Origin of the sequence: Roseisalinus antarcticus (assembly GCF_900172355.1) — a bacterium.
GTDB classification, from domain to species: domain Bacteria; phylum Pseudomonadota; class Alphaproteobacteria; order Rhodobacterales; family Rhodobacteraceae; genus Oceanicola; species Oceanicola antarcticus_A.
The window spans coordinates 1-56,129 of the sequence record NZ_FWFZ01000023.1 but is presented as its reverse complement, the minus strand read 5'-3'; the positions used below and the strand labels follow the sequence as shown (position 1 = coordinate 56,129).

At 66.6% G+C, this 56,129-nt stretch carries 53 protein-coding genes, 1 tRNA gene, 3 pseudogenes and 1 other annotated feature (1 of these 58 running past the window's edge); of the genes and pseudogenes, 15 read left to right on the top strand and 42 right to left on the bottom strand.

The window, feature by feature from the left end:
• From ROA7023_RS17235 to ROA7023_RS17170, 14 genes are all read right to left on the bottom strand, one after another.
• Positions 1-11, bottom strand: partial view of a DMT family transporter gene (locus ROA7023_RS17235; RefSeq protein ID WP_085880276.1) — the beginning only. It extends 913 nt beyond the left edge of the window; only the first 11 of its 924 coding nucleotides appear in the window; the start codon lies at positions 9-11; its stop codon lies off the left edge, out of view.
• Positions 12-21: 10 nt separating this feature from the next.
• A complete protein-coding gene (locus ROA7023_RS17230; protein WP_085880275.1) occupies positions 22-1,053 on the bottom strand; it encodes an App1 family protein phosphatidate phosphatase in 1,032 nt (343 codons plus the stop codon).
• A gap of 13 nt (positions 1,054-1,066) precedes the next feature.
• A complete protein-coding gene (locus tag ROA7023_RS17225) occupies positions 1,067-2,266 on the bottom strand; it encodes a PQQ-dependent sugar dehydrogenase (protein WP_085880274.1) in 1,200 nt (399 codons plus the stop codon).
• A gap of 44 nt (positions 2,267-2,310) precedes the next feature.
• On the bottom strand, positions 2,311-3,360 hold the full coding sequence (gene queG, locus ROA7023_RS17220; RefSeq protein ID WP_085880286.1) for a tRNA epoxyqueuosine(34) reductase QueG: 1,050 nt from the start codon (positions 3,358-3,360) through the stop codon (positions 2,311-2,313).
• A 35-nt stretch (positions 3,361-3,395) separates the two neighbouring features.
• Positions 3,396-4,061, bottom strand: a complete 666-nt coding sequence (gene fzlA, locus ROA7023_RS17215; RefSeq protein WP_085880273.1) for an FtsZ-binding protein FzlA — start codon at positions 4,059-4,061, stop codon at positions 3,396-3,398.
• 79 nt (positions 4,062-4,140) lie between these two features.
• Positions 4,141-4,884: a monofunctional biosynthetic peptidoglycan transglycosylase gene (gene mtgA / locus ROA7023_RS17210; RefSeq protein ID WP_085880272.1), complete on the bottom strand. Its 744-nt coding sequence runs from the start codon at positions 4,882-4,884 to the stop codon at positions 4,141-4,143.
• A gap of 338 nt (positions 4,885-5,222) precedes the next feature.
• Positions 5,223-9,761 carry a glutamate synthase large subunit gene (gltB, locus tag ROA7023_RS17205; RefSeq protein WP_085880271.1) on the bottom strand — a complete coding sequence of 1,513 codons (4,539 nt, stop codon included), beginning with the start codon at positions 9,759-9,761 and terminating at the stop codon, positions 5,223-5,225.
• A gap of 2 nt (positions 9,762-9,763) precedes the next feature.
• A complete protein-coding gene (locus ROA7023_RS17200; protein ID WP_234992286.1) occupies positions 9,764-10,210 on the bottom strand; it encodes a GFA family protein in 447 nt (148 codons plus the stop codon).
• Positions 10,211-10,212: 2 nt separating this feature from the next.
• Positions 10,213-10,743: a hypothetical protein gene (locus ROA7023_RS17195; RefSeq protein WP_085880284.1), complete on the bottom strand. Its 531-nt coding sequence runs from the start codon at positions 10,741-10,743 to the stop codon at positions 10,213-10,215.
• Positions 10,743-11,435, bottom strand: coding sequence for a hypothetical protein (locus tag ROA7023_RS17190; protein WP_085880270.1), 693 nt, complete (start codon positions 11,433-11,435; stop codon positions 10,743-10,745). Before ROA7023_RS17190 ends, ROA7023_RS17195 begins: the two co-directional genes overlap by 1 nt.
• Entirely contained in the window at positions 11,432-12,127 is a 696-nt protein-coding gene (locus ROA7023_RS17185; protein WP_200812544.1) for a hypothetical protein, read from the bottom strand. The genes ROA7023_RS17190 and ROA7023_RS17185 overlap by 4 nt, the downstream gene beginning before the upstream one ends.
• Positions 12,127-12,798: a hypothetical protein gene (locus ROA7023_RS17180; protein WP_085880268.1), complete on the bottom strand. Its 672-nt coding sequence runs from the start codon at positions 12,796-12,798 to the stop codon at positions 12,127-12,129. The genes ROA7023_RS17185 and ROA7023_RS17180 overlap by 1 nt, the downstream gene beginning before the upstream one ends.
• Positions 12,795-13,505 (bottom strand): hypothetical protein, encoded by a 711-nt coding sequence (locus ROA7023_RS17175; RefSeq protein WP_085880267.1) that lies wholly within the window; start codon positions 13,503-13,505, stop codon positions 12,795-12,797. The genes ROA7023_RS17180 and ROA7023_RS17175 overlap by 4 nt, the downstream gene beginning before the upstream one ends.
• 66 nt (positions 13,506-13,571) lie before the next feature.
• On the bottom strand, positions 13,572-15,014 hold the full coding sequence (locus ROA7023_RS17170; RefSeq protein ID WP_085880266.1) for an NAD(P)-dependent oxidoreductase: 1,443 nt from the start codon (positions 15,012-15,014) through the stop codon (positions 13,572-13,574).
• Between the two features lie 223 nt (positions 15,015-15,237).
• Here ROA7023_RS17170 and ROA7023_RS17165 point away from each other — a divergent pair, with 223 nt between their 5' ends.
• Complete coding sequence (locus tag ROA7023_RS17165) at positions 15,238-16,041, top strand: undecaprenyl-diphosphate phosphatase (protein ID WP_085880265.1); 804 nt, start codon at positions 15,238-15,240, stop codon at positions 16,039-16,041.
• 22 nt (positions 16,042-16,063) lie between these two features.
• Here ROA7023_RS17165 and ROA7023_RS17160 read toward each other — a convergent pair whose 3' ends face one another.
• Complete coding sequence (locus ROA7023_RS17160) at positions 16,064-17,059, bottom strand: complex I NDUFA9 subunit family protein (RefSeq protein ID WP_085880264.1); 996 nt, start codon at positions 17,057-17,059, stop codon at positions 16,064-16,066.
• Between the two features lie 132 nt (positions 17,060-17,191).
• Here ROA7023_RS17160 and ROA7023_RS17155 point away from each other — a divergent pair.
• The 4 genes and pseudogenes from ROA7023_RS17155 to ROA7023_RS17145 all read left to right on the top strand — a co-directional run.
• Positions 17,192-17,278, top strand: a tRNA-Leu gene (locus tag ROA7023_RS17155).
• Positions 17,279-17,476: 198 nt separating this feature from the next.
• Positions 17,477-17,650: a hypothetical protein gene (locus ROA7023_RS24530; RefSeq protein WP_159458568.1), complete on the top strand. Its 174-nt coding sequence runs from the start codon at positions 17,477-17,479 to the stop codon at positions 17,648-17,650.
• 168 nt (positions 17,651-17,818) lie between these two features.
• The gene (locus ROA7023_RS17150; RefSeq protein ID WP_143535612.1) at positions 17,819-18,193 is read left to right on the top strand and encodes a hypothetical protein; all 375 of its coding nucleotides are present in this window, start codon (positions 17,819-17,821) and stop codon (positions 18,191-18,193) included.
• 43 nt (positions 18,194-18,236) lie between these two features.
• Positions 18,237-18,524 (top strand): annotated as a pseudogene (locus ROA7023_RS17145) (ATP-binding protein); the annotation flags it as partial.
• A 94-nt stretch (positions 18,525-18,618) separates the two neighbouring features.
• On the opposite strand, the gene ROA7023_RS24855 reads toward ROA7023_RS17145, so the two are convergent.
• Positions 18,619-18,768 carry a hypothetical protein gene (locus tag ROA7023_RS24855; RefSeq protein ID WP_200812545.1) on the bottom strand — a complete coding sequence of 50 codons (150 nt, stop codon included), beginning with the start codon at positions 18,766-18,768 and terminating at the stop codon, positions 18,619-18,621.
• Between the two features lie 72 nt (positions 18,769-18,840).
• A complete protein-coding gene (locus ROA7023_RS17140) occupies positions 18,841-19,068 on the bottom strand; it encodes a hypothetical protein (RefSeq protein ID WP_085880262.1) in 228 nt (75 codons plus the stop codon).
• A 214-nt stretch (positions 19,069-19,282) separates the two neighbouring features.
• On the opposite strand from ROA7023_RS17140, the gene ROA7023_RS17135 reads away from it, so the two are divergent.
• From ROA7023_RS17135 to ROA7023_RS17125, 3 genes are all read left to right on the top strand, one after another.
• Positions 19,283-21,454 carry a CHASE domain-containing protein gene (locus ROA7023_RS17135; protein WP_085880261.1) on the top strand — a complete coding sequence of 724 codons (2,172 nt, stop codon included), beginning with the start codon at positions 19,283-19,285 and terminating at the stop codon, positions 21,452-21,454.
• Between the two features lie 269 nt (positions 21,455-21,723).
• Positions 21,724-21,779, top strand: a sequence feature (sul1 is cis-regulatory element that is thought to sense ions involved in sulfur or methionine metabolism; They are found in Alphaproteobacteria).
• Positions 21,780-21,852: 73 nt separating this feature from the next.
• Complete coding sequence (locus ROA7023_RS17130; protein ID WP_085880260.1) at positions 21,853-23,349, top strand: SulP family inorganic anion transporter; 1,497 nt, start codon at positions 21,853-21,855, stop codon at positions 23,347-23,349.
• Positions 23,350-23,360: 11 nt separating this feature from the next.
• Positions 23,361-24,212 (top strand): universal stress protein, encoded by an 852-nt coding sequence (locus ROA7023_RS17125; protein ID WP_085880259.1) that lies wholly within the window; start codon positions 23,361-23,363, stop codon positions 24,210-24,212.
• Between the two features lie 35 nt (positions 24,213-24,247).
• Here ROA7023_RS17125 and ROA7023_RS17120 read toward each other — a convergent pair whose 3' ends face one another.
• The 20 genes from ROA7023_RS17120 to ROA7023_RS17025 form a co-directional block, all read right to left on the bottom strand.
• On the bottom strand, positions 24,248-24,781 hold the full coding sequence (locus ROA7023_RS17120) for a carboxymuconolactone decarboxylase family protein (RefSeq protein ID WP_159458567.1): 534 nt from the start codon (positions 24,779-24,781) through the stop codon (positions 24,248-24,250).
• Between the two features lie 97 nt (positions 24,782-24,878).
• A complete protein-coding gene (locus ROA7023_RS17115; protein ID WP_085880257.1) occupies positions 24,879-25,727 on the bottom strand; it encodes a cyclase family protein in 849 nt (282 codons plus the stop codon).
• A gap of 93 nt (positions 25,728-25,820) precedes the next feature.
• Positions 25,821-26,774 (bottom strand): PDR/VanB family oxidoreductase, encoded by a 954-nt coding sequence (locus tag ROA7023_RS17110; protein WP_085880256.1) that lies wholly within the window; start codon positions 26,772-26,774, stop codon positions 25,821-25,823.
• Positions 26,771-27,763, bottom strand: a complete 993-nt coding sequence (locus ROA7023_RS17105) for a Rieske 2Fe-2S domain-containing protein (RefSeq protein WP_159458566.1) — start codon at positions 27,761-27,763, stop codon at positions 26,771-26,773. Before ROA7023_RS17105 ends, ROA7023_RS17110 begins: the two co-directional genes overlap by 4 nt.
• Before the next feature lie 173 nt (positions 27,764-27,936).
• On the bottom strand, positions 27,937-28,098 hold the full coding sequence (locus tag ROA7023_RS24525) for a hypothetical protein (RefSeq protein WP_159458565.1): 162 nt from the start codon (positions 28,096-28,098) through the stop codon (positions 27,937-27,939).
• A 147-nt stretch (positions 28,099-28,245) separates the two neighbouring features.
• A complete protein-coding gene (locus tag ROA7023_RS17095) occupies positions 28,246-28,959 on the bottom strand; it encodes an ABC transporter ATP-binding protein (RefSeq protein WP_085880253.1) in 714 nt (237 codons plus the stop codon).
• 83 nt (positions 28,960-29,042) lie between these two features.
• The gene (locus ROA7023_RS17090) at positions 29,043-30,284 is read right to left on the bottom strand and encodes an ABC transporter substrate-binding protein (RefSeq protein WP_085880252.1); all 1,242 of its coding nucleotides are present in this window, start codon (positions 30,282-30,284) and stop codon (positions 29,043-29,045) included.
• Between the two features lie 47 nt (positions 30,285-30,331).
• A complete protein-coding gene (locus tag ROA7023_RS17085; RefSeq protein WP_085880251.1) occupies positions 30,332-31,087 on the bottom strand; it encodes an ABC transporter ATP-binding protein in 756 nt (251 codons plus the stop codon).
• Positions 31,080-32,030: a branched-chain amino acid ABC transporter permease gene (locus ROA7023_RS17080; RefSeq protein ID WP_085880250.1), complete on the bottom strand. Its 951-nt coding sequence runs from the start codon at positions 32,028-32,030 to the stop codon at positions 31,080-31,082. The genes ROA7023_RS17085 and ROA7023_RS17080 overlap by 8 nt, the downstream gene beginning before the upstream one ends.
• A 13-nt stretch (positions 32,031-32,043) precedes the next feature.
• Positions 32,044-32,910, bottom strand: coding sequence for a branched-chain amino acid ABC transporter permease (locus tag ROA7023_RS17075; protein WP_085880249.1), 867 nt, complete (start codon positions 32,908-32,910; stop codon positions 32,044-32,046).
• Between the two features lie 177 nt (positions 32,911-33,087).
• Positions 33,088-33,702 carry an SRPBCC family protein gene (locus ROA7023_RS17070; protein WP_085880248.1) on the bottom strand — a complete coding sequence of 205 codons (615 nt, stop codon included), beginning with the start codon at positions 33,700-33,702 and terminating at the stop codon, positions 33,088-33,090.
• A gap of 21 nt (positions 33,703-33,723) precedes the next feature.
• Complete coding sequence (locus tag ROA7023_RS17065; RefSeq protein WP_085880247.1) at positions 33,724-34,566, bottom strand: carbon-nitrogen hydrolase family protein; 843 nt, start codon at positions 34,564-34,566, stop codon at positions 33,724-33,726.
• Positions 34,566-34,982, bottom strand: coding sequence for a cupin domain-containing protein (locus ROA7023_RS17060; protein ID WP_085880246.1), 417 nt, complete (start codon positions 34,980-34,982; stop codon positions 34,566-34,568). The genes ROA7023_RS17065 and ROA7023_RS17060 overlap by 1 nt, the downstream gene beginning before the upstream one ends.
• Entirely contained in the window at positions 34,979-35,383 is a 405-nt protein-coding gene (locus ROA7023_RS17055) for a cupin domain-containing protein (protein WP_085880245.1), read from the bottom strand. Before ROA7023_RS17055 ends, ROA7023_RS17060 begins: the two co-directional genes overlap by 4 nt.
• A 144-nt stretch (positions 35,384-35,527) precedes the next feature.
• Positions 35,528-37,810, bottom strand: a complete 2,283-nt coding sequence (locus tag ROA7023_RS17050; RefSeq protein ID WP_085880244.1) for a xanthine dehydrogenase family protein molybdopterin-binding subunit — start codon at positions 37,808-37,810, stop codon at positions 35,528-35,530.
• Positions 37,807-38,298 (bottom strand): (2Fe-2S)-binding protein, encoded by a 492-nt coding sequence (locus ROA7023_RS17045; protein WP_085880243.1) that lies wholly within the window; start codon positions 38,296-38,298, stop codon positions 37,807-37,809. Before ROA7023_RS17045 ends, ROA7023_RS17050 begins: the two co-directional genes overlap by 4 nt.
• Positions 38,299-38,309: 11 nt before the next feature.
• Positions 38,310-40,640, bottom strand: coding sequence for a xanthine dehydrogenase family protein molybdopterin-binding subunit (locus ROA7023_RS17040; protein WP_085880283.1), 2,331 nt, complete (start codon positions 40,638-40,640; stop codon positions 38,310-38,312).
• On the bottom strand, positions 40,637-41,509 hold the full coding sequence (locus ROA7023_RS17035) for an FAD binding domain-containing protein (RefSeq protein ID WP_085880242.1): 873 nt from the start codon (positions 41,507-41,509) through the stop codon (positions 40,637-40,639). Before ROA7023_RS17035 ends, ROA7023_RS17040 begins: the two co-directional genes overlap by 4 nt.
• Before the next feature lie 164 nt (positions 41,510-41,673).
• Positions 41,674-42,264 (bottom strand): cupin domain-containing protein, encoded by a 591-nt coding sequence (locus tag ROA7023_RS17030; protein ID WP_159458564.1) that lies wholly within the window; start codon positions 42,262-42,264, stop codon positions 41,674-41,676.
• A gap of 239 nt (positions 42,265-42,503) precedes the next feature.
• Positions 42,504-43,511 (bottom strand): TIGR03842 family LLM class F420-dependent oxidoreductase, encoded by a 1,008-nt coding sequence (locus tag ROA7023_RS17025; protein ID WP_085880240.1) that lies wholly within the window; start codon positions 43,509-43,511, stop codon positions 42,504-42,506.
• Positions 43,512-43,736: 225 nt separating this feature from the next.
• Here ROA7023_RS17025 and cofD point away from each other — a divergent pair, with 225 nt between their 5' ends.
• The 6 genes from cofD (at position 43,737) to ROA7023_RS16995 (ending at position 50,862) form a co-directional block, all read left to right on the top strand.
• Entirely contained in the window at positions 43,737-44,720 is a 984-nt protein-coding gene (cofD, locus tag ROA7023_RS17020) for a 2-phospho-L-lactate transferase (protein ID WP_085880239.1), read from the top strand.
• On the top strand, positions 44,717-45,355 hold the full coding sequence (gene cofC, locus ROA7023_RS17015) for a 2-phospho-L-lactate guanylyltransferase (RefSeq protein WP_085880238.1): 639 nt from the start codon (positions 44,717-44,719) through the stop codon (positions 45,353-45,355). Before cofD ends, cofC begins: the two co-directional genes overlap by 4 nt.
• Complete coding sequence (gene cofH / locus ROA7023_RS17010) at positions 45,355-47,679, top strand: 5-amino-6-(D-ribitylamino)uracil--L-tyrosine 4-hydroxyphenyl transferase CofH (RefSeq protein WP_085880237.1); 2,325 nt, start codon at positions 45,355-45,357, stop codon at positions 47,677-47,679. The genes cofC and cofH overlap by 1 nt, the downstream gene beginning before the upstream one ends.
• A gap of 11 nt (positions 47,680-47,690) precedes the next feature.
• Positions 47,691-48,695, top strand: coding sequence for a glucose-6-phosphate dehydrogenase (coenzyme-F420) (gene fgd, locus ROA7023_RS17005; protein WP_085880236.1), 1,005 nt, complete (start codon positions 47,691-47,693; stop codon positions 48,693-48,695).
• On the top strand, positions 48,692-49,444 hold the full coding sequence (cofE, locus tag ROA7023_RS17000) for a coenzyme F420-0:L-glutamate ligase (protein ID WP_085880235.1): 753 nt from the start codon (positions 48,692-48,694) through the stop codon (positions 49,442-49,444). Before fgd ends, cofE begins: the two co-directional genes overlap by 4 nt.
• A gap of 230 nt (positions 49,445-49,674) precedes the next feature.
• A complete protein-coding gene (locus ROA7023_RS16995; RefSeq protein ID WP_085880234.1) occupies positions 49,675-50,862 on the top strand; it encodes an oxidoreductase in 1,188 nt (395 codons plus the stop codon).
• A 15-nt stretch (positions 50,863-50,877) separates the two neighbouring features.
• Here ROA7023_RS16995 and ROA7023_RS16990 read toward each other — a convergent pair whose 3' ends face one another.
• The 5 genes and pseudogenes from ROA7023_RS16990 to ROA7023_RS25200 form a co-directional block, all read right to left on the bottom strand.
• Positions 50,878-52,044 (bottom strand): nucleotide sugar dehydrogenase, encoded by a 1,167-nt coding sequence (locus ROA7023_RS16990; protein ID WP_085880233.1) that lies wholly within the window; start codon positions 52,042-52,044, stop codon positions 50,878-50,880.
• A 186-nt stretch (positions 52,045-52,230) separates the two neighbouring features.
• Positions 52,231-52,968, bottom strand: a complete 738-nt coding sequence (locus ROA7023_RS16985; RefSeq protein ID WP_085880232.1) for an SDR family oxidoreductase — start codon at positions 52,966-52,968, stop codon at positions 52,231-52,233.
• Complete coding sequence (locus ROA7023_RS16980) at positions 52,965-54,287, bottom strand: FAD-binding oxidoreductase (protein WP_085880231.1); 1,323 nt, start codon at positions 54,285-54,287, stop codon at positions 52,965-52,967. Before ROA7023_RS16980 ends, ROA7023_RS16985 begins: the two co-directional genes overlap by 4 nt.
• Positions 54,284-54,706 (bottom strand): GtrA family protein, encoded by a 423-nt coding sequence (locus ROA7023_RS16975; RefSeq protein WP_085880230.1) that lies wholly within the window; start codon positions 54,704-54,706, stop codon positions 54,284-54,286. The genes ROA7023_RS16980 and ROA7023_RS16975 overlap by 4 nt, the downstream gene beginning before the upstream one ends.
• 577 nt (positions 54,707-55,283) lie before the next feature.
• Positions 55,284-55,459 (bottom strand): annotated as a pseudogene (locus ROA7023_RS25200) (IS5/IS1182 family transposase); the annotation flags it as partial.
• 52 nt (positions 55,460-55,511) lie between these two features.
• Between ROA7023_RS25200 and ROA7023_RS25820 the strand changes: the two are divergent.
• A pseudogene (locus ROA7023_RS25820) lies at positions 55,512-55,807 on the top strand (transposase); the annotation flags it as partial.
• Positions 55,808-56,129 lie beyond the last annotated feature (322 nt).

Here is a 56,129-nt window from a genome sequence, read left to right as displayed (position 1 = left end):
TGCGTCGTCATGGCCCCGGCTTTACGCCTGGCCGCCCGAAGGTTCCAGAGCCCCGAGCGCCTCGGAGAAATCCCGGCCAATGTTCACGGGGATGTCGTTGTCGCGGATCACGCGGACATGCACCTCGTCGGCGGCATCGGTGCCCTTGTCAGGGACCCGCAGCACCACCCGCGCGACCCGCCCCGGGTGACGCCGCACCACCGAGGCATAGATCGCGGCATCCTGCTGGCCGGTGTCGCCCACCAGAACGAACGGCAGGTCCGGGGTGGCGGACAGGATCTCGTCAATCGCCGAGGACTTGTGGGTGCCGTGGTCGTCGGCGATGAACCCGGTTTTCGAGATGCCGAAGTCCCGCAGGAACAGCGGCCCGTCGGCGAGGCCGTGGCGCAGGAAGACCCGGATCAGGAAGTCGTGAAGGTTCCAGGGGCTGGAGCTGACGTAGAACACCGGGTTCCGGCCCTCGTCCGACAGCACCGCCATCAGCCGCACCGCGTCGGGAAAGATCCGGCGGGTCAGGGTGTTGCCTGTCAGCGAGGTCCAGGCCATCCGGACGGGGCGCCATGCGCCGGTCTCCATTATCGTGTCGTCGATGTCCGAGATCACGCCGAACCGCGCCTCTGCCTCCGGCACGAAGGCGGTCAGCATCGTGGGCACGCCCTCGGGCGCCGCGTCGCCATGTGCCTCCGGCAAATGAGCCGGGACGCTTGCCCAGCCCGGCGGGTCGTCCTGCCGGGGCACGCGCAGGGTGAAATAGCCCTCGTCGTCGGATCTTGCCTGAACGCCCCGCGCCTCGATCAGCACGCCCGACACCTCGTCGGTGAGGAACAGGCGGATCATCTGGCGCAGGTTGGTCAGCCGCCCGTGCTCGGGTCTCGTCGCACTGCGTCGCAGCGCGGTCAGCACCCGCCCCCGCAACACCAGGTGTTCGGGTCCGGCAAAGCCGATATAGGGCTCTAGCACGGGCGGGCCGCCGGGGCTGGACCGGGTCAGCAGCCGCACGGCCATCCGCTCGGCCCAATGCGCTGCGCGGACGAGGGGTGCGGGCGCCCTCATGGCGCCGCAACCGTCATTGCGCCCGCTCGATCCTGTCGATACCGCCCTCCGGCGCGTCGATCAGCACCAGCAGGGCCCCGTCGGGCGCCTCTTCTACATCGCGCACCCGGCCAATACCCTGGGCGACACGCTCTTCGCCCGTCACGCGGCCGTCTTCGAGGTCGAGCCGCACGACCGAAGCCGCCACCAGCCCGCCGATCAGCAGGTCGCCCTGCCACTCGGGAAACATCTCTCCCTCGTACCAGATCATGCCGCCCGGCGCGATCACGGGGTCCCAGTAGTAAACCGGCTGTTCCATGCCCTCGCGGACCGCCTCGCCCGAGCCGACCGGAGAGCCGCTGTAGTTCACCCCGTAGGAGATCACGGGCCAACCGTAGTTGCGCCCCGGCACCGGCCGGTTCAGCTCGTCGCCGCCGGCGGGTCCATGCTCGATCGTCCAGAGCGCGTCGGTCTCGGGATGGATGGCCGCGCCCTGCAGGTTGCGGTGGCCGTAGGACCAGATCGTGTCGATGCCGTCCTCTCCGACATTGGGATTGTCTTCCGGGGCGCTGCCGTCCAGCGCGTTCACCCGGACAACCTTGCCGTAGGTCGTATCGAGATCCTGAGCCAGCTGGCGGTCGCGCTGCGAAAAGTGCTCTCCGGTGGTGATGAAGACATTGTCGGTGCCGGGCTCGAACACGATCCGGCTGCCGTAATGCGCCGGGTTGGAGGAGCCGGGCTGCTGCACGAAAATCTCCTGCACGTCCTCCAGCGTGGTGCCGTCCGCCGAGAGCACGGCCGTCGCCGCGGCCGTCACCGTGCCATCGTCGATCATCTTGGCATAGGTCAGCCAGACGCGCCGGGTGTCGGCGAAATCATCGCGCACCGCCACGTCCAGAAGCCCGCCTTGGCGCCGGGCGTCAACCTCTGGCACGCCCGAGATCGGCTCCATCACGGTCCCGTCCGCCGACACCTGGCGCAGCCGCCCGGGCCGCTCCGTCACCAGGTATCCGCCGCCAGGCAGGGCGGCGATGCCCCAGGGATGCACCAGACCTTCTGCGAAGGGCGCATGGGTCACCTCGGGGCCATCCATGGCGGGGGCGCGGGTCTGTTCGGCGAAGGCAGGCTCGAAATCGGCATTGGCCGCGCCCTGCTGGACGGGCGCTCCCTGAGCGGCCAGAACGGCGGGCGCACAGATCGCGGCGGCTAGGGTCAGGGGTCGGCTCAGGGTCATGTTGATCTCCGCACTCGGTGGGTTCGGCGACTCAACCCCGCGGGTCACATGTGGTTCCGCAATCGGGCCACCGCCCAGCGCGCCGCATCGGTCACGGTCGCGTCATCGCTTGCCAGATGGGCCCTGGCCGCGGGCAGCAATCCGGGGTCACCGGAATTGCCGATGGCATAGAGCACGTTGCGCAGGAACCGCGCGATCCCGATCCGCTTGATCGGCGAGCCGGAGAAACGGGCGCGGAATGCGGCATCATCCAGCGCGGCGAGCTCGGCCAGCGCGGGCGGGCCGTCCTGCCGCAGATAGCGCATCTCGCGGGCCTCGGTGGCGAACTTGTTCCAGGGGCAGACCGCCAGGCAATCGTCGCAGCCGTAGATCCGGTTGCCCATCTTCTCGCGCAGATCCTCTGCCACCGGCCCGCGATGCTCGATCGTCAGGTAAGAGATACAGCGCCGCGCATCGAGCTGGAACGGCGCGGGAAAAGCCTCCGTCGGGCAGATGTCGAGGCAGCGGGTGCAGGTGCCGCAATGCTCCGCCTCGGCCTCGTCCGGGGGCAGGTCGATGGTGGTGAAGATCGCGCCCAGAAAGACCCAGTTGCCAAGCTCGCGCCCCAGAACGTTGGTGTGCTTGCCCTGCCAGCCGAGGCCGGCGGCCTGGGCCAGCGGTTTTTCCATCACCGGGGCGGTGTCGACGAACACCTTGATCTGATGCGCAGACTCCGCGTCCTGGTCGGCCTGCTCCAGCAGCCAGCGGCCCACGCGCTTCAGCCGCTTCTTCACCAGGTCGTGGTAGTCGCGCCCCTGGGCGTAGACGCTGATCGCGCCCAGCTCCGGCCGGTCCAGCACCGCCAGCGGGTCGTGTTCGGGCGTATAGGCCTCGGCCAGCATCACCACCGACCGCGCCTCGGGCCAGAGCGCCGTCGGGTCGCCGCGCCAGCCCATCCGCTCAGCCATCCAGCCCATCTGCCCGTGTCGCCCGTCGGCGACGAAGGCCGCCAGCCGGCCGGCCGACTCGGGGATCGCGTCGGGCCGGCAAATTCCCATGGCGGAGAACCCGGCCTCGATGGCAAATTCCCGCAGCCGCTCCTTCAACGGGTCCATCATCGCTCCTCAGGCATGCGGGGCGCCGCCGGGCTTCAGAAATCAAGGTCCGCGTAATGGGACGGCGGCGGGAACCCCGGGATCTGGTCCGCGAGGATCGACCGGAACGCCGGGCGCGACTTGATCTTGGCGTACCAGTCCTTCACCACGCTCGATCGGTTCCAGTCCACGTCCGACACGTAATCGAGGCACGACAGCTGCGCGGCCGCGGCGAAATCGGCCAGGCTCATCTCGTTGCCCGCGAGCCAGCGGCGCTGGTCCAGCAGGGATTCCATGTAGTCGAGATGTTCCTTGATGGCGCGGGCCCCGGCCTTGACGTTCGCCGAATCCGGATAGCCCGTGCCCATGACCTTGCGGAACACCCGCTCGCCCATCAGCTTGGAGGTCACCTCGCCATGGAACTTGTCGTCGAACCAGGCCACCAGGCGGCGCACCTCGTAGCGATCCTCGGCGTGGCGCGGCAGCAGGGCCGGCGAGGGCTGCACCTCTTCGAGGAATTCGCAGATCGCGGTGCTGTCGGCCAGCAGCCGGTTGCCATATTTCAGCACGGGGACCTTGCCGGCAGGGTTCCGGCGCAGGAATTCCGGGTCCTGTTCCCAGTATCGTTCCTCCACCAGCTCGACCTCGAGCTTCTTCTCTCCCATCGAAAGGCGCACCTTTCGGGAGAACGGGGACAACGGATAGTGATACAGCCGGTTCATGGGCGAGGTCTTCCAGCGGGGCGCGAATACCCCCTCATGCCGCGATTTGACCCCGTATTCAACAGCGCGCGCCGGTCGCTCAGCCGGATGTCGCCTCGAAACAGGCCGCGCGGCCGTCGCGCTCGATTGTCGCGGCGCCATCGACGATCTGCTGTCCGCGCTCGCGCATGTAGCCGGACGGATTGGACGCCGACCGCGTCTTGGGCGACGGCAGCAGGGCGGCCAGAAGGCCCGCCTGCGTGGCCGACAGATCGAGCGCCGAGATGCCGTAGTAATGTTGCGCCGCGGCCTCGACGCCAAAGACGCCTTCGTCAAATTCGGCCACGTTGAGGTAGACCTCGAGGATCCGTCGCTTAGTCCAGATCGCCTCCATCACCGGGGTCAGCATCGCTTCGAGGGCCTTTCGGGTGTAGCTGCGTCCGTGCCAGAGGAACACGTTCTTGACGACCTGCTGCGAGATGGTGGAGCCGCCGCGTTGCCCGCCTTCGGACATGGCCGCACGGATCGCGGTCAGGTCGAGCCCCCAGTGACGACAGAAGTTCGCATCCTCGGCGGCGACCGCGGCCCGCGCCATGACCGGCGCGATCTCTTCCATCGAAACCCATTCCCGCGTCAGACCATCCAGCCGGCGGCCTTCGGAAAACATGTAGGGCGTCGTGGGCGGGTTCACCCACGAGAACATCGTCACAAAGAGTAGCGTCAGCACGGCAAATCCCCCGACAAGCCTGAAAGTCCAGCGCCGAATCCAAAGCAAGGGCCTGAATTGTCCTTCCTTGCCGTCAGGCGCCTTTGCTTTGCGAGTCCGATTTGCCTTCGCTGCCATTCTGCCTGTCTCGATTTTTGCGGACGTAGCGTGGCGGTCACGATTGTGCGCAGTCGCGGCCCGCCGGCCTCCACTCTCAGCTCTACCATGTCGCCTGCCCCAGCCCAATTGTGAACAGTCGAGAGGGTTACCGCCTAATTCGTCGCGAATAAGAAACAATTAAGGCCGAATCGCGCCGGCACCGATCTTTTGCCGGTCCGCGCGGCCGGGATCGGGGGCCGTCAGGCCCGCCAAAAGCAGATCGCTCGGGGTCAGTGCGTCAGATCTGCGAGGTTGCTCCGGCACGGCCCCGCCTGGGAACGGCCCCGCCCGCGAAAAGCGGGCGGAACCGCCGGATGTCATTCCGCCGGCATGCGGGAGTCTTCGATCCCCAGCGGATAGGACAGCTTGTCCAGCATCTCGATCGCGCAGACCTGCACGAAATTCGGCAGCTCCTCGGACCAGTGCTGGAGGATGTCCGCCGCCTTTCGACTGCCGGTTTCGGCAAGGTGCCGCTTGACCAGGCCGTGCAGCTGGTCATGCCAATGGTCGACGGTCACCGGGCAGGTCACCAGCGTTTCCATGTTCAGCAATTGCGCGGACACCCCCTCGGGATCGTAGAGATAGGCCATCCCCCCGGTCATCCCCGCGCCGAAGTTCGCGCCGACTGGGCCGAGAATGACCGCGACGCCGCCGGTCATGTATTCGCACCCGTTCGACCCGCAGCCCTCGATCACCACCTTCGCGCCCGAGTTCCGCACGGCGAACCGCTCGCCCGCGCGGCCCGCGGCGAAGAGGTAGCCGTCCGTCGCGCCATAAAGCACGGTGTTGCCGATGATCGTGTTCTCGGACGCAACCAGCGGCGAGGCCATGGGCGGCCGCACCACGATGGTGCCCCCCGACAGGCCCTTGCCGACGTAGTCGTTGGCATCGCCCGACACCTCCAGCTTGAGCCCGGGCGCCGCGAACGCCCCCAGGGACTGGCCGGCCGAGCCGTTCAGCTTCACCGTCAGGTGATCGGGCTGCAGGTCGTTGCGCATCCCGAACCGCTTCACGATATGGCTCGACGTGCGGGTGCCGATGGTGCGCAGGGTGTTCTGCACCGCGTATTGCAGCTGCATCTTCTCTCCGTCCTCGAGAAAGCGGGCGGCGTCCTTGACGATTTCGGAATCGAGCGTCTCGGCCACGGCGTTGCGCGGCTTGGTGCGGTCGTAAGTGATGTGCTCGGCCCCGTCGACGGTGATCAGAAGCGGGTTCAAGTCCAGGTCGTCCAGATGCGCGGACCCGCGCGAGACCTGCGTCAGCAGATCCGCCCGCCCGATCACGTCATCCAGGCTGCGCGCCCCGATAGAGGCCAGGATCTCGCGCACCTCGGTGGCGTAGAAGGTGATGAGGTTCACGACCTTCTCGGCGTTGCCGGTGAACTTGCCGCGCAGCGCCTCGTCCTGGGTGCAGACGCCCACGGGGCAGGTGTTGGACTGGCACTGGCGCACCATGATGCAGCCCATGGCGATGAGGGCTGCGGTGCCGATGCCGTATTCCTCGGCCCCCAGCATTGCCGCCATGACGATGTCGCGGCCGGTCCGAAGCCCGCCGTCGGTGCGCAGCGTCACCCGGTCGCGCAGGTTGTTCATCGCAAGCACCTGGTGCGCCTCGGTCAGGCCCATTTCCCACGGCAGGCCGGCATACTTGATGCTGGTCGCGGGGCTCGCCCCGGTGCCGCCGTTGTGACCCGAAATCAGGATCACATCGGCCTTGGCCTTGGCCACGCCGGCGGCAATGGTGCCGACGCCAGAAGACGCCACCAGCTTGACCGTCACCTTGGCGCGCGGGTTGATCTGCTTGAGGTCATAGATCAGCTGCGCCAGATCCTCGATCGAGTAGATGTCGTGGTGTGGCGGCGGGCTGATCAGCGTGACGCCCTTGGTCGAATGCCGCAGCCGGGCGATCAGGTCGGTGACCTTCATGCCGGGCAGCTGGCCGCCCTCGCCGGGCTTGGCGCCCTGGGCCACCTTGATCTCCAGCTCTTCGCACTGGTTGAGGTATTCTGCGGTCACGCCGAAGCGGCCCGAGGCGACCTGCTTGATCTTTGCCGACGGGTTGTCGCCGTTGGGCTCGGGCACGAAATGCGCCGGGTCCTCGCCGCCCTCGCCGCTGTCGGACTTGGCGCCGATCCGGTTCATCGCGACGTTCAGGGTCTTGTGCGCCTCGGGCGACAGCGCGCCCAGCGACATCCCCGGCGTGACAAAGCGCTTGCGGATCGAGGTGATGCTTTCCACCTCTTCGATCGGCACCGCATCCCCCATCGGCTTGATCGCCAGCAGGTCGCGCAGGTGGATCGGCGGGGCCGATTGCATCGCCTTGGAATACTGCTTCCAGATCTCGTAGGAGGCCCGGTCGCAGGCCGATTGCAGGATGTGCATCGAGGTGGCGCCCCATGCGTGGGTCTCGCCCGAGCGGCGCGACTTGTAGAAGCCGCCGATGGGCAGGATGTCGCGCCCTCCCTTGAAGCCCCGCGCGTGCACTTCTTCGGCCTTCTTCTGGATGCCCGAGACACCGATGCCCGAGATCCGGCTGTGCATGCCGGGGAAGAACTCGGCCACCATGGCGCGGCTCAGGCCGACGGCCTCGAAGTTCAGCCCGCCGCGATAGGACGACACGACGGAAATGCCCATCTTCGACATGATCTTGAGCAGGCCCGCGTCGATCGCCTTGCGATACCGCGCGACGGCCTCCGTGAGGGAGCAGTCGAGCAGCCCGCGCTCGATCCTGTCGGCCAGGCTGTCCTCGGCGAGATAGGCGTTCACCACCGTCGCGCCGCAGCCGATCAGCACCGCGAAGTAATGCGGGTCGATGCATTCCGCCGATCGCACGTTGATCGAGCAGAAGGTCCGCAGCCCCTTGCGCGTCAGCCAGGAATGCACCGCCGACGTGGCGAGGATCATCGGCATCGCGACCTTGTCCTCGCTCGCATGTTGGTCGGTCAGGATGATGTGGCCGCCGCCGGACCGCACGGCATCCTCGGCCTCGGCCCGGATTCGATCCAGCCCCTCGCGCAGCGTCTGGCGGTTGGCGTCGACCGGGAAGGTGCAGTCGATCTCGACGCAGGGCGCGTTGAACGCGGTCTTGAGCGCATCCCATTGCGCGTTGCCCACGAACGGGCTGTCCAGCACCAGGATCTCGGTCTGCGAGCTGTCCTCGTCCAGCACGTTCTTCAGGTTGCCGAACCGGGTCTTGAGCGACATGACGCGGAATTCGCGCAGGCTGTCGATCGGCGGGTTCGTAACCTGGCTGAAGTTCTGCCGGAAGTAGTGGCTGAGCGGGCGATACTTGTCCGACAGCACCGCGGGCGGCGTGTCGTCGCCCATGGAGGCGATGGCCTCCTTGCCGTCCTCGGCCATGGGCGCGAGGATCTGTTCCAGCTCTTCGACGGTGAAGCCCGCGGCGATCTGCCGGCGGCGCAGATCGGAACCGGTGTGGATCGGCGCTTCGGTGACGCCGGCCAGCAGGCTGTCGAGTTCGTTGATCTTGCCGACCCAGTCGGAGAACGGCTGCGCGGCCGCCAGCCGGTTCTTGAGCTCGACATCGTGATAGAGTGTGCCCTCCGCCATATCGACGGCGATCATCTGGCCGGGGCCCAGCGCCCCTTTCTCGCGGACGGAGCCTTCGTCCACGGGCACCATCCCCGCCTCGGACCCGGCGATCAGCAGGCCGTCGCCGGTGACGACATAGCGCATCGGGCGCAGGCCGTTCCGGTCAAGTCCGGCGCAGACCCAGCGGCCGTCGGTCATGGCCAGGGCTGCGGGGCCGTCCCAGGGCTCCATCACGGCGTTGCAATAGGCATACATGTCGCGCCAGGCCTCGGGCAGTTCTTCGGCCTGCTTCGACCAGCTTTCGGGCACCAGCATGGTCTTGGCCATGGGCGCGGTGCGGCCGGCGCGGACCAGCACCTCGAACACCGAATCGAGCGCGGCAGAATCCGACGATCCCTGCGGCACGATCGGCTTGATATCGCCCGCCATGTCGCCGAACGTGGCCGAGGCCATCCGGATCTCGTGGCTCTTCATCCAGTTGAGGTTGCCCTTGAGCGTGTTGATCTCGCCGTTGTGGGCCAGCATCCGGAACGGCTGCGCCAGCCACCACTGGGGGAAGGTGTTGGTCGAATACCGCTGGTGATAGATCGCGAAGGCCGAGGTGAACCGCTCGTCCAGCAGGTCGCGATAGAACTCGGCCACGTCCTGGGCCAGCATCATGCCCTTGTAGATGATCGACCGGCAGGACAGCGACGCAAGATACAGCTGCGGCACCTGGGCGGCGGCGGCGGCCTTCTCGATCCGGCGGCGGATGACGTAAAGCTCGCGCTCGAAGGTCTCTTCGTCCACCCCCTTGGAGTTGGAGATCAGGATCTGCTCGATCTCGGGGCGGGTCGCGTTGGCCTTTTCGCCCAGCACCGAGACATCGACCGGGACGTGCCGCCAGCCATAGATGTAGTAGCCCATCCGCAGGACTTCGGATTCCACGATCGTGCGGCAGGTCTCCTGCGCCCCGAAATCGGTGCGCGGCAGAAAGACCTGGCCCACAGCCATCAGCTGATCCATGCGCGGCTCGTGCCCGGTGCGGCGGATCTGGTCATAGAAGAAGTCGGCCGGGATCTGCACATGGATGCCGGCGCCGTCGCCGGTCCGGCCATCGGCATCGACCGCGCCCCGGTGCCAGATCGCCTTGAGCGCCTTGATCGCGTTCTCGACCACCTGGCGCGAGCGGGACCCGTCCAGAGACACCACGAGCCCCACGCCGCAGGAGGCATGTTCGTCCTCTTCGCGGAACATCGAGTTCTCGGCCATCCACTTGCGCTTGGTCTCTTCCTGCGCGGCCCAATCGGCATCATAGGTCGTCATGGTCAGGCTCCTTCCGTGCTCGGCCCGTAGAGGGCCAATGTTTCCGCTTCGGTCAGTCGGGGATGGTCGCCCACCAACGTCCAGCTGTCCGGTTTGCGATCAATGAAAATCTCTCGGTGCAGGTCCAGTCCGCCGGGGTCATCCAGCAGGCCGATGGGCACCTCGTAATCGCCGGCGCCGTCCACGCCCATGTCCGGCCGATACCAGAGCGCCGACCCGCAAGTCTTGCAAAAGCTGCGCGAGGCCCAGGCCGAGGACCGGTAGGTGCCGATGTTTTCGGCACCGGCGATCGACATCGCCGCCTCGGGCACCGTCACGCCAAACAGCGCCGAACCCGCCCAGCGCTGGCACTGGGTGCAGTGGCAGACGCCGAAACTGCCGGTCTCGGCCGCTTTGAAACGGACCGCGCCGCACAAACATCCGCCCGTACGCATGGTCCCCGTACCCATGGTCAATGGCCGCCCCCCTCGTGTCCGGCGTGGTCAGGCGCACCATAGCCGCGCAGCGACGCGTATTGCATGCGCTGGTGCGGGGTCAGAAGCGGCGCCGTCCGGATATGCGCCATCAGGTGTATCCCGCGCAATTGCGCCAGCATCTCGCCCGAGGACCGGAGCAGATACGTCAGCTCTTCGGGATCGGGCTGCTTGTCCCCGAACAGCTCGTCGATCCACGCCTCTGTCTCGACGTAGCGTGCGCCAAGGGCGGCGGCGTCGTTCTGCATCTCGTGAAAGATCTGTTCGATCTCGTGGCGCTGATCGTCGCTCAGCGCCAATTCGTCCGCCAGTTCAAGCACATGGGATGGGCCGGGAAAGCCGTTGAGCTCGGCAGGTCTGGCGAGGCCCCATCCCTCGCCGGCCAGCAAGGCGGCCACGTCCGCCTCGCCGAGTTGCGCGATGGCGCGACCGTCCTGGCCGGCATAGGGGGCGTCTTGCGCCACGGCACCCGTTGCCACCCCGGCCGCCAGGACAAGCGCACGGATCATCATTCGGCCGTCTCGAACGAGATGTCCTGCACCCCGCAATCGTAGATCGGCGAGGCCGCGAAGAACCCGGGCTCTCCGGGGCGGATGATATGCACCGGGGTGTTGTCCCGCTCGGGGCCGAGCGAGCCGTCCTCGTTGCGGGTGGCCGAGGTGCCGGGCAGGAACAAGCGGAATTCCCCGCTGACGTAGTTGATCCCCTCCTGCCGAGAGCGGCCGTCGGCATCGTCCACCTCGGTCGTATAGGTCATCACCAGAAGTTCGGTGTCGTCGATGGTGACACTGTCCCCGGTCAGAACGTCCGCGCCGCGATAGCGCGATTCCTCCTCGCCGTTGGTGATGGTCACGAAATCATAGGTGTCGATCCCGGTCTCCAGCAGCTCGGTCAACGAGGCGGGGTCGGCCGGGTCATCCTCCAGCAGGGTCTGGGTCCGGGTGATCAGGCCCAGGCTTTCGACCCATTCGGTCTCGTAGTTGATGCGGCTGGCAAAGATTGGGCCTTGCTCGATGAAATCGACGCGCCACTGGTCGCCTTCCGGGTCGTCCTCGCAGACGTAATGGTTCGACATCATGCAGCCGCGCTGCTGCACGGTCAGGATCGGTTCGCACCCCTCGGGCGCCTGCCAGGCCTGCTGGGCGGCCGCCGGTCCGGCGATGCAGAGCAGAGCAAGGGGAATGGCATGGCGGATCGTCATGGCTGCACCTCATATTTGGACATCATCGCCCCACAGTCGTATTTCGGATTGGCCGAAAGAAAACCCGGCTCGCCCGGATAAATGAATTCCACCGGGCTGTCGTCGGTCTCCCAGGCGTCGTCGGGCGTGGTGACGCTGCTGGTGCCCGACAGGAACATTCGCCAGTCGGACGACACGTATTCGTTGCCGGACGAGCGCCATTCCTCGGCCCCGTCGGGCCCGTAGGCGACGATGGCGAATTCGGTCTGTTGCAGCGTCACGCCGTCGATCGTCTCGATCATCCCGGTTAGCGCGTCGCGGCCGACATAGCGGGTCTGGCCGATCTCGTCGGACAGGGTGCGGAAGTCGTAGGTATCCTCGCCCTCCTCCATCAGCTCCGAGAACGAGGCCGGATCTTCGGGGTCGGCCTCCAGCACCTCGCTGTGCTGGCTGGAGACGTGGAAGCTCTCGATCCACTGGGTCTCGCGGTCGATCATGCCGACATACATAAGGCCGCGCTCGCCGAGGTCGACGCGGCGCTGATGGCCGAGCGGATCGCCCTCGCAGGTGAAATGGTGCGAGACGGTGCAGCCCCGCGACTGGATCGTGACGTAGGCGTCGCAGCCCGCGGGCAGCGTGAAGGTGTCCTGTGCCGCGGCGGGCGCGGCCACGGCTGCAAGGCCAAGGGCAATGGTCAGGGAACGCAGTGTCATCATCTGGAGGCAGCCTCTTCGCAACCGTAAAGCGGGACGGGCGACAGGAAACCGTCCTCTCCGGGCAGGATGAAATCGACGGGGGTGTAGTCGAGCTGTTCGACCGAGCCGTCGGGATAGGTCGTGCGCGACTTGCCCGTCAGGTGGATCCGCCAGCCGGTCGCCACGTATTCGTCGCCCTCGCTGCGAAAGATCTCCTGGCCCGCGGCGTCATAGGCGACATAGCCCCATTCGCCGTAGGGCATGATCACGCCGTCGATCACTGCCTGCCCGCCGGTCAGCCGGTCGCTGCCGATGTAGCGGGTGTCGCCGTATTCCTCGGACAGCATGACGAAATCGTATGGGTCCTCGCCGGTCGCCAGCATGTTGGACATGCTGATCCGGTCGGCGGGGCTGTCCTCCAGAACCTCCGACCCGCCCGAGGCCAGAAAGCTGCTGGTCAGCCACTGCCCCTCGGGGTCGGTCGTGCTCATAAAGGTCATGCCTTCCTGTTCGAACACGAGGTCGCGGCGCACGCCGGGCCCGTCGCTTTCGCACGTCATGACGACCCTTACGCTGCAGCCCCTCTCCTGGACCGTAAGGGTTGCCTCGCAACCGGGCGGCAATGTCAGGGCGGCATCGGCGAGGGCAGGCCCCGCGAGAACGGCAAGCGGCAGAACAAGACGCATCATTGGTGGAACTCCTTTGGCGTGTATGACGACATCATCATGTCACAGCCATAGAGCGGGTTGGGCGAGAAAAAGCCCGCCTCCCCCGGATAGATGAACTCCATCGGGGCGGAATCGGTCACATCTGCGGGAGCGGACGGGTCCCAGCTCTCGCCCAGGAAGAACAGCCGGTGCCGTTCCGACGCGTATTGGTTGCCGGAAAGGGAATAGATCGCGTTCCCCCCGGTGTCATAGACGGTCATGCCGAAGCTGGTGGTCTTCAGCGGTTCGCCGTCGATCACGGTGTCGCCGGTGATCTCGTCGAAGCCGACATAGCGCAGGGGTGCGCTCCCTTCAGGCACCACGGTGAAATCGTAGGTGTCATAGCCCGTCGCAAACAGCTCGGTCAGGCTTTCGGGGTCGGGCGCGGGGGTCTGCATCCTGCGGGTGCCGCTGGGGTTGAAGTAATAGGTCACCAGCCACTGGAATTCGGCATCGACCTGGCGCACCTGCGACGGGCCGTCCGGCCCGAACATGGCGACCCATTGCATCCCGTCGGGCTCGTCGTCGCAGGTCCAGACATTGGTGACCATGCAAGAGGTATACTGCACCGTCAACGTGCCGGTGCAGCCCTGCGGCGGGGTAAAGACCTGTTGCGCCACGGCAGGGCCCGCGCAGAGCAGCGACACTGCCAACGCCACGGCGCCCCTGTTCGAAGATGCTGTCTTCATCCTGTCATACACCCTGCCGGATCGGGGAGGGGACGCGCCACCCGGGCGCGTCCCGAAGGGGTCGCATCACTCGGCGGCGACGGTCGCGGCCTGGCTCAGCTGGGCCAGAATCGCGTCGGCGCTGTCGCGCCCGTCGCGGATCGCCCAGACCACGAGGCTGGCGCCACGGACGATGTCGCCCACGGCATAGACGCCGGGCAGGCTGGTCTGGCCGCTGCCGAACTCTGCCTTGATCGTGCCCCAGCGAGTCACCTCCAGCCCCTCGACACCCCAGAGCCTCGGCAGCTCCTCGGGCTCGAAGCCCAGCGCCTTGATGACCAGGTCGGCGTCCTCGATATAGTCGGACCCCTCGATCAGCTCGGGCATCTGGCGGCCGGTCGCGTCGGGGGCGCCCAGGCGCATCTTCTGCACCATGACCCCCGAGACCGCATCGCCTTCGGCGGCGGCAAAGCCCTTGGGCGCCGACAGCCAGACGAATTCGACGCCCTCTTCCTCGGCATTGGCCACCTCGCGCTGCGAGCCGGGCATGTTGGCCCGGTCGCGGCGGTAGAGGCATTTGACCGACGCGGCATCCTGGCGGATCGCGGTGCGGACACAATCCATCGCGGTGTCGCCGCCACCGATCACGACGACCTTCTTGCCGCTTGCGTTGAGCTCGCCGGACTCGTGTTCCGCCACGGTGTCGCCGAAGCCGACGCGGTTGGACGCGGTCAGATAGTCGATGGCGCGGATGATGCCGTCGGCGCCTGCGCCCGGCATCAGCAGGTCGCGCGACTTGTAGACGCCGGTGGCGATCATCACCGCGTCATGTGCCTCGCGGATCTCGGCGAAGGTGATGTCGGTGCCCACATTGCAGTTCAGCCGGAACGTCACACCGCCCGCCTCAAGCTGATCCATGCGCTTCATCACGATGTCTTTTTCCAGCTTGAAGCCGGGGATGCCGTAGGTCATCAGCCCGCCGCCGCGGTCATAACGGTCGTAGACGGTGACCTGCACGCCGGCGCGGCGCAGCCGGTCGGCCGCCGCAAGCCCGCCGGGCCCGGCGCCGATGATGCCGACGCTCTCGGCGCGCTCCTGCGCCGGCTGGATCGGCTTGACCCAGCCCTCGTCGAAGGCGGTGTCGGTGATGTATTTCTCGACGGCGCCGATGGTGACGGTGCCGTGGCCCGATTTCTCGATCACGCAATTGCCTTCGCACAGGCGATCCTGCGGGCAGATCCGGCCGCAGATCTCGGGGAAGGTATTGGTCTCCTGGCTGACCTCGTAGGCCTCCTGCAGGCGCCCCTCGGCAGTCAGGCGAAGCCAGTCGGGGATGTTGTTGTGCAACGGGCAATGGGTCTGGCAATAGGGCACGCCACATTGCGAGCAGCGGCCCGATTGCTCGGCTGCCTTCTCACGGGCGAACTCGCCGTAGATCTCGCCAAAGTCCTCGCGGCGAAGCTGAGGAGGCCGCTTTTCCGGCATGTCCCGGTTGACGGTGACGAATTTGAGCATCTTCTGTGAAGCCACGTCGGCCGCTCCTTTCGCGACGAATGGATCAGGAAGCTTCGCATACTAGGGTTCGCACGCGAATAAAAGTCAAAAGTGCTGACCTATATGTTGATTTTCGCCCTCCACTCAAATGCCACCCGCCGGCGTTTCCAGGATTTTAGTTCCGGATGTTGACCTATCTCTGCGCTTTCGCTTGGGATGCAGACGGTTAGTTTGACGCGACCGAATCGAAGAGGCTTCCATGCCAGTCTTTCAGCTCTTTCTCGTCGCCGTCATCCAGGGGATCACCGAGTTCCTGCCGATTTCGTCCTCCGGCCACCTGATTCTGCTGCCGCAACTGACCGGGATGGCGGACCAGGGGCTGACCATCGACGTGGCGGTGCATGTCGGCACGCTGTTTGCGGTGATCCTGTTCTTCTGGCCCGACGTGGCCAAGGCACTGGCGGGCCTCGGCCGGCTGGCACGCGGCAAGGTCGATACGCCCGGCGCGTTCCTCGCGCTCTGCCTGATCGTGGCGACGGTGCCGGTGGTGATCGCGGGCGTCCTGCTCAAGATGTCCGGGCTGGACGAGGCGCTGCGCTCGGTCGCGGTGATCGGCTGGACCATGCTGATCTTCGGCATCGTGCTCTACTGGGCCGACCAGACCGGCCCCGAGACGCGCGCGGCGGAGACCTGGACGATGCGCCATGCGCTGATCATGGGATTGTGGCAGGTGATCGCGCTGATCCCGGGCACCTCGCGGTCGGGCATCACGATCACCGGCGCCCGGCGCCTTGGCTATGACCGCGCCAGCGGGGCGCGGCTGTCGATGCTGATGTCGATCCCGACGATCATGGCCTCGGGCCTGCTGCTGGGGCTCGACGTGATCGAGGCCGGCGACATGCAGATGGCCCGGGACGGCGCCATCGCCGCGGCCTTCGCCTTCGTTTCGGCGCTGGCGGCGCTGTGGCTCATGATGCGCCTGCTGCGGTCGGTCAGCTTCACGCCCTACGTGATCTATCGCTGCGTGCTGGGCGTGATCCTGCTGGGCATCGCCTATTTCTAGACGCCGCCGCGGCGGCCCCGTCTCAGGTGTAATCGGTGCTGTGCGGGCCGCGCAGGTTCTTGGCCGAGGCCTTGATCTCGTCATACTGCCCCGACGGCCGGAACCGCCAGAGGTATTCCGGCAGGATCGCGTCCAGCCCCTCCGGCTTGATCCCCAGCGCGGCAAAGCCGGTCGCGTCCTCGGCCACCACGTTGTCGCTGCGCAGGTTCCGGATCTGGTCTTTGGTGATCGGCGGCCGCACAAGCCCGAGGCTGAGGGTCTTGGCCAAACCGAAAGCGCCCGCCGCAATGTTGGCGGCCCAGAACGGCAGCGCGACGATCAGCTTGCGACGGTGAATGACCTTCAGCATCAGCTGCATCAGCGCGCGAAAGCTGTGCACCTCCGGGCCCCCAAGCTCATAGGTTCCGCCGGGCGCCTGGCCGATCGCGCCCATCACGGCGGCGCGGGCCACGTCGTCCACGTAGACCGGCTGAAACCGTGTGTCGGCCCCGACGACCGGCACGACGGGTCCGATCATCCCGGCGAAGCGGTTGAAGAAATCGTCCTCGGCCCCGAATATGATCGAAGGCCGCAGGATCATCGCGCCGGGCATGTGGCGCAGAACGCCCTCTTCGCCGGCGGCCTTGGTGCGCGCATAGGCGGAGGCTGACTCCGCGTCGGCGCCGATGGCCGAGATGTGGACCATGCGCTCCACCCCCAGCTCGGCGGCGATCCGCGCGATCCGCTCGGCGCCTTGGGCCTGGACGGCGGCAAAGGTGTTCCGGCCCACCTCGTCGAGCACCCCGACGCAATTCACGACCACATCGGCCCCGCGCGTGAGAGAGGCCACGCTGTCATCGTCGCGGATATTGCAGAACAGCGGCTCCACCTGGCCGACGACGCCGTAGGGCTTCACGAAAAGCGCCTCGTTCGGATTGCGCACCGCGACGCGGACGCGCCAGCCCTCTTTCGCCAGGCGTTGGGTGATATAGCGGCCGACAAAGCCGGAGCCGCCGAAGATGGTCACGAGCTTGGACATTGCTGGCCTCCGTTTCCGATACGATGCCCGGTCTACCGGTCGGCCCGACACCACACAAGGCGCATTTGGCCGCGCCGCAGGAATCCCGTTGACACCCCCTCTGTCTGGCCCTAAACGACCGCTCGCACACCTGCCCAGGTGGCGGAATTGGTAGACGCGCTGGTTTCAGGTACCAGTGACTTAACGGTCGTGGAGGTTCGAGTCCTCTCCTGGGCACCACAATCAAGCAAAAAAGCCCAGCGTTGCTGGGTTTTTTGCGTTTTTGCAGGTCTTTTCTCCCGAGACTGCTCCACAAAGCACCTCGAGCCGGTCCCAGCCAACGCTGGACGAAGGCGCGAGCTGACTCAACCTTACCGATTTCTGTGCTGAAATCATCAGACCGATCTCCCCTCCGACCCAGTTTGAAGGACGGGGCAGATGAACGTGACATTGGAAAGGCTGATGGCCGCACGACGCGCGAGGGTGCGCATCGTGCAGGCGAGAGAGGACAGAGCGAAGTTCGTGCCGATCATCCTTGAATTCGAGCGACAGATTGCCGCCCAGGCAGACCTCAACGACGATCTCGCGCGGATCATGGGCGAGGCAGCGTAGCCAGTCTCGTCCCCGAGGGTTTGAAGTGTGGCAATCCGTAGGGTTGTTTCAGTTTCCAGCGATAACAAGAGCATAGGTTGTCCAACCGGCACCAATCCCCTCATTGATAACAAAGCGGAAAAGCCCGCTTTGTCCAACGCGAAAAAGCGGTCCAGCCTCGGAAATTTCATGAAGTCCGAACACAAGCGGATGGCGCGGGTGATCGGCTACACTCTGACCCTCGGCGATGCTGACGCATGGGCCGGTTTCACGACCGTGGCAAGAGTGCGCCTGACGATTGAAGAACGCGCCGCGTTGGCATGGGCGGCACTCCGGGCGCTCGATACCCCGGAACAGGCGGAGATGGTCGCGGACGCGGTCCTGGCCGTCGCGGGCTATCCGCTGTCGACTTTCCTCAATCCTATGGAAGATGCGCGATGGTGGGCGTCCTTTGCCTCGCTCAAAGAGCGCAAGGCGTATGCGCTGGCAGCATATGAGGCGCTGCCATTCCGCGAGCAGATGGCCTTCCGCAACCATATCTCGGAAGTGGAGATCGCTGCATGAAGATGCTTGTGCACCGGACTGCGGGCAGCGCGGCGCTGCCCTTTACCTGCCGTTCTCCGCCTTGGGCGGTGCGCTGCCCTTCCACCCGGCTCGAGCAAGCTCTTCGAACACACCGGCGTCGTCATCACCACGAACCTGAGCTTCAGCGAATGGGCCACGGTCTTCGGCCCCTCTCGACCATTGCTACGCAATGCTCTGCCGGGCAGTGGATGCGAAGATGACAACCGCGCTGCTCGACCGCTTGACCCACCGCTGCCACATCCTGGAAACAGGAAAGGACAGCTTCCGCTTCAAGGCCAGTTCGGCCGCAGCTGCACGGAAAACCAAGAAGGACATCCATGCCTTGACCAAAGCCTGCCCCCCGAAACATGACCTGAAGGTGGGTCAAATCTCGATGGAAAGCCCGGGTCAGTTCTGGGTGGAAATCAACACGTCGCCTTCAGGGTGCGGTCCCAGGAGCCGTCTGTCTGGATATTGCGCCGGCCATCCTCTGCGCAATCGAGCGTCACGCGCGGCGGCATGCGGGCCCGGATAGCAGCGGCCCGGTTCGCGGCCTTGTCCAGATCCGTTGCCATATCACCCTCCGGCAATCCTGTCCCGAGGTATCATAGAACATCCTATCGACAAGCGAAGCCCACCTGGAAAGGTCAGGCGCGGGCCTGGTTCAGGCGGAACAGGCGGGCAAGGATCATCGCGTCGATCAGACGCCCGTCGCGCCAGTCCTCGCCCAGACCGCTGACCGGGTCTTCGAGCGCTATGGCAAGTTGCAGCGTTGATGAATTCAGATCGCCGACAACCTCCGCCGCCATGTCCGCCGCGCCCTCGATAGCCCGATCACGAATGCGGCCCTGAGCCGTGCAGGTCAGGACGGACATTGCGCCCATTCGTCGTGGGTGCACAAGGCAACGATGTATCGGCACACGCCGCCTTGTTGCCACAATCGGCCCATATCAGCCATTCGATCTGAATTGGATGCCGCTGCGTAGATGGTGGGGAACGGTCAAGCACTCATCGCAATTGGGAATCCGCACTTGACTGCGCAAGTTCAGGCTTGCCTTCTTTGGCGGTCGCCAAAAAAACGGATAAATCGTGGCTCAACGCCTTCTTCAAGTTTCTTTCGTTCTGACCTTGAGCCTACTGGCCGGCGGGATTGCCGCGATGTTCGTCTTCGAGCAGAGGCGTGCAGATGCTGAAGTCGAGATAGAGGCGGTTTACAGTGAACTCGAACTGGCGCTGGCCACCCTCGCCGTACGGATGTCTGGCATGGCAACCGCGCTGGAACGGGATACCAGGTTGACCCCGGACAATTTCACCGAAATCTACGAGGACGCGACCGAGACAATAGAACGACCGCCCGAGCGCGCCCTTGCATTCATGCCGGACTTGGCATCAATCGATCAGGTCAACGATTTCTTCGACGCTCTGGGCACAGAGTACGCGCAAGCCGGCTACCCGGAATTTGCGATATTCCCAGCCGAAGTGGCGGCTGCGCTTTTCCCGGTCATCCTCGTGGAGCCGGCCGAGAGTCGCCAGAATGTCTTCGGCTACAACATGGGCACGAGCCCGGAACGCCTCGGGGCCGCGCGCGCCGCGCTGGCACAGGGGCTCATGACGACGTCCGGGCCGGTAGCGCTGTCTCAAGACGCGGATCTGTCCCAAGCCAGTTTTCTGATGTTGTACCCCGTGTTTTTCGGCGAAGGGGTCGAGCCCATGGGCGTCACCCAAGCCATCCTCGGGGCCGGCATGACGCCCGCGGACCTTTTTGCCAACCACGTTGCCCTACACGACGAGCATACGATGCTTATTGAAATCGGGATCGCCGGCGTCGACCTGCCGGTTCGCCTTGGGGATGATTCACCAGTCACCGGTCTGACAGTGAGCTTGATTGAGCATATGGAAATGCCGGTCATCCGGACCGGCGGTTTCGACATGCCGTTCCGCGCCAGCGTCTCTTATGCCCCAAGAGCCCTCGATGCGGTTCTGCCCTTTATCGCCGCAGCATTTGTCGCGCTTCTGGGTGCATCGGTCTTGCGTTTGCTTTGGGCACGCGCGACCGCCCAGCGGACACTTGAAAGCGCACTGGTCCGCAGGGAAAGCGAATTGGCCGATGCCTACCGTATCCAATCGCGTTCGCAGCGGATCGAGGCGCTTGGACGCCTCGTCGGCGGTGTAGCTCACGATTTCAACAACATCCTGAGCGTGGTTCTAGGCAACATCGAACTTCTGAAGGAAGAGGGCGGCAGGGCCGACCCGATGCTTCTTGACGAGGCGGAAAAGGCAACGTTGCGCGGTGCGCACCTGACCCGTCAGCTTCTGGCGGTCGGCCTCAAGTCGCACCTCGAGCCGCAGCGTCTCGATGTTACCGGCACGCTGCACGATGCCGCAAACATGATGAAGCGTGTGCTGCCTGAATCCATTGAGCTTGCGACCATTCCCGCCGCGGGGCTCTGGCCCGTCGAACTTGATCCGAATGGGCTTCAGAACGCATTGCTGAACCTTGCACTGAATTCTCGAGACGCAATGGATGGGCGCGGGAAGCTGACCATGGAGGCTTCGAACACCCGCATCACGCAAGACTACCTGCAGGAACGGCCGGACGAGGCGATGCCACCGGGTCGCTACGTCGTGGTTTCGGTTTCCGACACCGGCGCGGGCATGGCGCCCGAGGTGGTCGACCGAGCATTCGAACCCTTTTTCACGACGAAGCATGCCACCGACGGATCGGGACTAGGGCTGCCATCGGTCCTGGGATTCTGTCGCCAGTCTGGCGGAAGTTGCCGGATCTACAGCGAACCGGGCGTCGGCACGACCGTGCGGATGTATTTTCCCGCAAGCGACCCCCGCCCTATCCCGGCAAAAGAGCGCGAGCCGGAACCGCAGTACCCTACGGGCGGCGCAAGGATCCTTCTGGCGGAAGACGAAGACGCCGTTGCCCGCATTCTGGTCCAGCATCTCAATCGCGCGGGATACACGGTCAAGCGTGTTTCGACCGGCGACGCCGCCTGGGCTGAACTCGAAAGGCAGGGCGGCTATGACATGCTGATCACGGATTTGGTAATGCCCGGAGCGATTCAAGGGGCGGAACTGGCCAGAAGAGTGGAGCGAGACCGCCCGAAGATGGCCGTGCTTCTCATTTCCGGCTACCCGCAGGAAGCTGCCATCGAAGGCAATGGGGTGGCGACCCGACACCCGGTTCTGACGAAGCCCATTCCACGTGCCATCTTGCTTGAAATGATAGAGACGCTTCGACCAGGAACCTAGGTGTTCGATCCCGGGGCTCGATGGCGTGACACTTTCTCCAGCTTTGAAGGAAGCATTTGGGGACAAGTTCGTCATGGCAGCGCCACGACAACGTATGCCGTCACGGGCGCTTGTCGGGCGTCGCATCCCCATTGAAAGGCGCGACTGCTTTGTGGTCATCCGCGCCGCAATTCAGGTCAACGCCTTGCGGATGGGTGCGCCGAATGCCCGAAGGTGGCCATCAGCCCTTGAGATTCCGGGCGAAATCGCATTTGTGCGCAGGAATCTCGCTTGGACCCGGTGAAAGACCGGGTGGCTCTTCCGGCCGCTGATCCGCCGGACAACGCAACAGGTAAGCCCAAATTGCACGGTCGGGCTGTCTTGCGAAAGGCGCACCGGCACAGGGTATTGGACTGATCATGATCTCACTCTCCGACTATCGACAGCAATGGTTCGGCAACATCCGCGGCGACCTGCTCGCCGGGCTCGTCGTGGCCCTGGCACTGATCCCCGAGGCGATCGCCTTTTCCATCATCGCCGGCGTGGATCCGAAGGTGGGGCTCTATGCCTCGTTCTCGATCGCGGTGCTGATCGCCTTCACCGGCGGGCGGCCCGGCATGATCTCGGCGGCCACGGCGGCGACGGCCGTGCTGATGGTGACGCTGGTGCGGGACTACGGGCTGGAATACCTGCTGGCGGCCACGGTCCTGGCGGGGCTGCTGCAGATCGGCGCGGGCCTGCTGCGGCTTGGCCAGTTCATGCGCTACGTGTCGAAATCGGTGATGACGGGGTTCGTGAACGCGCTGGCGATCCTGATCTTCATGGCCCAGCTGCCCGAGCTGAACCCGAGCACCGAGGGCGTCACCTGGCTGACCTATGCGCTGGTCGCGGCGGGGCTCGCGATCATTTATCTCTTCCCGCGCCTCACCACCGCCGTCCCCTCGCCGCTGGTGACGATCATCGTGCTGACCACATTGGTCGTGGTCATGGGCTGGGAGGTGCGGACCGTGGGCGACATGGGGGCCCTGCCCGACACCCTGCCCGTCTTCCTCATTCCGCAGATCCCGCTGACGCTGGAGACGCTGCTGATCATCTTCCCCTATTCGGCCGCCGTCGCAGTGGTCGGCCTGCTCGAAAGCCTGATGACCCAGAACATCGTCGACGACCTGACCGACACCAAGTCCAACCGCGACCAGGAGTGCATCGGCCAGGGCATCGCGAACACCGCGACCGGGTTCATCGGCGGCATGGCCGGCTGCGCCATGATCGGGCAGTCCATCATCAACGTGAAATCCGGGGGCCGCGGGCGCCTGTCGGCCTTCACCGCGGGCACCGTGTTGCTGATCCTGATCGTCGGGCTGGGCGACCTGGTGGCGCGGATCCCGATGCCGGCGTTGGTGGCGATCATGATCATGGTGTCGATCGGCACCTTCTCGTGGTCTTCGATCAAGGCGCTGCGGGTGCATCCGCGCTCGTCCTCGATCGTGATGATCGCGACGGTTGTCACGGTGGTCTATACCCACAATCTGGCCATCGGCGTTCTGGTCGGCGTGCTTCTGTCGGGCATCTTCTTTGCCGGCAAGATCTCGCAGCTGTTCCGGATCTCGTCGACATTGTCCGCGGACGGGCGAGAGCGGACCTATGTACTCGAAGGTCAGCTGTTCTACGGCTCGACCGAGGATTTCGCCGAGGCGATCGACTTCCGCGAGGCGCCGGACCGGGTCGTCATCGACGTCAGCCGGGCGCATATCTGGGATATCAGCTCTGTCCAGGCGCTCGACATGGTGATCCTCAAGTTGCGCCGGGAAGGGGCAGATGTTGAGGTCGTCGGCATGAACAAGGCGTCCGAAACTCTCGTCGACAAGCTTGCCATCCACGACAAGCCCGGCGCGATGGATACGCTGATGGAGCATTGAGGGAGGAACAGATGGACAAGATACTCGCATTGCTGGACGGCTCGGCCTATTCCGAAAGCGTCTGCCACCACACCGCCTGGATCGCCAAGAAGCTGAACGCCGACGTCGAGGCGATGCACGTGCTGGGCCGGCGCGAGGGAGCGGCGTCGACCGACCTGTCGGGCGCCCTGCGGCTTGGCGCCCGGTCGGCCCTGCTGGAAAAGCTGTCGGCGCTCGACGAGGAGCGGGCCAAGCTGGCCCAGGCCCGGGGTCACGCGATCCTTGAAGACGCCAAGGCGATCCTCGATCAGGACGGGGTGCCGAACGTGAACCTGCGGCTGCGCAAGGGCGACCTGCTGGATGCCATCCGCGAAATCGCGAGCGATACCCGCGCAATCACGATCGGCAAGCGCGGCGAGGGGGCGGATTTCGCCAGCGGTCACCTCGGCTCCAACCTCGAACGGATCGTGCGGACCTCGACCGTGCCGGTCTTCGTCGCCTCGCGGGAATTCCGGCCGATTTCGCGCGTCCTGGTCGCCTATGACGGCAGCGCCAGTTCCAAGGTCGCGATCCAGCGCATGGCCGACAGCCCGGTGTTCGAGCATCTGGACCTCTGCGTTCTTTGCGCCGGTCCGGACAAGGGCCGCGCCATGGCCACCGCCGAGACAGCGGTCGCCAAGCTTCGGGCCGCGAATGTCACCGCGTCCCCCCGGGCCGAGACCGGAGAGCCCGAGGAGGTCCTGGCCAGGCTGGTCGCGGACGAGGATTTCAATCTTCTGGTGATGGGCGCCTACGGCCACGGCCGGATCCGCAACCTGATCATCGGCTCGACGACGACCTCGATGATCCAGACGGTGAAGATCCCGGTTCTGCTCTATCGCTGAGGCGGTCAGACGGACTGCGGTCAGACGGTCCGAGGTCAGGCGATGCTGGCGGGCAGGGGCTCGTCCAGCCCGCCCGCGCCTAGGAACAGCGCCAGCAGGGGGTAATAGCCCGCGATGGCCGTCGCCTCGGTGGCGATCTCGCGGCCCAGGGTTGCGGTGATATCGGCCAGTTCCGCGGCGTCCGCCCGCCGCTCGTGCACGGCGATGCGGATATAGCGGACCATGGCGCCCTCGCCGGGCCGCAGACCCGCGCCGCTGCCGTCAAGGACGGCGGTGCGCTCGGCGGGGGTCATCCCGGCCTTGACCGCGAGCGCATCGTGATAGCCCCATTCATAGCCCGACCCGCAGGCGGCGGCGGCCGCGAGGATCGCGATCTCGCGCTGACGGTCGGTCATTGTGGTGCGGTAGCGGATCGTCTCGCCCACCCCCTGGATCGCATCGCACAGCCCGGGGCTGTCCAGCATCGCCAGGAACGGAAGCGGCACCCCGCCGCGCGGGCCGCTGGCGATGGCATCGTGCAAAGCTTGCTGTTGCGAGGTCATCTCGCCGGGGCGGGCGCCGATCAGCATGGGCATCCTTTCACACAAGACGACGGCCTGACCGGCGGGAGCTACCGGCCAGACCGCTCTTCGCCGCGAGGGCTTCGTCCGGGCTGCTGTGGGAGAGTCAGCGCCGGTCGAAGATTGCCTTCGCCACGTCGCCCACCGCCTCGACGGATTCGTCGATGCCTTCCATCAGAAGGATCCGGCAGGGGCTGGCCTCGAGCCCGTCATAGCGCCAGGGGAAGGCGCCGATCACGCCGCGCTTGTTCAGGCACAGTTCGATGTCGCCGCCGACGTTCTCGGCGTGGATCAGGCCGCGGTCGAACCCGTAGGCATGGAACGGAAAGATGTTCTCGACCACTTCGCGGCCGGATTTGTGGTGGGTGAAGGAATAATCGCCGAAGAACTCGTCGCAGGTCATGCCCACCTTCTGCTCGAACCGCTTGGCGATGTCGGGGCGCATGTGGCGGATCGAGGTGTTCATGGCGTGGTCGCCCGACCCCGCATCAATCCCGAACCACTTGATCTTCTTGTCCAGCATCCACTCCAGAAGCTCGATCTTGCCGCCCGGGTGCATGCAGAAATAGCGGACGAGATCCTGCTGGTCGCGGCCTTCCCAGTAGCGGTGCCAGCCGGTGTGCAGGATCAGGATATCGCCTTCCTTGACCTCGACCGGGGCGCTTTCGATCATCTCCGGCGTGATGACGGCCCAATCCTCCATATGCTCGCTGACATCGACGACGGCGCCCGGGCCGACCAGGAAATCCATCGGGTAGGAGGCCATGTCGCCCATGCCGTCGGTGCCGTGCATGGCGCCGTCGATATGGGTGCCGGTGTGCAGGGCCACGTCGATGCGCTGGGCCACGATCTGCTTGGTCTGCAGGTTCTGGGCATAATACATCTTGTTGCCCGCATAGCCCACCCAACCGGGGGTGTGCGCGTTCATCAGATGGGTCATGTCTGTGATCTTCATGGACCGGATCCTTTTGCTTGCATGTCACTAGCCCGGCATCGGACTATTTAACCAGATTAAAAATTATTCGCGGTTGATTGACAACTGTCAAATTCATAATTCGAGCGTCAGGGCCGCCGATTTCGCCCGGGAACAGCAGACGGTGATGTGATCTGCCTTTTCGTGAGGCATCAGAACCATGTCCCGGTGGTCAGGGTCGCCGTCCAGCACGCGGGTGATGCAGGTGCCGCAGGTGCCTTCCTCGCAACTGAACGGCACATCCACGCCCGCGCCCAGCAGGGCGTCGAGGATCGTCTTGTCGGCGGCCACCTGCACCACCTGGCCGGTGGAGGCGATGGTGACCCGGATCGGCGCGTCGCCGTCACGCGGGGCCACGTCCTCGGCCCGGAACACCTCGCGGCGCAGACGGCCGGGGGCCCAGTTCAGCGCCGCGGCCTGGCGCTCGGCCGCTTCGATCAGGGACATCGGGCCGCAGCACTGGACCGACCAGTCGGGCCCGAGCCCGGCCAGCGCCGCGCCCACGGGGAACCGCGCACCGCCGCGCGGACAGATCATCATGTCCTCGTCGCCGGTCGGGACCATCCGATCGGCAAAGGGGACGTCGGCCGCATCGCGCACCAGGTGGATCAGCCGAAAACGCCGGCCGGCGCGACGCAACGCGGGGATCATCGACAGGATCGGCGTGATCCCGATCCCGCCGGACAGCAGCAGCAACGGCCCGTCGCCGTCCGGCAGGGCGAAGGTGTTGCGGGGGTGGCTCGCAGTCAGGGTCTCGCCCACCTCCAGCCGGTCATGCACCTCGATCGACCCGCCGCGGCCCTCGGCCTCGCGCTTTACCGCGATCTGCCAATGTCCGGCCTCCCCCGGATCGGAGCACAGCGAATAATCCCGCACCAGCCCCGACGGCAGGTGCAGCGAGATATGCGCCCCGGCGGTGAAGCCGGGCAGCGCCGCCCCTTCCACCGCGGGACAGAGCGTGAAGCAGCGCACATCCCCGCCGACCTGCGCCACCGCCGCGACCCGCAGGTCGACCGTGGGCTCGGTCATGGCATGTAGCCCTCGGGCAGGTCGATCTCGCGCAGCATCCGGCGATACAGCACGGCGTGGGCGTCGGGCATCCGCAGGTGCAGTTCCTCCTTGAGGTCCATGGGGATCTGCTCGGGGCGCTGGCTTTCGACGATGACCTTGTCCTGGTTCATCACCACGTCGAAGCCGCTGGTGAAATCCTCGTCGGGCCGATTCAGCCCGTGATTGCGCGACACCAGCACGTGAATCCGGGTCGTCGCCTCGTCGACCGGCGCGGCGATGAAGGTCAGAAGGGTGCAGTCCCCGGCCTTGCTCTCGCCGTCGTCGGACCAGGTCTTGCCGCCCTCGGGGTTGGTCACGCTCTTGCGGTCGTGGACGATGAACGGAAACTCCACGGTGTAGTCCCGCACCAGGTGCCCATCGTCATAGGCATAGGTAAAGCCGCGGTCCGAGCGTTTGACCTCGTAGGGCTTGATGACGGGGCCGTCCGCAAGCTCGGTGTAGCCCTTGTGGACGAAGTTGAAATGCGAGAAATCCATCGCGTTTTCCAGCACGCGCCCGGCCGAGGTCGCCCAGTCGTAATGGCTGACATAGCACATGCGAAAGGCGGGGTCGGACTCGTAGGCATCGAGGAAATCCGGGAACGGTGCCGGGTCATCGTCCTGCGCGACCCAGATCAGGCCATAGGCCTCGCGCACGGGATAGGTCGTGGTGCGGGCCTTGGCCGGGATCGGAGAGCCCTCGGGCAGCGACGGGATATGGGTGCAGGCGCCGTCGGCGCCATAGCGCCAGCCGTGATAGGGGCAGACAATGTTTTCGCCCTCCACCCGGCCGCCCGACAGCGCCGCGCCGCGATGGATGCAGAGGTCCTTCATCACGCTGACCGTGCCGCTGTCGGAGGTCCGCCAGAGGACCAGCTGCTCTCCGAGCATCATGTGGCGGGTGGGGGTGGGGGTGATCTCTTCGCTGCGGGCGACGGGATTCCAGTACTTGCGCAAGACATCGAGCATGGTGGGCTCCTTTGGCATCGGGCATGGGGTCGATCCTTGCGGCGCGGTGTCGGTCGCGGATCGGGGACATATATGTCATCCAGCAGGCCCGCCCGGGGCCTCTGCGGCGGATGGATCGACAGGGAACGCTGGCGCATGGCCGGTCAGGACCGGCGCCCTGGCCCCTGCCGGGATCAGCAGCGGCAGGCAGGAGGGTCGCCGTCGCTTCCATCAGCCAGCGCCTGCACCTCGGCATCGGCGCACGGAGCTGGCCTGCGATCGCCAACCGGCCCGGCAGAGATGGCGCACCGCAGGACGGCGACGGCATCAATGCGGTTTCGGATCAGCTCGATCACGGTCAGGATCCTCGTGGTTCGCATCGGGACAAACGGCCCCGTTTCTCGATCATCTTTCCAGAGGCTGGCCGCCGCCGTCAATCAATTCTTGAATTTATGCGGCATTTTTGCTCGATTTATTTAATCCGGATGAAAATTTCGCGCCATCTAGATGCCAAGGAAGATCTCGCGGAAGTTCTCTGCCGCCAGCATCTCCTGCGCGGATTGGTGCAGCTTGATGGTCCCGGTGGTCATGACCACGACCTCGTCGGACAGGCCGATGATCATCTGCGGGTTCTCTTCCGCGACCCAGACCACGGTCACGCCGCTCTTGGCGATCTGCGAGATACTGTGCGCCACCTCGTCCGTCATCGACGGCGCCAGGCCGGACACCGGCTCGTCGAGGATCAGCAGCCGCGGCTCGGACAGCAACGCCGAGGCAATCGCCAGCATCTGCCGCTCGCCGCCCGAGAGGGACGCGCCGACCTGACGCCGCCGCTCGGTCAGGCGGGGGAAACGGGCATAGGCGGCCTCGATCGCGGCCTTCTGCGCGGCGCGTTCCATCAGCAGGGACGACATCTCGAGGTTCTCCTCGACCGTCAGCGCCCTGAACACATTGTTGCTCTGGGGGACGTAGCCGATGCCCGCGCGGGCGATCTCCTGCCCCGGCCAGCCGGCGATGTCGCGCCCGTCATAGCGGATCGCGCCGGACATCACCGTGCACTGGCCGCAGATCGCGCGGGTGAGTGTCGTCTTGCCCGCGCCGTTCGGCCCGATGATCGACAGCATCCGGCCCTGTTCCAGCGCCAGCGACACGTCGTGCAGCACCGGCAGCTTGCCGTAGCCGGCCGTCAGACCTTCGATTGAGAGGATCGGTGCCATGAGCGTCACTCCGCCTTGGGGTATCTATCGGGGCAAAGGCCCGACCCGCTGACGGGCCGGACCTTCGCGGGGGTTTGCCGGGATCAGTTCGCCGGGAACTCGGTGCTGTCCACCATCATGATTGTCTCCCAGGTGCCGTCCTCGGAGATCTGCAGCAGCCGCGTGGCGGGGATCGTCACGTTGCCGTACTCGTTGAAGTTGATCGAGCCGGACGCGCCCTCATAGTTGATCTCTTCCCCGGCCTCGAGCGCGGCCACACCGTCGGCGAAGGAGATCACCTCGGTCCCTCCGGGCGTCGCCACCTCGGTCAGGTTGGCGTCGACCGCCGCACCGGTGGCCTCGCCACCGGCGACCATCGCCAGCGCCGCGACCATGAAGGCGTCATAGGTTTCGGCCTGGTAGAACCCGGGCTCCGGCGCCTCGTCGAACCGCGCCGAATAGGCGGCAGAGAACCGGCCCCAGCTTTCGCTGTCCTCGACCTGGCTCGACACCGGGTTCAGGGCGCCGGCGACGATCTCGACGCCTGCGGCATCGACGAAGTCGGGGGACTGAAGCTCGGCCGTGACCCAGTAATCCCAGTCGTAGCCGCGCTGGTAGGCCTGGCGCACGAAGGCCACGCCGGTGGTCTGGCCGGTGGCGAGGAAGATCATGTCGGGCTCGTAGCCCGCCACGGTCCGCACTTCGGACTGATAGTTGGTCTGACCGGGCGCGAGGACCACCTCGTCGATGATCGTGCCGCCAAGGCGCTCGTAGGCGGCCTTGAAGGTGTTGGCGGCGGAGGTCGTGCCTTCGAGGTTTTCGACGACCATGATGATTTCCGACTGGTCCATCTCGTCCAGCAGCATCTTGGCATGCACCACGCCGAGGAAGCTGTCGGAGGCGTTGGTGCGGTAGATGTAGGTGCCGGTGCCCCCGGCCTCGTTCAGGGCCTCGGTGCCGGCCGAGGTCGAGATGATTGGCACCTGGTTGTCGACGGCAAAGGACCGCAGGGCGACGATCGGGTCGGACTCGGGCCCGATGATGACCGGCACGCCCTCGACATTGACCAGCCGGGTCGCGCCGCGCATGGCGCCGTCCACGGTCGAGGTGTTGTCTTCGGAGATAAGCTCGACCGGGTGGCCGAGGATGCCGCCGGCCTCGTTGATCTCTTCGACGGCGAGAATAGCCGCGTTGTTGAGCGCGGGGGCCCAGGGGCCCATGTCGCCGGTGAACCCGACGAGCAGGCCCATCTTGATCGGCTCACCGTCCTGGGCGGCCACCGAGAGAGGGGCGAGGGCGGTTGCGGCAAGCAGTGCCAATGTGGCGCGACGTGAAGCAGTCAGCATGGTTTCGTCTCCTATTGGAAGTTTGGTGGGTGCGTCGTGGTCGTGTCTCAGGCAGCGGCTTCTCCCGGCCCCGTCCCGATGTAGAGGCGAATGACCTCTGGATCGGCGATCACGTCCGAGGTCGGCCCGTCGGCGATCACCTTGCCGTCGGCCATCGCGTAGGTGCGCTCGCACACCGCCGAGATGAACCTGAGGTTGTGATCCACCACCAGGAAGGTCACGCCACGGTCCCGCAGACTGCGGATATGGCCTTCAAGGTTTTCCATGAGCGCCGGATTCACGCCCGCGGCGGGTTCGTCCAGCAGCATGAGCTTGGGCCGCGCCATCATGGCGCGGGCGAATTCGAGCATCTTCATCTCGGGCGCGGACAGGTCCTGCACCCAGATATCCGCCCGGCCGTCGAGGCGGAACTCGGCGAGGATCTCGAGCGCGTCGGCGATCAGCGCCTTGTCGGGGCGTGCCCCGCCCAGCAGCTTGCGCCGTTCGGACCGCTCCTTGTGCGAGAACACCAGCATGTTCTCGAGCACCGTCATCTTGGGAAAGCCGATCGGGGTCTGGAAGGTCCGCACCATGCCCGAAGCGGCGATCGCCGCCGGGCTGCTGCCCTCGATCTGGTTGTCGAGGAAGCGGATCGTGCCCGCGTCGCCCCGGGTGAAGCCGGTGATCACATTGAACAGGGAGGTCTTGCCGGCCCCGTTGGTGCCGATCAGGCCGACGATCTCGCCTTCCTGGACATCGAGCGACACGCCATTCACGGCGTGGACGCCGCCATAGCTCAGCCGGACATCGCGCACATCAAGCATGTCGGGATCCTTTCGTCATACGGTCCGGGCGTTCGGGGAACAATCCGTCGGGGCGGAACCGCAGGATCAGGATCAGCACCAGCCCCACAAGCGCCGTCCGCAGAGAGGTCAGGGCGACGGCCATCTCGCCCGAGACCTGCACGAAGCGCAGGGAATCGTGCAGCAGGATGAAGACGAAGGCCCCGACCAGGGCGCCCCGCTGGCTGCCGATGCCGCCGATGATGAGCGCCGCCCAGATGAAGAAGGTAAAGTCGCTGTCGAACTGGCCCGGCACGATCAGCGTGTTGTACCAGACGAAGAACATGCCGGCGAAACCGGTGATCGCCCCCGCGGTCACGTAAAGCCTGCGCGAGGTGGCCGTCGGCTCGATCCCGGCGGTGATCGCCAGCGCCTCGTTCTCGCGCAGCGCCTTGATCGAGCGGCCGAAGGGCGATTTCGACAGTTGGCGCGTCAATGCCCAGGTCGCCGCCAGGCCGGCCAGGCACAGCGCCATCAGGACATACGGATAGTCGCCCGGCGCGAACTGCTGCTTGAGCGGTTGGTCCAGCCCGTAGATCCCGGCAACGCCGTTCGTCAGCCATTCCTCGTTGGCATAGAACTGCCGGATCACTTCGGCAAAGGCGAGTGTCACGATCAGGAAGTATTCCTTGCGCAGCCGCAGCGTCGGCAGCGAGATCAGCCAGGCCGCGAGCCCCGCCGCCGTCGCCGCCCCGATCGCCCCGACCCACATCGGCAGGCCGAAGCCGAAGAGATAGGATTGATAGTCCGCCGCGGGGTCTGCCGTCAGCAGAACGTAGGCATATCCCCCTACGCCGAAACATCCGACGATCCCGAGGTCCCAGAGCGGGCCGACGCCCGCCTCGAGGTTCAGCGCCATGCACACCATCCCGTAGATCGCCGCGAGGGTGACCATGGATGTGGCGAAGATCAGCAAGCCGTCCATGACAGGCCCCCCCCTAATGCGTCCGCGCCGCCCGGACCCAGAGGCTTTGCAGCCCCTGCGGCCGGATCAGCAGGACGATGATGATGATCGAGAAGGCGAGCGCGGAGCGATACGCGGGCTGGACCGCGAGCAGGCCGAACTCGATCCCGAAGGCGAGGACGAAGGACGCGAGCATCACCCCGTAGAGGCTGCCGAGCCCGCCGAGCACGGTGGTGGCCAGGATCAGGATGATCTGCTGCCAGCCCATGGCGAGCGTCAGCGAACCCATGACGCCCAGGAACACCCCCGCCAGGCCGCCCAGCGCCGAGGCGACGAACCACACCAGGTAGGACGTGCTGCGCGGGTCGATGCCACGGGCGCGGGCCAGCGCCTCGTTGTCGGCGACGGCGCGAATCGACTTGCCCGAGCGAGTGCCGCTCATGAACAGGTGCAGGCCCAGTGCCGACAACAGGGCGACGATCACGATGGCCAACTCGTAGCGGGTCATGAAGGGCTCGCCGAACAGCAACATCGCCCGGACCGGCGGCAGGTCATATCCTTGCATCCGCGCCCCGGCGATGGCGCCGATCACCCCGTTGATGACATAGGCCGCGCCGACCGAGGTGAACAGCATCACCAGCGCACCCTTGGCCTTGATCGGCCGGAACAGCAGACCGTACATCGCCATCCCCAGAAGCCCCGTGATCACCGCCGCAAGCACGGCCGCAGGGGCCAGTGGCACGCCGATATTGGTCAGCCAAAGACCGGTGTAGCCGCCCATCAGCAGCATCTGGCCATGGGCTATGTTCAGGAAGCCTTCGACCTGAACGATCAGCGCGAAGCCGACCGAAGACAGCAGCAGGACGCTCGCCGAAATCAGTCCGAAGTAGATAATGTCCATTGCCGCGTCCTTTGATACCACGCGCACCTCTCCTTATGCGCAGAAGGGTTTCCTCTGCGCCGGCCGTGACCGTCAGATCGGGTGGCAGTTGGAGGGGTCCGTCTCTTTGGACAATTGCCCCCAGGGAAATTTTCGACCCTTTTTTTATTCAGGTCAAAGTTTTTTTAGTCTCGCTTGTCATTTCGTGGACAGCAGCCGCCGCCCCCAATTCCGCAGAGTGATCCACAGCAGACGCGTGCCGCTGAGGGGCTTGGACTTGCGAGCGCCGCCGCGCGAAGCGCTCCGCGCCGGCCGGGCCTGCGCCGCCTCGCTGCCCTGTTCGGCCTCGGCCCCGGCCGCCGTGGCGGGGGGCGGCAACGCCTCTTCGACATTGGACACGAAATCCGAAATCAAGGTGCCCGCGATTTCTTCGATGATGCCGGTGCGGCCGAACTGGGCGATCGCGCCGGACAGCTGGACATCGGCGTCGATCGTCACCTTGGTGCCGCCGCCCTCGTCGATCAGGGCGCATTCCATCTTCATCTTGCCGCGCGAGGCGCCGCGCTTGTCGACGCCCTTGCCCGACATCGCCACGGTATGCTCTGCGTCGTCATAGGTGACGTCGGCGGCGCCTTCGAACGCGGCCTGGAACGGGCCCACCTTGACGGACATCTTGCCCTTGTGCGTCCCGTCCTCGTTGGTGCCCAGGTACTCGGCGCCCGGCAGGCAATCAGCCACGGCGGGCACGTCATGAAAGAAGGCCCAGACATCGTCGCGGGGCCGTTCGAGCGTAAAGGTCTGTTGCAGTTTCATCTCTCGTCCTTTCCTCTCGGCTCAGTGAAGCCGGCCGTTGACCGAGACACCGTAGGTGTCGGTCCGCCGGTCCTCGCGCGGTCGGATACGGTCGGAACGGATGCGGGCGGCGCGGATCGCCTCCAGCGTCATCTCGGCCCGGATCACTCCGGTTTCGTCCTCGCCCATGGGGCCCGCGACGCAGGTACCGAAGGCATCCGCGATCAGCGAGGAGCCCAGGAAACGGATCCCCTGGTCGCCGCCCGACTGGCTTGCGCAGACCATGGGCAGCTGGTTCAGGTTCGCCTGCACAACCGCGCCCCGCGCTTGGCCGATATAGCCGCCGTCATCGCGGGCGACGGCGTCGAAGCCCCCGACCCAGGCCGTGGGCACCGCCAGCAGGTCCGCGCCGCCAAGCGCCAGCCCCCGCGCCACTTCGACAAAGCGCAGGTCGTAGCAGACGCAGATTCCGATCGTGCCGATATCGGTCTCGGCCATGACCAGCCCCAGGTCGCCGGGCCGAAAGACCTCTTTTTCCCGGTCGAACAGGTGCAGCTTGCGGTAATGCGCGGGCGCACGGCCGGGCGCGGTCAGAACCGCGCTGTTGTAAAGTGCGCCGTCCGCGGATTCGCAGTAGCCGCAGACCAGCACCAGCTTCAGCTCGGCCGACAGGCGCGCCAGAAGGTCCAGCGTCGGCCCGTCGCGCGGCTCCGCGCTCTCCGCAAGCCGGTCAGGGTCGCTTCCATAGCCGGAGACCGCCAGTTCCGGCAGCACGACAAGCGCCGCGCCCTCGGCCGCCTCGCGCCGGACGGCCGCCTCGATCCATGCGCGGTTCTCTTCCGGCGCATAGAGCTTGGTGCCAATCTGGACGGCCGACAGGATCATCAGAGCTTGCCCACGTAATGCTCGGGAATCACGGCATCTTCGGCGATCGCCCCGACCTTCTTCAAGAGCGGAACATCCGCCGGGGCCGGCCCGCCGACCGACACGATGCGCGAGTCCCGGTCCGCGCAGATCGCATGTTTGACGCCCATCGGCACGTGCACGATGCAGCCGGCCTCGAAAGGGATGGCAAGGTCGTGGGTATAGTCCCGCGCGGTGCCTTTTCCCTCGATGATGAAGATCGTGTCCTCGCTGATCGGATGGATATGCGGCACGTTCGATTCGCCCGGCTCCAGCACCACGTAGTTCACGTTGGCGTTCCAGGCGTCGGTGCCGGGCCAGACCACGAACCGGGCGTCCTTGGATATCAGCTCCAGCGTCAGCGTGGGCTTGTCGCGGTGAAAGACACGAATGCTCATGCCGGCGATCCTTCTTCTTCTGTCAGGTCGTAGAGGGCCGGGTCAACCGGCACGCAGCCGCCGATCAGCCGCATCCCCGCGTCGCCGGCTTCCAGCCGGTAGGAATCGCCCACACCGATATGGATCATCGACCCTTCGACCAGGTCCTGCGGCGCGTCGTCCGACAGGTCGCGGATCAGGCCGGAGCCCGATTCGATGTAATAGACGCATTCCTCGGCATGGCTCAGGTCGCGGGTCACGTCGCCCGGGGTCAGTTCAATGACATTGAACGTCCGGTACTCGGCGCCGTTCTCGGGATAGAGCACGGCGAAGGCCTGCCCTGCCCCCCGCACCAGCGGAAGCGGCTTTCGCGTAAAGCGACTGTCGATAACGGTTACCGGAGAGAGGCCTGTGTCTGGCATGAGCGGGGTCCTTGCAATTCTTACTTTGATATTATGCAAAGATATTTAATCAGATCAACTTTTTCTCGCGGTTTTTTCTGAGAACGGGCCGTCGAAGCCGTTCAGGGTGGCCGGTGCCCAAGATTTCGGCACCGGCGCTGCCGGTCAGCCGCGAATCCAGCGATAGATCCGTTCGGGCGTCATCGGCAGCCGATCGACCCGGCGGCCCAGCGCCTGCGAGACAGCTCCGGCCAGGGCGGCGCCCGCGCCGTTGATCCCGCCTTCGCCCGCGCCCTTGACCCCCAGCGGGTTGATCGGGCTCGGCGCGTCCTCGCGAATCAGAAGCTCCACCTCCGGCATCTCCATCGCGGTGGGCATCAGGTAGTCGGCGAGCGAGGTGGCCAGGGGCTGGCCGGCCTCGTCATAGACGAATTCCTCCAGCAGGGCGCCGCCGACCCCCTGGGCCACGGCGCCGACAAGCTGCCCCTCGACCAGCATCGGGTTCACCATGCGGCCGATGTCATAAGCCACGGCATAGCGTTCGATCGTGACGCCGCAGGTCTCGGGGTCGACGCTGACCTGGGCGAAATGGATGCCGTAGGGATAGGTCATGTGGGTGGTTTCGAAGAGGCCCTCGGCCACGATCTCTCCGCCCGCGGCCTGCGCTGCCTCGGCGAGGGTCAGCGCACCGGACGGGCCCGAGACCCGGCCCGCGTCGAACGTCAGATCGGCGGGGTCGGCGCCCAGCGCCTTTGCCGCCGCCTCGGTCGCCTTGGCGATCAGCGCCTCGGCCGCGATCTTGACCGCGGAACCGGCCATCACCGTCACCCGGGTGGCGAAGGCGCCCATGCCCTTCTCGATCAGCGAGGTCTGGCCGTGGATCACCTCGATCCCGTCGATCCCGATGCCCAGCGTACCGGCGCAGACCTGGGCCAGCGTCGTCTCGACCCCCTGGCCCACGCTCGCCACCCCGGTCACGATGCGGATCGTGCCATCCCCGGAGAGGTGCAGCCGCACAAGGTCATCGGGGCCGAGGCCGGATTTCTCGACGAAGAATCCCAGCCCGCAGCCCGCCATCTCGCCCGCGTCCCGGCGTTCGGCGAGCGCGTCCTCGGTCCGGTCCAGGTCCAGCATGGTGCGGAACCGCTCCAGCAGGTCGGCGTATTTGCCGCTGTCATAGACCAGGTGCGTGCCCAGCGTGTCGATCTGCCGGTCGAAGGGCATTGCCGCCTCCGGAATCAGGTTCCGGCGCCGGACCTCGGACCGCGACAGCCCGCACTGGTCGGCGATCTCGTCCATCAGGCGCTCGCGGGCGAAGGTGCTCTCGAACCGTCCCGGGGCGCGATAGGTGCCGGCGGGGGTCTTGTTCGTCAGCCGGATATGGCCCGCGACCCGGTAGGCCGGGATTCGGTAGGGCCCGGGCAGCATCGCCGCCGCGAGGTCGGTCACGGTTCCGCCATGGGTCCGGACATAAGCCCCCTGGTCGGTGTAGAACGCCGCGTCGAGGCCAAGGATCACACCCTCTGGATCCACCGCGGCCCGCAGCCGATAGGCCTGGTCGCGCGAGTGGTTGGCGGCCAGAAGATGCTCCTTGCGGTCCTCGATCCAGCGGATCGGGCGCCCCAGCACCCGCGCCGCGTGACAGACCAGCACGTCCTCGGGGTAAAGCTCGCCGCGGATGCCGAAGCCGCCGCCCACGTGCTGTTCGGACAATTGCACCTTGTCGGTGGGCAGGCCCAGCATGGTGGCGATGGCGCCGCGGTTGTAATGGGGCACCTTCGCCGCGCCCATCATCGTGACCACGTCGCTGTCGGGGTCATGTTGCGCGAGTGCGCCGCGCGTCTCCAGCGGGACGCCGGTGTGGCGGCCAACGGCGACCTCGAGCTCCACCACCCGGTCGGCGGCGGCGAAGGCGGCATCGACATCGCCCGCCCCCTTGCGGATGACGGCGGGTTCGGACAGCAGCCCGGTCTCGACCCCGGGATAGACCTCGACCGGGTCGGCGGTGGCCGAAAGATGCGCGTCCAGCTCGTCGATCTCGGCAAAGATCAGGTCCGCCGCATCCTCGGCGGCAAACCCGGTCTCGGCAAAGACCACGGCCATCGGCTCTCCGACATAGCGGACAAAGTCGCGGGCCAGCACCCATTGCCGGTAGGGGCCAAGCCCCTCGATCCTGGTCATGCGAAAGTCGATCTGCGGCAGGGCGGCGACATCCGCATGGGTCCAGACCGCGATCACCCCGGGCAGCTCCAGCGCCTCGTCCACGTCGATCTCGGTGATCCGCCCGAAGGCGACCGGAGAGCGGACGACGCGCATATGCACCTGGCCCTCGACCCTGAGATCGGCGGCAAAGGCGGCCTGCCCGGTCAGCAGCGGCCGGTCCTCGATCCGGCGCAGGCTGCGGCCGATGGCATTGGCGTTGGCAAGATCGGCAGGGGCGTCGGTCACGCCTCGGCCCTCTCGCCGCGCATCACCTCGGCGGCCTGCCGCGCCGCCTTTACGATGTTCTGGTAGCCGGTGCAGCGGCAGAGGTTGGAGCTCAGCAGGTCGCGCATCTCGTCGTCGGACATGTCCGGATTCTCGCGCAGGGCCCCGGCGGCCAGCATCAGGAAGCCGGGCGTGCAAAAACCGCATTGCAGGCCGTGCAGCTCCCAGAAGGCCTGTTGCAGCGGGTGCAGGGTGTCGCCGTCGGCGAGGCTCTCGACGGTCTCGATCTCGGCGCCCTGGGCCTGGACGGCGAAGGTCAGGCAGGACCGCACGGCCTTGCCGTCCATCAGCACGGTGCAGGCGCCGCAGACGCCGTGTTCGCAGCCCACATGGGTGCCGGTCAGCCCGCAGGTGTCGCGGATCGTGTCGGCCAGGTTCTGGCGCGGCTCGAGCGTCAGGCTGCGCTCTTCGCCGTTGAGGGTAAAGGTGACGGTGGTTGTCTCGGTCATGTCAGGGCCTCTCAGGCTTCGGCTTCGGCGGCGGCGGTGCGCGCGGCCCGAAGCGCCGCGGCGATCCGGTCCGGGGTCGCCGGCATGGATGTGATGCGCGTGCCGAAGGGCCGCAGCGCATCGTTCAGGGCGGACAGGACGGCGGCGGGCGCACCGATGGTGCCGCCCTCTCCGACGCCCTTGGCCTCGGTCACCGTCTGGGGAGAGATCGTTTCCATGTGGATAATTTCGATATCCGGGATCTCGGCGGCGGTGGGCGGCAGGTAATCGGCCAGCGAGGTGGTCAGCATCGTTCCGAATTCGTCGAACACCAGCTCTTCGTAGAGCGCGGTGGCGATGCCCTGCGCCACGCCGCCCGCGATCTGGCCGTCGACGATCATCGGGTTGATCAGCCGGCCCGCGTCCTCGACCACGAGGAACCGGGTGATCCGGACGCCGCAGGTCTCGGGGTCAAGCTCCACCTCGCAGACATGGGCGGCGTTGGAGAAGGTGCCGGAGGGGTCATAGAACGCCTGTTCCTTCAGCCCCGGTGCCATCCCCTCGAACCGGTGGCTCTGGTGGTGGGCGGCGCGGGCGACCTCGGCGATGGACAGGGACTTGTTGGTGCCGGTCGCAAGCGCCAGCCCGTCCTTCAGCTCGACCCCCGAGGGATCGACCTCCAGCAGGACGCCGGCGATCGCGCGCAGCTTGTCGGCGAGCTGCCCCGAGGCAATCTTGCTGGCCCCGCCCGAGATCACCATCGACCGGCTGGCGAAGGTGCCCCAGCCGTAGGGGCTCGCGTCGGTGTCGCCGGAGATCACGCGGATCCGCTCGGGCGCAACGCCCAGCTGGTCGGCCAGAAGCTGCGCCAGCGCGGTCTTGAGCCCCTGCCCGTGGGGCGAGGCGCCGATCCGCAGCGTTACCTGGCCCGAGGGCCCCATCTCGCAATCCACGGTCTCGTAGCCGGGGACGATCTGCATCTTGCGGGCGGCAAAGGCCGGGGTGCCATAGCCCGTCCGCTCGGAAAAGACCGACAGGCCAAGCCCCAGATACCGCCCCTCGGCCAGCGCCGCCGCCTGCCTCTCGCGAAAGCCGGGGATGTCGGCGGAGGTCACGGCGGCCTCCATCGCCTCCAGATACGAGGCCTCGTCATAGACAAGCCCCGTGGGCGAAGTGTGCGGGAAGCTGGTGATGAGATTGCGCCGCCGGATCTCCACCGGGTCGAGGTCCAGCTTTTCGGCCGCCGCGTCCATCAGCTGCTCCATCGACAGGGTCAGCATCGGCCGCGCGACGCCCCGATAGGGGGCCATCATCGACAGGTTCGTGGTCACGCCACGGGACCGCACGCCGTATTCGGCGAAATCGTAAGGACCGGGCAGCTCGGCGAAGGCCATCAACGGCTCCACCCCGCAAGTCACCGGGTAGCAGGAGAAGGCGCCGACATTGCTGCGCAGGTCGGCATCGACCGCAAGCAGCCGCCCTTCGGCGTCAAAGGCGCCGCGCACGGTGAATTGCTGGTCGCGGGCATGGGAGGCGGAGAGGAAATTCTCGCGCCGGTCCTCGATCCAGGCGACCTTGCGGCGCAGGCGGAAGGCGGTCCAGACCAGCGCCACGTATTCGGGAAAGAGCGACATCTTCTGCCCAAACCCGCCGCCGACATCCGGCGCGACCACGCGCAGGTCGCCCTCGTCGATGCCCAGCACATCGGCCAGCCCGGTGCGCAGCATGTGCGGCATCTGCACCGAGGCATACAAGGTGACGCGCCCGGTTGCCGGGTCGTAATCGGCCACGCCGCCGCGGGTCTCCATCGGCATCGCCGACTGGCGGGCCGAGGACAGGTCCAGCTCGACCACGCAGGCCGCGGCGTCAAAGGCCGCGTCCACCCCGGGGGTTCGCATGACGCCCTCGACCATCACGTTGCCCGGCGCCTCCGGGTGAACGTCGCGGGCGCCCTCGGCCAGCGCCGCCTCGATCGAGGTCACCGCGTCCTCCGTGTCGATATCGACGAAGACCTGTTCCGCCAGGTCTTCCGCCTCTGCCTCGGTCGGGGCGACGACCAGCGCCACCGCCTGGCCGGCAAAGACCACCCGGTCGCGGGCCAGGACCGGGTGCGGCACCCGGCGATAGTCGGGACGGTCTAGAACCGCCTGGATCGAGCCTACGCCGGCGGCATCGAGGTCTTCGGCGGTGAAGACGATGCCCTCGTCCGGGCGCTCCACCTCGACAATCGTGCCGGCAGCCTCGGGCGAGCGGACGAATTTCACCGCCCAGGCCCCGGCTTTCAGATCGGCGGTGAACCGGCCGCCGCCCTTCAGCAGGGTCGGGTCCTCCAGCCGGGGAAGCGTGCGGCCGACCCAGGTCATGCCGGCACCGCGCAATCGGCGAGCGCCGCGTTCAGCGCCCGGCGGACCACGGCCTGGGCCAGATCGCGGCGGTACTCGGCGGAGCCGTGGATGTCGCCGCTCGGCTTGACGAGGCCCGGCACCTGTGCCGCGACCTCGGCGATGGTCTCTTCGGTCGCCGGCTGCCCGGTCAGGGCCTGTTCCAGCGTCTCGAGCCGCAGGCCATGGGCCGCGACCGCGCCGACGCCAAGCCGCGCATCGGCGATCTTGCCGCCCTCGACCTTCAGGGCCGCCACGGCCATCGCCAGCGCGAAATCGCCCCGGCGGCGGGAGAATTCGTAGAACCCCGTGCCCCAGCCCTCGGGCAGTTTCGGCAGATGGATCCGCGCCAGCAACTCGTCGCCCCCGACCGCCGTGGTGAAGGTGCCCTTGAAGAAATCCGCCGCGCCGACCTCGCGCATGCCGTCCTGGCCGTGAATCTCCATCGCTGCATCGAAGGTCGCCGCGACGAGGCACCATTCGCTTGCCGGATCGGCATGACAGAGCGACCCGCCGAAGGTCCCGCGCTGGCGGATCGGGTAATGGGCGATGTTGCCGACGACACGCGTCAACATCGCCCCCGTCGGCCCATCGCAGACCGGCGTGTGAAACGCCGCGTGCCGGGTCATCGCGCCGATCACCAGGGTGTCGCCGCGATCCTCGATGCCCGCGATCTCGGCGATGGCGTTCATGTCGATCAGGGTCTCGGGGCGGGCCAGGCGAAAGTTCATCGACGGAACCAGGCTCTGCCCCCCGGCGATGATCTTTCCGACGTCGCCATGCTCGGCCAGCAGGGCAAGCGCGTCGGAGATGGTTTCCGGGCGGTGATACGAGAACGCGGCGGGCTTCATCTTTAATCCTATCAAACTTCTTGTTCAGGCTTAGGCAGGGCCGGAGACTCGATCAAGGAAAAAGATTGAAACTCCGGGCACAAGTAAAGATGCAGCACAAACCTTGTGCAGCCAGCCGGGGCGATTATTCAATGTGGTCAACTTTTATTGAGGTCGCCCGCGGGCTACCTCCGGTCGGTATTGACCCAGACCGTCCGCGCCATCCGATCCGTGTGGTTGTAGATCCGGTGCGGCCGGCGCGAGGAGTAGGAGATCAGGTCGCCAGCCTCGATGACATGTGCTTCGCCACCGACCTCGACCGTCAGCGACCCGTCCAGCAGCAGCCCGTATTCATAGCCCTCGTGGCTGAGCGCGGATTCGTTGGACGAGGTGTGCGGCGCATATTCGTTGACCGCGATCGAGACGCCGTTGGCCCGGTCTTCCTTCATCACCCGGCGGATGACCTCGCCCGGGGCCTGAACCGGCGTCACATCGCCCGATCGCACGACGATGTCGGATTCGTGGCTCTCGGTCTCGAGCAGGTCGGACATCGAGCGGCCCAGCGCCCCGGCGACGACGATCAGGGAGCCGATGGACGGCGAGGCGAGTCCGCGTTCCACGAGGCTCAGCATGGAGGACGAGAGGCCCGAGGCCTCGGCGAGCTGCGACAGGGTCATGCCCTTGTCCTTGCGCATCTCGCGAATGCGCTTTCCGATGACGGTGATCGTCTTCTGCGCCGCCGCACTCGGCTGGAGCGGCCCCATTTCACTCGGCATTCTCAGACCTTTTTCTATACAAATCAATTCTTTGCCAAAAATCTTCTGCATAGCGATGGGCAGGGGAGGCCGTGCCCGCAAACAGGAAACTCGGCCGGTGGCCTTGTGATCCACATTAAAACAATTTCCGCGGGATGCAAATTGCTAGCGACACCGGCGGCGCGATTGTCGGCGAACTGTCGCAACTTGCGCGCCCCCGCGAGGGATCGCAGGGGGCCGGCGGCGGTGGGGCGAGGCCGTCAGTTGAAGGCGGGAATCACGATATTGCCGTAGTCGGCAATGATTTTTTCCTCGTCGCCGTTGTCGAGGTAGATGTTGAACTGCGTCACCCCGGCGGCCTTCAGCGTGTGCAGCTTCTCGATATGCGCCTCGGGCGGGCCGAGCACGGCGAAGCTGTCGACGATGTCGTCGGTGATGAAGTCCAGGAACGGATTGTCGCTCTGGCCGTGCTTGGAATAATCGTAGCCGCGCCGCTTCTCGATATAGGACAGCAGGCTCGGCGGCATCAGGTCGGTGTCCTTGCCGTATTTCTCGACGATATCGGCCACGTGGTTGCCGACCATGGCGGGGAACCAGCGGGTCTTTTCGCGGCCCTCCTCGATCGGGCCGGTGTGGGCCGGGGCCGCGGACATGACCCGATATCCGCTCATGTCCTTGCCGGCCGCGACGCCGCCCTCCTTGGCCTGATCGGACAGCCATTTGCAGATGCCCGGGTCGGCGATCTGCAGGATCAGCCCGTCGCCGACCTCGCCGGCCGTGGCCAGCGCCTTGGGCCCGTAGGCCGCGACCCAGATCGGCATCTCCCAGCCGCCTTCCGGCACCCAGGAGAACTGCACCGGCGCCGGGCATTCGCCATATTGCGCCTCTTGCCCCGAGCAGAGCTTGCGCACCACGTCGGTGAACTCGGCCAGCCGGGCCAGCGGTGCGGGTTTGAGGCCCATGACCCGCACCGCGGAATCCCCCCGGCCCACGCCGATGTCGAAGCGGCCGCCCGACTGTTTGGCCAGCGAAGCGAACATCGACGCCGCAACCGACCAGTCGCGGGTGTTGGGGTTCGTCACGCAGGGACCGAAGCGCATCCTGGTCGTGTGCTCCATGCACATGGCCATGGCGATGAAGCTTTCCCGCCAGAGGATGTGGGAATCGTAGAACCAGCAATAGGTAAAGCCCGCGTTCTCGGCCTGGCGCACCAGCGCACGGGCCCGTTCGGGTTCAACGAAGCCCTTGAAGCAAATCCCGAATTCCATGGCCCGCGCCCTCCTGTTCGTCGCTGCTTTGCTCGAACGAAACAGCCAAGGGGCTGCTGGCGTCAAGGTCTTTTGACCATTTGGACAAATTGGCGGCACGGCGCGACGCGGCCGGCGCGTTGCGCGCCGCCCAAGGGTGGCCGTTGCCAAGAAAAGCGTCACAACGCAGAAATTTGATCGTTTGATCTAAATTCGCCTTGGACTTTGGCCCAAGCTTTGCTGTGTATGACCTTTGTCAACGGGGCCTCGGATATGGCGGGCAAGGTCATTGCGATTTCAGGAGGCGTGGGCGGCGCACGTCTGTCCGCCGGCCTGGCAGAGTGCGTGGCCGAGCGCGACCTGTCGATCATCGTGAACACCGGCGACGATTCCCACCATTTCGGCCTGATGGTCTGTCCCGATCTGGACAGCCAGATGTACATGCTCGCCGGGCTCAACGACGAGGACCGGGGCTGGGGCCAGCGCGACGAAAGCTGGCGCACGATGGAGATGATGCGCACCCTGGGCGAGGACGTGTGGTTCAACCTCGGTGACCGCGACATGGGCGTGAACCTGGCCCGGACGGTGAGGCTGGCCGGCGGCGCCCGGCTGACCGAGATCACGGCGGGCTTCGCGCACAGCCTCGGGGTCGATGTCCGGCTGTTGCCGATGACGGACGATCCGGTCTCCACCCGGATCCGCAGCGACGACCGGATCTATGCGTTTCACGAGTGGTTCGTGCAGGCGCGTTGTGCGCCCCCCGCGCACGAGATCCTCTTCGACGGCGCCGAGGCGGCCCGGCCCACGCCCGAGGTTCTGGCCGCGCTCGCCGACCCGAAGCTGGAGGCGATCATCGTGGCGCCGTCGAACCCGTATCTCTCGATCGCGCCGATCCTCGCCGTGCCGGGCATGGCAGAGGCGCTGCGCGGGGCGGGGGTGCCGATCGTCGGGATCACGCCCATCGTCGGCGGCGCTGCGATCAAGGGGCCGACGGCGGACATGCTGCGCACCTTCGGACGGCCAGTCACGGCCGCCGGCGTCGCCGCGATCCATGGGGACCTCTTCGACGGATACCTCTGCGACAAGCGCGACCCCCATGAGCCTGACGCCTGGGCGGCGCTGGGCATCACCGCGCGGCAGACAGACACGATGATGGTCGACCTTCCCGCCCGCACGCGGCTCGCCCGCGCCGCGCTGGACCTCGCGGCCGAGCTGAAGGGGGCGGGATGACGCGCCACCTCCTGATCCCGGCGCAGGGTCTGACACGGGCCAAGAGCCGCCTGTCGCCGATGTTGCCCGAGACGGGCCGCGCCGGGCTGGCCGAGGCATTGTTGCGCGACACGCTCGCCGCGGTGCCCGCCGGCCTGTTCGACAGCGTGAGCGTGGTGACCGGGGCCGCGGATACCGCCCGCATCGCCCGCGCCATGGGCGCGAAGGTGATCGCAGACGTCGGAGACGGGCTGAATGCGGCCCTGGAAGCGGCTCGCCGCAAGTTGCGGCGGCAGGGGGCCAAGGTCGTCACCGTCCTGCATGGCGACCTGCCCGCGCTGACACCGGCCGACGTGATCGCGCTCGCCGCCGACACGCCGATCATCGCCCCGGCGCATGATGGCACCGGGACCAACGCGCTCTGCCTCGGTGCCGGTTTGCCGCTGCCCTACCGCTTCGGCCCCGACAGCCGTGCCCGGCATCACGCCGCCGCCGCCGAGCTGGGCATCGCGCTGACAGAGCTGCACCGCCCCGGTCTTGCGCAGGACCTGGACCTGCCACAGGATGTCGCGCGGGTCCTGTCGCTCGCGCCCGACGGGGCCACCGCCCGGGCGCTGCGCCGCTACCTGCCAACGCTGGAGAGAGAGACCCCCTGATGAATCTCTTCGACACGCCCCTGCCGGACCTCATGGCCGCCGCGCGCGAGCGTCGCGACAAGGCCTTTCCGGCGCTGACCACCTATTCGCCCAAGGTCTTCATCCCGCTGACCAAGCTCTGCCGGGACGTCTGCCATTATTGCACCTTCGCGAAACCGCCCCGGCCCGGGCAGTCGGTCTACCTTTCACCCGAGGAGGTGCTGGCGATCGCGCGCGAGGGCGCCGGGATGGGCTGCCGCGAGGCGCTGTTCACCCTGGGCGAGCGGCCCGAGCTGCGGTATCGCGCCGCCCGCGAGGCGCTTGACGCGCTGGGGTTCGACAGCACCCTGCAGTACCTCGCCCATGTGGCCGCGCTGGTGCGGGACGAGACCGGCCTTCTGCCGCACCTGAACCCGGGCACCCTGACGCTTGGCGAGTTCCGGATGCTGCGACCGGCCGCCGCCTCCATGGGGATGATGCTGGAATCGCTCTCGCAGACCCTGTTTCAGCGCGGCGGGCCGCATTTCGGATCGCCCGACAAGGACCCCGCCGCCCGGCTGGCCACGCTCGACGCCGCCGGTGCGGCGCGGGTGCCCTTCACCACCGGCCTGCTGGTGGGCATCGGCGAGACCCGCGCCGACCGGATCGAGGCGCTGGAGGCGATCCGCGACAGCCACGCCCGGCACGGCCATGTGCAAGAGGTCATCGTCCAGAACTTCATGCCCAAGGCCGACACAAGGATGCGGGACCATCCGCCGGCCGCCCCCGACGATCACCTGTGGTCGATCGCGGTTGCCCGGCTGATCCTGCCGCCCGAGATCTCTGTGCAGGCGCCGCCGAACCTGGCGGCCGGCACCGGGGCCGAGCTGATCGAGGCCGGGATCAACGATTGGGGCGGCGTCTCTCCGGTGACGCCCGACCACGTGAACCCCGAGGCGCCCTGGCCGGAAATCGACACGCTGGCCGCGATCACCGCCGGCGCGGGCAAGACGCTGGCCCCCCGCCTGACGATCTATCCCCGGTTCCAGTCCGAAGACTGGATCGACGCGCGGATGACCAAGGCGGTCCTGCGGTCTGCGGACGGCGAGGGCCTGAGCTTCGAGGGCGGCTGGACCCCGGGCGTGCACGACGCGGCCCCCCTGCCCGGCGGCGGCGGCGCACCGGACGCCCGCATTGCCGCCGTGCTGGATGCGGCCGGGACGCGGGACCTGACCGAAGACGAGATCGCGCTGCTGTTCACCGCGCGGGAGGGCGATTTCCACCGGGTCTGCGCCCATGCCGACGCCCTGAGGCGGGCGGTCAACGGCGACGCCAGCCACTATGTCGTCACCCGCAACATCAACTATACCAACGTCTGCACCTATGGCTGCCGCTTCTGCGCCTTTTCCAAGGGCCGGCGGACGGATGCGCTGGCCGGGACGGCCTATGACCTCGACCTGCCCGAGTTCGAGCGCCGCGTGGCCGAGGCCTGGGACCGCGGCGCGACCGAGGTCTGCCTGCAGGGCGGGATTCACCCCGATTACACCGGCCAGACCTACCTCGACCTGCTGCGGGCGGCGAAACGTGCGGCGCCGGGTATCCATGTCCACGCCTTCTCGCCGCTGGAGATCACGCAGGGCGCGCGGACGCTGGGGCTCCCGCTCGCCGACTACCTCGGGATGCTGCGCGAGGCGGGCCTCGGCTCGCTGCCCGGCACGGCGGCCGAGATCCTCGATGACGGGATCCGCGCCCGCATCGCCCCCGACAAGATCACCACCGCCGAATGGTTCGAGGTGATGGAGGCCGCGCACGGCCTCGGCCTGCGGTCGACCGCGACGATCATGTATGGCCATGTCGAGGGCTATATCCACTGGGCGCGGCACCTGTCGCGGCTGGCCGCCCACCAGCGCCGGTTCGGCGGGTTCACCGAATTCGTGCCCCTGCCCTTCGTCGCCCTTGAGGCGCCGATGTACCTCAAGGGCGAGGCGCGGCGCGGCCCGACCTTTCGCGAGGCCGTGCTGATGCACGCGGTCGGGCGCATCGTGCTGCACGGGCTCATCGACCACGTGCAGGTGAGCTGGGTCAAGATGGGCCCCGAGGGCGCGGCCGCCTGCCTGGCCGCCGGCGCCGACGACCTTGGCGGCACGCTCATGAACGAAAGCATCACCCGCGCCGCCGGGGCGATCCACGGACAGGAATTCGCGCCCCACCGGATGGAGGCGCTGGCCCGCGACGCCGGCCGCAGCCCGCGCCAGCGCACGACGCTCTATGGCCCGGTCCCGCAGGAACGGCAGTTGCGGGCGATGCAGGCGGCGCCGCTGGCACAGATGACAAACACCCCGTTGCGGCCCCGGCTGAGGGCCTGAAAGGACATGCGATGCTGAAACTGGGCTACAAGGCGTCCGCCGAACAATTCACCCCCGCGCAGCTGATCGACTTTGGCGTTCTGGCCGAAGAGGCGGGGCTCGAGTCCGTCTTCATCTCGGACCACTTCCAGCCCTGGCGCCACACCGGCGGCCACGCGCCGCACGCGCTGGTCTGGCTGGGCGCGATGGGGGCGCGGACCTCGCGGATCGCCATCGGCACATCGGTGCTGACGCCCACCTTCCGGCATCACCCCTCGATGGTGGCGCAATCCTTCGGCACGCTGGGCAGCCTGTTTCCCGGCCGCGTCATCCTTGGCATCGGCACCGGCGAGGGGCTGAACGAAGTGCCCGCAATCGGCTGTGACTGGCCCGAGCGCAAGGAGCGGTTCGCCCGCCTGCGCGAGGCCGTCCGCCTGATCCGCGACCTGTGGACCGAAGAGAGGGTCACCTTCGAGGGCGATTACTACAAGACCGACGCCGCCACGATCTATGACCGGCCCGACACGCCGGTGCCGATCTATGTCGCCGGGGCCGGGCCGATGATCGCCAAGTATGCCGGGCGTTTCGGCGACGGCTTCATCACCACCTCGGGCAAGGCGCACGAGCTTTACGCCGAGACGCTGGTGCCGAACCTCGAGGCGGGGCTGGCCGACAAGGGCCGCGCCCCCGACGCCATCGACCGGATGATAGAGATCAAGCTGTCGTTCGATACCGACAAGGCCCGCGCCAAGGAGGACACGCGCTTCTGGGGGGCGCTCGCCCTTACGCCCGAGCAGAAGGCCGATGTCGAGGACCCGCTGGAGATGGAGCAGTTGGCCGACGCCCTGTCCTCGGACCAGACCGCAAGCCGCTGGATCGTGACGGACGACCCCGACGAGGTGGTCGACCGGCTACGGCCCTATGCCGAGCTTGGCTTCAACCACTTCGTGTTTCACGCCCCCGGGCCGGATCAGGCGGGTTTCCTGTCGAACTTTGCCGCTCATGTCGCCCCGAAGGTCCGCGCCGCGTTCGGATGACGCTGACCATCACCCCCCTTCCGGGCCTGCCGATGGTGGCCCCGGGCGACGATCTGGCCGAGCTGCTTTGCGCCGCACTGGACCGGGCCGGGATCCTGCCGGCAGAGGGCGACGTCATCGTGGTCGCGCAAAAGATCGTGTCGAAGGCCGAGGGGCAGTTCCGCCGCCTTGCCGACATCGCCCCGACGGACGCGGCGGTCCGGATCGCCGAGCAGACCCGAAAGGATCCGCGGCTGGTGCAGGCGATCCTCGACGAAAGCGTCGCGGTGGTGCGCAGCCGCCCCGGCGTGCTGATCGTGCGCCACCGGCTTGGCTTCGTGCTGGCGCAGGCGGGGATCGACCAGTCCAATATTGATCACGGCGAAGAGACGGTGCTGTTGCTGCCGAAAGACCCCGACGGCTCTGCCGCCGCGCTGCGGTCGGCCCTGGCCGAGCGGCTGGGCACCGCCCCCGCGATCGTCATCGCCGACAGCTTTGGCCGGCCGTTCCGGAACGGGGTCACGGGCACGGCGATCGGATCGGCCGGTGTGGTCGCCCACGTGGACCGGCGTGGCGAGACCGACCTGTTCGGCCGGGTGCTTCAGGTCTCGACCATCGCCCATGCCGACGAGATCGCGGCGGCCGCGTCGCTTGTCATGGGACAGGCCGCCGAGGGCATCCCGGCGGCCCACCTGCGCGGGCAGATCATCGCCGGGCCGGGCAAGGCCGCCGACCTCATTCGCGACCCGGAGACGGACCTCTTCGCCTGAGCCGTCCGCCCGGCGCAGCGCCATCGGGCGTTGACAGTGAGCCTTGCTCAAAGCATTCTTGAATCTAGTTCAATTTTTCAAGCATCCGGCGCGGTTCCTGCGACACTACGGGCAAAGGTCAGGCGCGGTCTCGATGGCCCGTCATCCATGTTGTCCCGACGCCGGCCGGCCCAGTGAAGGGGAATGCCCATGACGATCCTCTCTGCGCGACAAGACGACAGGAGCATGACATGACGGACGGCGCCCCGATGCTCCGCCCCGGCCGGATCGGAACCGTGGAGCTTGGCAACAGGATGGTGCGCGCCGCGACCTCCGAGACGATGGCGACCGAGGACGGCACCATCACGCCGGCCCTCGTCGACTTCTACCGGCGGCTCGCGAAAGGGGGGGCCGGCCTGATCATCACCGGCCACATCTATGTCGAACGCCGCGGGCAATACGCCCCTTTCCAGACCGGCATCGAGTCGGACGCGAAGGTCCCGGGCTGGCGCGGGCTGGTCGAGGCCGTGCACGCGGACGGCGGCACGATCTTCGCCGAGCTTGCCCATGCCGGCAGCCAGTCCGTGGTGCCCGGAAACACGCCCTGCGCCCCCTCGATCGTGCCGAACGCGATCTTCGCGACCCGCCCCGAAGAGCTGACGCCCGACGGTATCGACGCGGTGATCGACGCCTTCGGCCAGGCCGCCCGGCGCGCGGTCGAGGCCGGCTTCGACGGCATCCACATCCACGGCGGCAACGGCTACCTGATCTCTCAGTTCATGTCCCCGCTGGCCAACACCCGCACCGACAAATGGGGCGGCAGCGCGGAAAATCGGGGCCGGTTCCTGGTCGAGGTCTACCGGGCGATCCGCGCCGCGGTGGGGCCGGATTTTCCAGTCACCGCCCGGATCGGCATGGCCGATCCCGGCGCCGGCGGGCTGACCGTCGCCGACAGCCTTGAGACGGTGCGGCTGCTGCAACCCGAGGGGCTGAACGCGGTCGAGCCGGTCTATTGCATCATGAACAGCTATCTCGACAACATCCGGCCCTATGTCGGCGTCGGCGCCGGTCGGGCCCTGCGGGACTGGGCGGTCGAGCGTCTGTGGAAGCCCCCGAGCACCGAGGCCTATTACCGGCCCTTCGCCAAGAACATCAAACAGGCCTGCCCGGATCTGCCCGTGATCCTGGTCGGCGGCATCCGCACGACGCAGATCATGTCCGAAGTGATCGGGTCGGGGGATGCCGATTTCGTCGCCATGGCCCGGCCCTTCGTGCGCGAGCCGGATCTGCCGAAGAAGATCATCGCCGGCCGCAAAGGCATGGTCGATTGCGTGTCCTGCAACCTCTGCCTCGAACACGAGGGGCAGGACGGGCTGAAATGCTGGCGCAAGACGACCGGCGACCTGGTCGAACATCTCAGGCTGCGCTACCTGCGCTAGCCGCCCGGTGGCCGGTCAGTCTCCGCCGAACAGGTCGCGGGTGAAGACACGGTCCTTCACATCCGCGATCTCGTCGGTGAGCCGGTTGGCGACGATCAGGTCTGCCTGCTCCTTGAACGCGGCAAGGTCGTTGACGATCCGCGATCGGAAGAATTCGTCGCCGTCCAGCACCGGCTCGTGGACGATCACCTCGACGCCCTTGGCCTTGAGCCGCTTCATGATCCCCTGGATCGAGCTCTGGCGGAAATTGTCCGACCCCGCCTTCATCACCAGCCTGTAGATGCCGACGACCTTGGCGCCCCGCTTCAGGATCTCGTCCGACAGGAAGTCCTTGCGGGTGCGGTTGGCGTCCACGATGGCGCGGATCAGGTTCTGCGGCACGTGGTTGTAATTCGCCAGCAACTGCTTGGTGTCCTTGGGCAGGCAATAGCCGCCATAGCCGAAGGAGGGATTGTTGTAGTGCCCGCCGATCCGGGGGTCGAGGCTGATCCCGGTGATGATCTGCCGGGTGTCCATGCCGCCGGCCATGGCATAGCTGTCGAGCTCGTTGAAGAAGGCGACCCGCATGGCAAGGTAGGTGTTCGCGAAGAGCTTGATCGCCTCGGCCTCGTCGGGGTCGGTGAACAGCACCTGGGCGTCCTTCTCGACGGCGCCCTCCAGCAGCAGGCCGGCAAAGACCTCCGCCCGCTCGGACCGCTCGCCGACGATGATCCGGGACGGGTGCAGGTTGTCGTAGAGCGCCCGGCCCTCGCGCAGGAATTCCGGCGAAAAGATCACCTGATCGGTCTCCATCCGCTCGCGGATCTGGCGGACATAACCCACCGGGATTGTCGACTTGATGACGATGACGGCGTCCGGATTGGCGCGGGTGACCTCGACGACCACGTCCTCGACGCTGGAGGTGTCGAAGTAGTTGGACTTGGCGTCGTAATTCGTCGGCGTCGCGACGATGACATAGGCCGCATCGGCATAGGCCGCGGCCGCATCGGTGGTGGCGGCCAGGTCCAGGGTCCGGTTCGCCAGGAAATCCTCGATCTCGGCATCGACGATCGGCGACTGGCGCCGGCGGACCATCGCCACCCGCTCCTCCGAGACATCGACCGCGGTGACCGAATGGTTCTGCGCCAGCAAGACGGCATTCGACAGGCCGACATACCCCAGCCCCGCAACGGCAATCTTCATTTTCACACCCTCACGTGACGATCGGCCCGTGCCGACCTTTGTCCGAACCCTGCGCCATCGTCAAACACCGGGTCCGGCGAGAGCGTGGCGGACCATGGCGGGATTTCCCATGGCCCGCAATCGGGGCGATAGTTTGTCCCGTCTGCGCCCGGTCCGTGCAGATTTCCGCCCGCACCGCCGCTGCGGTCAGATCTTCATCCGCTTGAAGATCCGCTCGGGAATGTTGCGGATGATCAGCATGATCAGCCACCAGATCCGACGCACATGGATGACGTTCCGCTTGGCCGCGACCGCCTTGACGATGGCATCCGCCACCTCCTCGGGCTTGGCGGTCAGACGCTCGGGCAGGTCCATGTCCTCGGTCATGCGGGTGGCCACGAACCCGGGCAGGACCGTCAGCACGTGGACGTCATCCTCCGCCAGCCGGTTCCGGAGCCCAGACAGAAAGGCGGTAAAGCCCGCCTTGGCCGAGCCGTAGATGTAGTTCGTCGCCCGGCCCCGCTCACCGGCGACCGAGCTGATGCCGACCAGCGTGCCCGACCCCCGCCCGGCGAAACGCGTCGCGAGATGGGAAAAGATGCTCGCCGGGCCTTCATAGTTGCTGCGCATCACGCGGATCGCGAGCTCCACGTCGGTCTCGTTCTCGGCCTGCGCACCCATGAAGCCGATGGCCGAAACCGCGATGCGCGGCAGCTCCGGCAGGGCATCGACGAAGGCGGCATGGCTGGCGACGTCCAGTGCGTCGAACTCGTGCACCGTGACCGGGACCTTGTGGCGCAGCTCGATATCCGTCTTGTCCTTGGACAGGCTCTCGCTCTGCCGCGCGGCAAGCTGGATCGGATGCCCCTTCGCCGCGAACCTGAGGGCGACGGCGCGGGCGATGTCGGACCGCGCTCCGAGGACGAGAACCACGCCTTTGCTCATATGGCCAGCCTTTCCGATTGAAGTGATGCAAAACTTTCCCGCGCCGCGAAGTCCTTTCGCGCCTGCGCGAACGCCTCTGCCCGGGGGTCGGACAGGCGTAGCGTCTCGGCGCTCATGCGGCTGTCCTTGGCCAGGTAGAAGCGGCCGCCGTGGGCGATGGTGATCCCGTCCAGCCGCTCCATCAGCCGCCGGGTCCTGGCCGTGACCGGAAAATCGAGCGCCAGGGTGTAGCCCGGCACCGGAAAGCTGAAGCGGCCGTCCTGAGGGCCGAAGCGTTTCAGCACCGCCAGGAAGGACCCAGCGCCCGCAGCCGAGATCGCCTTGAGCAGCGCGGTCAGCCCCTCGCGCGACCGCTCCAGCGGCAGGGCGCATTGAAATTGCATGAAGCCCTTGCGGCCATAGATCCGGTTCCAGCCCAGGATCGCGTCGAGCGGGTAGAAATAGCTGTCCCAATCCACCAGGCGGGTGCCCGCGTTGCGCTGACCGTTGCGGTAGTACAGCGCGTTGAACGCCCGCACCGTCAGCCCGTTCAGCAGCCCCGCCGGCGGGGTCAGCGGCACCGATTTCGGCCTCTTGCGGGGCACGCTCAGCGGTGCGCGGGCCTGTTTGCGGTCCAGATCGGCGAGGGTCGCATGTTCGCCCAACATCACGATGGACCGCCCCCTCTGCGCCCCGCCGCTGAGGCAGTCGATCCAGGCCACGGAATAGGTGGCGTCATGGGAGGCCTCGAACAGGTCCATGGCCGCGTCGAGATTGGCGGCGATCCGCGTCTCCTGCCGGATCCAGGCGGTCTCGACCGGGGTCAGCCGGATGGCGACCCGCAGCACAATCCCGGTCAGACCCATCCCGCCGAGCGTCCAGTCAAAGAGCTCTGCATGCCGGTCGGGCGCACAGCGGCGCACCTGCCCGTCCGCGCCCATCAGGTCCAACCAGCTGACACAGCTGCGAAAACTGCCGACTTTGTGGTGGTTCTTGCCATGCACATCGGCGGCGACCATGCCGCCCAGCGTCACGAACTTGGTGCCGGGGGTCACCGCCGGAAACCAGCCCAACGGCAGGAACGCCTCGATCACGTCGCCCAGCAGGACACCGGCCTCGGCGACCAGCAGGCCGCTGTCGGCGTCGAAAGACAGCATCCGGTCGAAGCGCCGCATCTGCACGGTGTTGAGGCGGTTCACCGCGCTGTCTCCATAGGCGCGGCCGTTGCCGCGGGCGATCAGCGGCCCCTTCTGCAGCGCCGAGACGAGCGCGGCCTCGCCATCGGGGGCCGAGACCTCGGCGGTGTGCACCGGAAAATTGCCCCAGCCGCTCAGCCTCATGCGGCTTGCCTCAGCCGGGCATCGGGAAAGACGAAGCGGCGGTCGAGCTGATATTTCACGACATATCCCACCGCCAGCCCGATGACCGCGCCGGCCTCGCGCATCAGATCGGTCCGCCAGGTCAGCCAGAACGCCGTCTCGGTCCCCCAGAAGATCGCGGTCGTGACCAGGCCCATCACCGTATAGAGCGTGAATTTCTGCCCATGCGCCCTGAGCCCGGTGGAGTTGTCCTGAAATATCCATTGCTTGTCGAGCAGGTACTTGATCACCAAGCCGACCAGCGTCCCCGCCGCCACCGCGAGGGCGAACCACGCGGCGCCCTGCCCGCCCAGAAGGACAGCCCGCTGGGTCAGCAGGTTGCCGAAGGTCGCGATGACGGCAAACGCGGCATAGCGGATCAGCAGCACGCGCAGGGTCACCTCGACGGGCCCCTCCCGGAGGGGCCCACCAAGCGCCCGCCCAGGGCGGATCGAAGCGGCGAAGACAATTGGACCATGCTACGGGTTCCTGCGGTACTCGGCGCGGGCAAGTCTAGTGATCCAATCGCGGGAGGCAAAGCAGATACCGCCTCGACGATGTCGGCCCCAGATGGCTGTGACTGGTGTTCACCGCGTTGCGCACGAGGACGACACGCTGGCTTCGGGACGCCTCGCTCAAGCGGCCGCGCCTCGCTCAGGTTTTGCGTTTCCCGGCATTGCCATTGGGCCACGCCACATGGTCGATTCGCTTTGCCTTTGCCGCCACTCACCCTGTCGGCCGATGGTCCGAGCTGGCCGAAACCGTCACGCCGCCGAGGCCAGACCCGCCGCCGCGCCGAGATTTCACGAAAGCGCATGAAGAGAGACAGAGCCCCACTTGGTCCGCCGCCATCAAGACCTCCAGGCTGGGTCCGCACCCGGCAGGGACTCTGTTGCACAAATTGGCTGATGGTCAGGGTTCCCCTTTCCCCGGAAGGACTTATCCCACAGCTTCCGTGACCGGGATGCCGAGCGCGGTTTAGCCGTTCAGGACGGCGATGCGGATCTGGAGTTCAGCGACCTGTCGGTCGAAGTCCCGCGCCATGAGGCGCTGCCCCAGCAGCTTCACACAATGCAACGTCGTCTCGACGCGGCGGCACCGGCGGTGACGGCCTTCCATCGCTTGGCGTACTTGCGGGGCGGGATGACGGCATGATGGAATTCGACCGTCAAGCGAGCGGTCCGGGGGACCGATCGCAGGGACAATGAGGTCGGCGCCAAGACCGGCGCCGACTATGGCGAGAAGAGCGTCGAGCGTCTTGCGCAGCCTATTGGTTGCCGTGACCGGGACCGGCAGACCCGGGCGGGCAGCGTGGCGTTGCGCATCCCCCGACTGCGCACCGGCTCCTACTATCCCTCCTTCCCGGAGCCCCGGCGGGCTGCGGAGAAGACGCTGACAGAGCTCGCCATTGTCGTCGGACCAATGGCGGACATGGCGCGCTCCAAGAGGCTCGCGTCCACGGCGTCTCGACACGGTCCATGGACGATCTGGTTCAGGCCATCCACTGCCCGGCAGGCGACTGCAAAGCAATCTGCCGAGAGGGAGCGATGCGCATGAGGGCATCAAGGCTGCCACGGCTCGGGTCCTGTCCACGACCTGACAGCGCTGCAGGTCCACTTTCAGCGCAATGCGCTCGCCCATGCCGGCAAGCTCCCGAAGCTGGCCACGCTCATGGATGCAGCCTAGGAGGACATCCCCCTGAATCGGTGACTTCGCAGTCGACATTTGTTGATTTACCTATTGAGGTAAAGCACTTAGCCTTCATCTGAGATTAACCCTGCAGGTGAGCTCAGATGACCGACTTTATTGTCAAGAAACTGCCCT

Bases quoted from the DNA above. Each gene is read 5' to 3' on its own strand.
- ROA7023_RS17230 (WP_085880275.1), bottom strand. From the start codon at position 1,053: ATGAGGGCGCCCGCACCCCTCGTCCGCGCAGCGCATTGGGCCGAGCGG.
- ROA7023_RS17225 (WP_085880274.1), bottom strand. From the start codon at position 2,266: ATGACCCTGAGCCGACCCCTGACCCTAGCCGCCGCGATCTGTGCGCCC.
- queG (WP_085880286.1), bottom strand. From the start codon at position 3,360: ATGGACCCGTTGAAGGAGCGGCTGCGGGAATTTGCCATCGAGGCCGGG.
- fzlA (WP_085880273.1), bottom strand. From the start codon at position 4,061: ATGAACCGGCTGTATCACTATCCGTTGTCCCCGTTCTCCCGAAAGGTG.
- mtgA (WP_085880272.1), bottom strand. From the start codon at position 4,884: ATGGCAGCGAAGGCAAATCGGACTCGCAAAGCAAAGGCGCCTGACGGC.
- gltB (WP_085880271.1), bottom strand. From the start codon at position 9,761: ATGACGACCTATGATGCCGATTGGGCCGCGCAGGAAGAGACCAAGCGC.
- ROA7023_RS17200 (WP_234992286.1), bottom strand. From the start codon at position 10,210: ATGGGTACGGGGACCATGCGTACGGGCGGATGTTTGTGCGGCGCGGTC.
- ROA7023_RS17195 (WP_085880284.1), bottom strand. From the start codon at position 10,743: ATGATCCGTGCGCTTGTCCTGGCGGCCGGGGTGGCAACGGGTGCCGTG.
- ROA7023_RS17190 (WP_085880270.1), bottom strand. From the start codon at position 11,435: ATGACGATCCGCCATGCCATTCCCCTTGCTCTGCTCTGCATCGCCGGA.
- ROA7023_RS17185 (WP_200812544.1), bottom strand. From the start codon at position 12,127: ATGACACTGCGTTCCCTGACCATTGCCCTTGGCCTTGCAGCCGTGGCC.
- ROA7023_RS17180 (WP_085880268.1), bottom strand. From the start codon at position 12,798: ATGATGCGTCTTGTTCTGCCGCTTGCCGTTCTCGCGGGGCCTGCCCTC.
- ROA7023_RS17175 (WP_085880267.1), bottom strand. From the start codon at position 13,505: ATGAAGACAGCATCTTCGAACAGGGGCGCCGTGGCGTTGGCAGTGTCG.
- ROA7023_RS17165 (WP_085880265.1), top strand. From the start codon at position 15,238: ATGCCAGTCTTTCAGCTCTTTCTCGTCGCCGTCATCCAGGGGATCACC.
- ROA7023_RS17160 (WP_085880264.1), bottom strand. From the start codon at position 17,059: ATGTCCAAGCTCGTGACCATCTTCGGCGGCTCCGGCTTTGTCGGCCGC.
- ROA7023_RS24530 (WP_159458568.1), top strand. From the start codon at position 17,477: ATGAACGTGACATTGGAAAGGCTGATGGCCGCACGACGCGCGAGGGTG.
- ROA7023_RS17150 (WP_143535612.1), top strand. From the start codon at position 17,819: ATGAAGTCCGAACACAAGCGGATGGCGCGGGTGATCGGCTACACTCTG.
- ROA7023_RS24855 (WP_200812545.1), bottom strand. From the start codon at position 18,768: ATGGCAACGGATCTGGACAAGGCCGCGAACCGGGCCGCTGCTATCCGG.
- ROA7023_RS17140 (WP_085880262.1), bottom strand. From the start codon at position 19,068: ATGTCCGTCCTGACCTGCACGGCTCAGGGCCGCATTCGTGATCGGGCT.
- ROA7023_RS17130 (WP_085880260.1), top strand. From the start codon at position 21,853: ATGATCTCACTCTCCGACTATCGACAGCAATGGTTCGGCAACATCCGC.
- ROA7023_RS17125 (WP_085880259.1), top strand. From the start codon at position 23,361: ATGGACAAGATACTCGCATTGCTGGACGGCTCGGCCTATTCCGAAAGC.
- ROA7023_RS17120 (WP_159458567.1), bottom strand. From the start codon at position 24,781: ATGCTGATCGGCGCCCGCCCCGGCGAGATGACCTCGCAACAGCAAGCT.
- ROA7023_RS17115 (WP_085880257.1), bottom strand. From the start codon at position 25,727: ATGAAGATCACAGACATGACCCATCTGATGAACGCGCACACCCCCGGT.
- ROA7023_RS17110 (WP_085880256.1), bottom strand. From the start codon at position 26,774: ATGACCGAGCCCACGGTCGACCTGCGGGTCGCGGCGGTGGCGCAGGTC.
- ROA7023_RS17105 (WP_159458566.1), bottom strand. From the start codon at position 27,763: ATGCTCGATGTCTTGCGCAAGTACTGGAATCCCGTCGCCCGCAGCGAA.
- ROA7023_RS17095 (WP_085880253.1), bottom strand. From the start codon at position 28,959: ATGGCACCGATCCTCTCAATCGAAGGTCTGACGGCCGGCTACGGCAAG.
- ROA7023_RS17090 (WP_085880252.1), bottom strand. From the start codon at position 30,284: ATGCTGACTGCTTCACGTCGCGCCACATTGGCACTGCTTGCCGCAACC.
- ROA7023_RS17085 (WP_085880251.1), bottom strand. From the start codon at position 31,087: ATGCTTGATGTGCGCGATGTCCGGCTGAGCTATGGCGGCGTCCACGCC.
- ROA7023_RS17080 (WP_085880250.1), bottom strand. From the start codon at position 32,030: ATGGACGGCTTGCTGATCTTCGCCACATCCATGGTCACCCTCGCGGCG.
- ROA7023_RS17075 (WP_085880249.1), bottom strand. From the start codon at position 32,910: ATGGACATTATCTACTTCGGACTGATTTCGGCGAGCGTCCTGCTGCTG.
- ROA7023_RS17070 (WP_085880248.1), bottom strand. From the start codon at position 33,702: ATGAAACTGCAACAGACCTTTACGCTCGAACGGCCCCGCGACGATGTC.
- ROA7023_RS17065 (WP_085880247.1), bottom strand. From the start codon at position 34,566: ATGATCCTGTCGGCCGTCCAGATTGGCACCAAGCTCTATGCGCCGGAA.
- ROA7023_RS17060 (WP_085880246.1), bottom strand. From the start codon at position 34,982: ATGAGCATTCGTGTCTTTCACCGCGACAAGCCCACGCTGACGCTGGAG.
- ROA7023_RS17055 (WP_085880245.1), bottom strand. From the start codon at position 35,383: ATGCCAGACACAGGCCTCTCTCCGGTAACCGTTATCGACAGTCGCTTT.
- ROA7023_RS17045 (WP_085880243.1), bottom strand. From the start codon at position 38,298: ATGACCGAGACAACCACCGTCACCTTTACCCTCAACGGCGAAGAGCGC.
- ROA7023_RS17040 (WP_085880283.1), bottom strand. From the start codon at position 40,640: ATGACCTGGGTCGGCCGCACGCTTCCCCGGCTGGAGGACCCGACCCTG.
- ROA7023_RS17035 (WP_085880242.1), bottom strand. From the start codon at position 41,509: ATGAAGCCCGCCGCGTTCTCGTATCACCGCCCGGAAACCATCTCCGAC.
- ROA7023_RS17030 (WP_159458564.1), bottom strand. From the start codon at position 42,264: ATGCCGAGTGAAATGGGGCCGCTCCAGCCGAGTGCGGCGGCGCAGAAG.
- ROA7023_RS17025 (WP_085880240.1), bottom strand. From the start codon at position 43,511: ATGGAATTCGGGATTTGCTTCAAGGGCTTCGTTGAACCCGAACGGGCC.
- cofD (WP_085880239.1), top strand. From the start codon at position 43,737: ATGACCTTTGTCAACGGGGCCTCGGATATGGCGGGCAAGGTCATTGCG.
- cofC (WP_085880238.1), top strand. From the start codon at position 44,717: ATGACGCGCCACCTCCTGATCCCGGCGCAGGGTCTGACACGGGCCAAG.
- cofH (WP_085880237.1), top strand. From the start codon at position 45,355: ATGAATCTCTTCGACACGCCCCTGCCGGACCTCATGGCCGCCGCGCGC.
- fgd (WP_085880236.1), top strand. From the start codon at position 47,691: ATGCTGAAACTGGGCTACAAGGCGTCCGCCGAACAATTCACCCCCGCG.
- cofE (WP_085880235.1), top strand. From the start codon at position 48,692: ATGACGCTGACCATCACCCCCCTTCCGGGCCTGCCGATGGTGGCCCCG.
- ROA7023_RS16995 (WP_085880234.1), top strand. From the start codon at position 49,675: ATGACGGACGGCGCCCCGATGCTCCGCCCCGGCCGGATCGGAACCGTG.
- ROA7023_RS16990 (WP_085880233.1), bottom strand. From the start codon at position 52,044: ATGAAGATTGCCGTTGCGGGGCTGGGGTATGTCGGCCTGTCGAATGCC.
- ROA7023_RS16985 (WP_085880232.1), bottom strand. From the start codon at position 52,968: ATGAGCAAAGGCGTGGTTCTCGTCCTCGGAGCGCGGTCCGACATCGCC.
- ROA7023_RS16980 (WP_085880231.1), bottom strand. From the start codon at position 54,287: ATGAGGCTGAGCGGCTGGGGCAATTTTCCGGTGCACACCGCCGAGGTC.